The 40,955-nt window shown below is 41.4% G+C and carries 33 protein-coding genes and 1 pseudogene; 16 read left to right on the top strand and 18 right to left on the bottom strand.

The window, feature by feature from the left end:
- Positions 1–236: 236 nt before the first annotated feature.
- The 3 genes from V7K55_RS27000 to V7K55_RS26990 all read right to left on the bottom strand — a co-directional run bounded on the left by V7K55_RS27000 (position 237) and on the right by V7K55_RS26990 (position 4,074).
- Positions 237–2,339: an NAD(P)H-quinone oxidoreductase subunit 5 gene (locus V7K55_RS27000; protein WP_334836391.1), complete on the bottom strand. Its 2,103-nt coding sequence runs from the start codon at positions 2,337–2,339 to the stop codon at positions 237–239.
- 212 nt (positions 2,340–2,551) lie between these two features.
- On the bottom strand, positions 2,552–2,938 hold the full coding sequence (locus V7K55_RS26995) for a thioredoxin family protein (RefSeq protein ID WP_334836389.1): 387 nt from the start codon (positions 2,936–2,938) through the stop codon (positions 2,552–2,554).
- 413 nt (positions 2,939–3,351) lie between these two features.
- A complete protein-coding gene (locus tag V7K55_RS26990; RefSeq protein ID WP_334836387.1) occupies positions 3,352–4,074 on the bottom strand; it encodes an NnrU family protein in 723 nt (240 codons plus the stop codon).
- A gap of 212 nt (positions 4,075–4,286) precedes the next feature.
- Here V7K55_RS26990 and V7K55_RS26985 point away from each other — a divergent pair, with 212 nt between their 5' ends.
- The 6 genes from V7K55_RS26985 (at position 4,287) to V7K55_RS26960 (ending at position 12,725) form a co-directional block, all read left to right on the top strand.
- Entirely contained in the window at positions 4,287–5,300 is a 1,014-nt protein-coding gene (locus tag V7K55_RS26985) for a LysR family transcriptional regulator (protein WP_334836385.1), read from the top strand.
- A gap of 299 nt (positions 5,301–5,599) precedes the next feature.
- The gene (locus V7K55_RS26980) at positions 5,600–7,000 is read left to right on the top strand and encodes a serine/threonine-protein kinase (RefSeq protein ID WP_334836384.1); all 1,401 of its coding nucleotides are present in this window, start codon (positions 5,600–5,602) and stop codon (positions 6,998–7,000) included.
- A 146-nt stretch (positions 7,001–7,146) separates the two neighbouring features.
- Entirely contained in the window at positions 7,147–8,190 is a 1,044-nt protein-coding gene (locus V7K55_RS26975) for a PstS family phosphate ABC transporter substrate-binding protein (RefSeq protein ID WP_334836393.1), read from the top strand.
- Positions 8,191–8,242: 52 nt separating this feature from the next.
- On the top strand, positions 8,243–9,640 hold the full coding sequence (locus V7K55_RS26970; RefSeq protein ID WP_334836380.1) for an ABC transporter substrate-binding protein: 1,398 nt from the start codon (positions 8,243–8,245) through the stop codon (positions 9,638–9,640).
- Positions 9,641–9,863: 223 nt separating this feature from the next.
- The gene (locus V7K55_RS26965; RefSeq protein ID WP_334836377.1) at positions 9,864–10,481 is read left to right on the top strand and encodes a PEP-CTERM sorting domain-containing protein; all 618 of its coding nucleotides are present in this window, start codon (positions 9,864–9,866) and stop codon (positions 10,479–10,481) included.
- A gap of 180 nt (positions 10,482–10,661) precedes the next feature.
- A complete protein-coding gene (locus V7K55_RS26960) occupies positions 10,662–12,725 on the top strand; it encodes a phospholipase C (protein WP_334836375.1) in 2,064 nt (687 codons plus the stop codon).
- A gap of 95 nt (positions 12,726–12,820) precedes the next feature.
- Here V7K55_RS26960 and V7K55_RS26955 read toward each other — a convergent pair whose 3' ends face one another.
- Positions 12,821–13,105, bottom strand: coding sequence for a hypothetical protein (locus V7K55_RS26955; RefSeq protein WP_334836373.1), 285 nt, complete (start codon positions 13,103–13,105; stop codon positions 12,821–12,823).
- Between the two features lie 328 nt (positions 13,106–13,433).
- On the opposite strand from V7K55_RS26955, the gene V7K55_RS26950 reads away from it, so the two are divergent.
- Together V7K55_RS26950 and V7K55_RS26945 are read left to right on the top strand one after the other, a co-directional pair.
- Entirely contained in the window at positions 13,434–13,856 is a 423-nt protein-coding gene (locus tag V7K55_RS26950; RefSeq protein WP_334836370.1) for a hypothetical protein, read from the top strand.
- Between the two features lie 190 nt (positions 13,857–14,046).
- The gene (locus V7K55_RS26945) at positions 14,047–15,093 is read left to right on the top strand and encodes a PstS family phosphate ABC transporter substrate-binding protein (RefSeq protein WP_334836368.1); all 1,047 of its coding nucleotides are present in this window, start codon (positions 14,047–14,049) and stop codon (positions 15,091–15,093) included.
- Between the two features lie 53 nt (positions 15,094–15,146).
- Here V7K55_RS26945 and V7K55_RS26940 read toward each other — a convergent pair whose 3' ends face one another.
- Entirely contained in the window at positions 15,147–15,866 is a 720-nt protein-coding gene (locus tag V7K55_RS26940) for a Crp/Fnr family transcriptional regulator (protein ID WP_012412419.1), read from the bottom strand.
- A 519-nt stretch (positions 15,867–16,385) separates the two neighbouring features.
- Between V7K55_RS26940 and V7K55_RS26935 the strand changes: the two genes are divergently transcribed.
- Complete coding sequence (locus V7K55_RS26935; RefSeq protein WP_334836366.1) at positions 16,386–17,087, top strand: DALR anticodon-binding domain-containing protein; 702 nt, start codon at positions 16,386–16,388, stop codon at positions 17,085–17,087.
- 179 nt (positions 17,088–17,266) lie between these two features.
- On the opposite strand, the gene V7K55_RS26930 is transcribed toward V7K55_RS26935, so the two are convergent.
- Together V7K55_RS26930 and V7K55_RS26925 are read right to left on the bottom strand one after the other, a co-directional pair.
- A complete protein-coding gene (locus V7K55_RS26930) occupies positions 17,267–18,136 on the bottom strand; it encodes a Cof-type HAD-IIB family hydrolase (protein ID WP_334836364.1) in 870 nt (289 codons plus the stop codon).
- A gap of 276 nt (positions 18,137–18,412) precedes the next feature.
- Complete coding sequence (locus tag V7K55_RS26925) at positions 18,413–19,117, bottom strand: PEP-CTERM sorting domain-containing protein (protein WP_334836361.1); 705 nt, start codon at positions 19,115–19,117, stop codon at positions 18,413–18,415.
- Positions 19,118–19,670: 553 nt separating this feature from the next.
- Here V7K55_RS26925 and polA point away from each other — a divergent pair.
- Positions 19,671–22,607 carry a DNA polymerase I gene (gene polA, locus V7K55_RS26920; RefSeq protein WP_334836359.1) on the top strand — a complete coding sequence of 979 codons (2,937 nt, stop codon included), beginning with the start codon at positions 19,671–19,673 and terminating at the stop codon, positions 22,605–22,607.
- Between the two features lie 100 nt (positions 22,608–22,707).
- On the opposite strand, the gene psb27 is transcribed toward polA, so the two are convergent.
- The 4 genes from psb27 to V7K55_RS26900 form a co-directional block, all read right to left on the bottom strand.
- Complete coding sequence (gene psb27, locus V7K55_RS26915; RefSeq protein ID WP_334836357.1) at positions 22,708–23,112, bottom strand: photosystem II protein Psb27; 405 nt, start codon at positions 23,110–23,112, stop codon at positions 22,708–22,710.
- A 158-nt stretch (positions 23,113–23,270) separates the two neighbouring features.
- Positions 23,271–23,969, bottom strand: coding sequence for a phosphatase PAP2 family protein (locus V7K55_RS26910; RefSeq protein ID WP_334836354.1), 699 nt, complete (start codon positions 23,967–23,969; stop codon positions 23,271–23,273).
- A 16-nt stretch (positions 23,970–23,985) separates the two neighbouring features.
- Positions 23,986–24,729, bottom strand: a complete 744-nt coding sequence (locus V7K55_RS26905; protein ID WP_334836352.1) for a COG4705 family protein — start codon at positions 24,727–24,729, stop codon at positions 23,986–23,988.
- A gap of 155 nt (positions 24,730–24,884) precedes the next feature.
- Positions 24,885–25,643, bottom strand: a complete 759-nt coding sequence (locus tag V7K55_RS26900; RefSeq protein WP_334836350.1) for a COG4705 family protein — start codon at positions 25,641–25,643, stop codon at positions 24,885–24,887.
- Positions 25,644–25,948: 305 nt separating this feature from the next.
- On the opposite strand from V7K55_RS26900, the gene V7K55_RS26895 reads away from it, so the two are divergent.
- Positions 25,949–26,269, top strand: coding sequence for a PepSY domain-containing protein (locus V7K55_RS26895; protein WP_334836348.1), 321 nt, complete (start codon positions 25,949–25,951; stop codon positions 26,267–26,269).
- Between the two features lie 271 nt (positions 26,270–26,540).
- On the opposite strand, the gene V7K55_RS26890 is transcribed toward V7K55_RS26895, so the two are convergent.
- The 4 genes from V7K55_RS26890 to V7K55_RS26875 form a co-directional block, all read right to left on the bottom strand.
- Positions 26,541–27,791, bottom strand: coding sequence for a HAMP domain-containing sensor histidine kinase (locus tag V7K55_RS26890; protein ID WP_334836346.1), 1,251 nt, complete (start codon positions 27,789–27,791; stop codon positions 26,541–26,543).
- A gap of 29 nt (positions 27,792–27,820) precedes the next feature.
- Positions 27,821–28,495, bottom strand: a complete 675-nt coding sequence (locus tag V7K55_RS26885; protein ID WP_334836344.1) for a response regulator transcription factor — start codon at positions 28,493–28,495, stop codon at positions 27,821–27,823.
- A 172-nt stretch (positions 28,496–28,667) separates the two neighbouring features.
- The gene (gene cofH, locus V7K55_RS26880) at positions 28,668–29,810 is read right to left on the bottom strand and encodes a 7,8-didemethyl-8-hydroxy-5-deazariboflavin synthase subunit CofH (RefSeq protein WP_334836342.1); all 1,143 of its coding nucleotides are present in this window, start codon (positions 29,808–29,810) and stop codon (positions 28,668–28,670) included.
- A gap of 48 nt (positions 29,811–29,858) precedes the next feature.
- Complete coding sequence (locus tag V7K55_RS26875; RefSeq protein WP_334836340.1) at positions 29,859–31,796, bottom strand: ArnT family glycosyltransferase; 1,938 nt, start codon at positions 31,794–31,796, stop codon at positions 29,859–29,861.
- A 322-nt stretch (positions 31,797–32,118) separates the two neighbouring features.
- On the opposite strand from V7K55_RS26875, the gene V7K55_RS26870 reads away from it, so the two are divergent.
- The 4 genes from V7K55_RS26870 (at position 32,119) to V7K55_RS26855 (ending at position 36,042) form a co-directional block, all read left to right on the top strand.
- Positions 32,119–33,144, top strand: coding sequence for a multicopper oxidase domain-containing protein (locus V7K55_RS26870; protein ID WP_334836337.1), 1,026 nt, complete (start codon positions 32,119–32,121; stop codon positions 33,142–33,144).
- 166 nt (positions 33,145–33,310) lie between these two features.
- Entirely contained in the window at positions 33,311–34,342 is a 1,032-nt protein-coding gene (locus V7K55_RS26865; protein ID WP_334836335.1) for a ComEA family DNA-binding protein, read from the top strand.
- A 155-nt stretch (positions 34,343–34,497) separates the two neighbouring features.
- Positions 34,498–34,932: a ferritin-like domain-containing protein gene (locus V7K55_RS26860; protein ID WP_094339640.1), complete on the top strand. Its 435-nt coding sequence runs from the start codon at positions 34,498–34,500 to the stop codon at positions 34,930–34,932.
- 141 nt (positions 34,933–35,073) lie between these two features.
- The gene (locus tag V7K55_RS26855; protein ID WP_334836333.1) at positions 35,074–36,042 is read left to right on the top strand and encodes an FTR1 family iron permease; all 969 of its coding nucleotides are present in this window, start codon (positions 35,074–35,076) and stop codon (positions 36,040–36,042) included.
- A gap of 222 nt (positions 36,043–36,264) precedes the next feature.
- Here V7K55_RS26855 and V7K55_RS26850 read toward each other — a convergent pair whose 3' ends face one another.
- Both V7K55_RS26850 and V7K55_RS26845 read right to left on the bottom strand, forming a co-directional pair.
- Positions 36,265–36,603: a hypothetical protein gene (locus V7K55_RS26850; RefSeq protein WP_334836331.1), complete on the bottom strand. Its 339-nt coding sequence runs from the start codon at positions 36,601–36,603 to the stop codon at positions 36,265–36,267.
- Between the two features lie 355 nt (positions 36,604–36,958).
- Positions 36,959–37,894, bottom strand: coding sequence for an ABC transporter substrate-binding protein (locus tag V7K55_RS26845; protein ID WP_334836329.1), 936 nt, complete (start codon positions 37,892–37,894; stop codon positions 36,959–36,961).
- 448 nt (positions 37,895–38,342) lie between these two features.
- On the opposite strand from V7K55_RS26845, the gene V7K55_RS26840 reads away from it, so the two are divergent.
- Positions 38,343–39,842 (top strand): family 10 glycosylhydrolase, encoded by a 1,500-nt coding sequence (locus V7K55_RS26840; protein WP_334836327.1) that lies wholly within the window; start codon positions 38,343–38,345, stop codon positions 39,840–39,842.
- A gap of 223 nt (positions 39,843–40,065) precedes the next feature.
- Here V7K55_RS26840 and V7K55_RS26835 read toward each other — a convergent pair.
- Positions 40,066–40,428, bottom strand: a pseudogene (locus V7K55_RS26835) (transposase); the annotation flags it as partial.
- Positions 40,429–40,955: the final 527 nt, after the last annotated feature.

Genomic DNA, 40,955 nt, shown 5'->3' with positions numbered 1-40,955 from the left:
TCTCCCGCAGGTCTACTGAGTAGGGTTTCATCTGATTTTTTACTTTTATCTTCTCAACTACTGTACCAAACCGTTACACAAAGTGCTGTATATAGCAATTTTAGAGCAAATAAATTTATATAGCTTGTATTAAAAAATATTGTCATATTTTCAGAGCAAACTTTCAACTCCTCTCTGTGCCTCTCCATGAGATAAAAAATAATGTAGGGGCGGACATTTGCCCACCCCTATAAAAATCAGGTAACACCAAAGACAATCACTAAACCCAAAACCGCCCCAAACACAATCAAGGCATAGAATTGAGCGCGACCGTTTTCTAGGTACTTCAGACCTTCACCGCTAACAAGGGTGAAAAAGCCTGTGAGGTTAACAGCACCATCGACAACGCGGAAGTCAACTTCCATAACTTGTCTAGCTAGGCGACGCAAGCCGAGGACAAAAACCCGATGATAAATGTCATCAAAGTACCACTTGTTGAGGGATAAATCGTAAAGTGGTTTGATTTGAGCAGCGATCGCAGCCGGGTCAATTTTACGGCGCAAATACATCAGCGAAGCCAGGGTAATCGCAATTAAAGAAATTCCGACTGAAGCCCCTGCCATGATGTAGAATTCCGTCGGATTGAACTCGGCAGACTTTTCTATAACTTCGGAAAGGGTTTCGCTAGGAGGAAAGATAAACTCTTCAAAATAATTGGCGTAGGGAGTTCCCACCAAACCAATCAAAATCGAAGGCACAGCCAACAGTGCCAACGGCAGCGTCATTGTCCACGGCGATTCGTGGGGGGAGTCGCTGTGATGTCCGTGGGAGTCATGGGAGTCATGATGCTGACTAGTTGCTGCCAATTCTCCTTTCTTCATCGCCCCAGGCCCAAAATTCGGGGCTGGTTCTGCTGACTCTAATTCCAGGACAATTGTGGACGCAGCACTCTTGAGTTTTTGCTTGATTTTCTCGTCAGTACCCCGGAATTTGCCTTCAAATGTCATGAAATACATTCTAAACATATAGAAAGCAGTAATCCCGGCAGTTAGCCAGCCAATCATCCAAAGAAATGGGTTAGCCTCAAAAGCTTTCCCCAGAATTTCATCTTTTGACCAGAAACCAGCAAAAGGCGGAATACCAGAAATTGCCAAGCAACCAATCAAGAAAGTAATTGAGGTGACGGGCATATACTTCCGCAGTCCGCCCATCAGCCGCATATCTTGCGCTAATGCGGGGTCGTGACCAACGACACCTTCCATACCGTGAATTACTGAACCTGAACCCAAGAACAGCATCGCCTTGAAATAGGCGTGGGTCATCAGGTGGAATAATCCGGCACTGTAGGAACCTATGCCCATTGCCATCACCATGTAACCAAGTTGGGAAATGGTGGAGTAAGCCAAGCCCTTTTTGATGTCGTTTTGGGTAATAGCAATGCTAGCCCCCAAAAACGCCGTAAACGCCCCAGTAAAGGCAATGACGTTCATTGCAACTGGAACGTGTTCAAATACTGGGTACATCCGGGCAATTAGGAAAACACCAGCCGCCACCATTGTTGCCGCATGAATCAAGGCAGAAATGGGGGTGGGGCCTTCCATTGCATCTGGTAGCCAGACATGGAGGGGGAATTGGGCTGATTTCGCTACTGGGCCTAAGAAAACTAAAATCGCCAACAGGACAGCGAGAAAATTGCTGATCGAACCTGATTCTACGAGTTGAGCGAGGCGATCGCCCATGATATTAAAATCAAAGCTTCCTGTCGCCCAGAATAGCCCCAAAATGCCTAGTAACAAACCAAAGTCGCCCACGCGGTTAGTTACAAACGCTTTTTGAGCAGCATCGGCTGCTGACTTGCGATCGTACCAAAAGCCGACCAGCAAGTAGGAACACATTCCCACGAGTTCCCAAAATATATAAATCTGTACTAGGTTGGGGCTGATTACCAGACCTAACATTGAGGAGCCAAACAAACTGAGATAGGCGTAAAACCTCACGTAACTGGGATCGTGAGCCATGTAGCCATCGGTGTAAACCATGACTAAGCAAGCTACCGTTGTGACAATCACCAGCATTAGGGCTGTTAGGTGGTCGATAGTGTAGCCCATGCTCAGGTGAAAATTACCTGCTGCTGCCCATTCAAAGGTGCGTAGATAAGGCGCGTGTCCTTGAATTTGACTCCAGAGCAAGGCAAACGACAGCCCCATAGCTGCTGCCATCATGGAGATAATCACCACAGCGTTAAGCTGCCGGAGGCGGTTTGTCACCTGATTCAACGAGATTAACCCTAGACCGACCAGCATTGCCCCAAAAAGAGGGAACACCGGAATCAGCCAGGCATACTGATAGATTACTTCCATCACTGACGCCTACTTTTAGAATTCTTGATTTAGCGTGTCGAAACTGTTAATAATTGTGACACACACCCTTTAAGATAAAATAACCCACCCAAGACTGATTGGGTGGGGTATTAAGCATGGTTTTAGATTTGGTCACTTGTCATTGGTCATTTGTCATTGGTCATTGGTCACTTGCGCCATGCCTCATTTCCTCTGCCAATGTCCAATGTCCATCAGGCTGAACGACGTTCTAAGTCCACTGTTTTTGAACTCTTGTAGATTTTCGGGTAACTGCTGTAGCTTACTTTGATGTCTTCTAAAGCTAGACGTAAATCTTCTCTGCCACGAAACCCTTCCAAGCGATGGCGAACAGTGCCATTTTCAATCAATAGTAAAGTTGGCAGTGACTTTAGCCTATAAGTAGTAGACAATTTAAAATTTTGATCGGCGTTAACCCCAACTAATTTAATTTCGTCCCCACATTGGGCTTGAAATTGCAACAATAGTGGGTGGATAATCCGACACAAACCACACCAAGGTGCTTCAAAGTTAACTAAAACAGGAATAGGAGATTCTAAAACTTCCTGAGTAAATGTCTGCTCACTAACCGACAACACCATGACGCCTCTTGGATTATAAGGTTTTTATATCAAACTACCTATCAGTACTGAAGTGAAGGATTGGTAAGTCAGTAACTGCCGATAGATGCTTTCAGGAACCAAATCTCAGGACACAGAATAATTGGATAAAAATTGAGCGCGTTGATGTGTCTCTGACAAAAAAGCCATCGGGACTCTCACGGTGGCTTTTTTGAATGTTAGACTCCTGATTGCTGTATCCGCCTGGGAATTTGACTGAATCTGCCACTGACTCCCAAGCAAAGACAACGGGCCTTCAACTACCAATAAAAATCTCAAGCTAACTGAACGCACCCCCACTTATAGACGTTTGAACTTATCCTACATTGATTTGGGGCAATTGATAAGCTGAAATTTTAATCTATTTGGGATTTTCTGCTGACACTGGGGATCGCTTAAATCTCCCATTTTATCCTACCAGTTGCTTCCATCAGCAGAGGGTGTGACCACCAAAGCAAAGCGATAAAAATGGCAACTCCCAAATAGGAAGGGCGAAGAAATTCCTGCCATAAGATAGATTGACGGCCGTCAATAATTGCTTTAAAGGGAATAATTGAAGTCCGTTGTTTGGCAATTTCAAAGGCTTCTCCATAGCGATCGCTAAGACGGCGATCCCCGTGCCAAACCCCGAACAAATGATGTAATACTAATCCAATGGAAGTCACAAGGGTAAAGGTAGTACCCAACCAGAGAGTATGGGCAACACACCAGATTATTTGTCCCACCATCTGAGGATGACGAGTAATCCGAATAATTCCGGTTTCGTAGAGATGAACTTGGGGCTTTTGAATAGCAGCAATTTCTAGTAGATTGAAGGTAGCAGGATATAAAAACAAAAACGAGATCGCTGACAGCAGCCAAACAAATTCTCGCACTCCTGGCACTCCTTGTACCTGCCAAAGTTGCAAACCATCATAGCGGTGCCCAAAAAAGTAAATAATTAAGATCGCAGCCAACGGTAGGCTGACTAATGCAAAGAAAACGCGATAAAGCCTTGGGCCAATATTTTTTTCTGCCCAAGGACGCAAAGCAGCGCCTCCACTGTGAGCGATCGCAAAAACTATTTGTAACCCCAGTATGACAAAATGACTGGGTGTCAACCAAGAAATCAGCAGCATATAGACGGGTGAAGTAATTTAAAGAAAATTGAATTCAGTACAACCAATACCACAAAGTATTCCAAAGGAGACTTTAGTCAAGATGTTGTGCTACTGTCCTTTTCGAGTCAAGCTTTCAAGTTTAATATGCAACAAATCATGGGCGGCTGATTGCTGCCAAACTTTATTTGTTGTGTGCATCTGCTCCTTTAAATGTTTGTGGGTTGAGCCTTATGTCTGACCTTCCTTTCACTTTAGATCAGTTACGGATTTTAAAAGCGATCGCCCAAGAAGGAAGCTTCAAGCGGGCCGCCGATAGTCTTTACGTTTCCCAACCTGCCGTCAGCTTACAAGTCCAAAATCTCGAACGGCAGCTAGATGTTCCTTTATTCGATCGTGGAGGACGACGCGCTCAATTAACTGAAGCAGGGCATCTACTTCTAAATTATGGTGAAAAAATTCTTAGTCTGTGTCAGGAAACCTGCCGCGCCATTGAGGATTTACAAAATCTCCAAGGTGGTACGTTGATTGTCGGTGCTTCTCAAACTACTGGCACTTATCTGTTACCCAAAATGATCGGTATGTTCCGACAAAAATATCCAGATGTGGCTGTACAATTACACGTCCACTCTACCCGGCGAACTGCTTGGAGTGTCGCTAACGGACAAGTCGATCTGGCGATTATTGGCGGTGAAATTCCTGGCGAACTGTCAGAATCTCTGGAAGTGATTTCTTACGCTGAAGACGAATTAGCACTGATTTTACCGGTCTTTCATCCCTTTGCCAAACTTGAAACAATCCAAAAAGAAGACCTATATAAATTACAATTCATTGCCCTAGATTCCCAATCAACTATCCGCAAAGTCATTGACCAAGTGTTAGGACGTTGTGAGATTGATACTAGACGTTTGAGAGTGGAAATGGAACTAAATTCCATTGAAGCGATTAAGAATGCTGTCCAGTCTGGTTTAGGGGCTGCTTTTGTTTCAACAAGTGCGATCGCTAAAGAGTTACAAATGGGTGTTCTCCACCGTACCCCTATTGAAGGTGTCGTTGTCAAACGGACACTGTGGCTGATTTTTAATCCCAATCGCTATAGATCCAAGGCCGCAGAAGCTTTTAGTAAAGAAATTTTGCCCCAGTTTGCTAACCCTGGATGGAGTCAAGATGTGTTAACATTTACACAAAAAAGCATAGCGATCGCCACATTGGATATAGCTATGCCCGCCTCCTCTGGCGAAGACTAAAACCTCGTCATTTGTCCTTTGTTTTTTGTAAATGACTAATGACTAAATAGTTTGTAATCCTCTATGGTAAGGCTGCGCCTAGATAATTCGTCATTCTGACCTGATAGCTGTTCGCGCAGCATACCGTAGGAAAGCTAGGGGTTGTATATAAAGGAAAATCATCAATTAATCTAGTTTATTTGGGCTAAATTAATTACGAATTATGTAGCTTGCTTCTCGCCTTCTCTACGAGGTGCTATGCGAATGGTGGGTATTATCAATTACGAATTATTTTGACTGACTAATGACTAATCACGAAAATGGAAGTTTACTGTACTCGTCCACGTTGCCCACAGCCACGAAACTATTTTGCAGATTTAGATAATATTACGAACCTGAAAACAACGCAACAAAAGTACTGTACTACCTGTGGGATGCCACTGCTGCTAGATGGTCGATATGTACCTACAAAGTTGCTGGGAAGGGGCGGGTTTGGGGCTGCGTTTTTGGCACGCGATCGGCGAATCCCTGGAATGCGTCAATGCGTCGTTAAGCAGTTTCAACCATCAGGAAATCTAACCCTAGCTCAACTGCAACAAGCACAGATAATGTTTGAGAGAGAAGCAGATGTTTTAGCACAACTTGGTAACGATCACGAGCAAATCCCCGACTTGTTTGCCTTCTTTCCAGTGATAGTTAATAGTTCGCAAGCAGGCCAAGAAGACCAATTTTTTTACTTAGTACAAGAATATATTGATGGGCAAAACTTAGAGGAAGAATTAGCTCAACAGGGTAAATTTTCTGAACAGCAAGTGTTAGAAGTACTGCAAGAAATCCTCAAGGTACTAAGGTTTGTCCACGATCGAAACATTATCCACAGAGATATTAAACCTTCTAACATTATGCGCCGTCGTGATGGTAAACTTTTTTTACTAGATTTTGGCGCAGTTAAGCAAGTGACAAACGTTGCACTAGGGGCTGCTTCTTCTACAGGAATTTATTCTATGGGATTTGCACCGCCTGAGCAGATGGCTGGGGGTCAAGTATTTCCATCTACGGATTTATATGCTTTAGCTGTAACTCTTATTACTTTGTTGACAAATAAGGAAGCTATTCAACTATTTGATGCTTACAGCAACCAGTGGAAATGGCATGAGCAAGTTAGCGTCAATTCTCACCTTGCTAACATTTTAGATAAGATGCTGCTACCTGCTGCTAATCAGCGCTTCCAGTCGGCGCAGGAAGTTCTAAATGCACTTCATTCACAGCCTCTAGCTGCTACACAGCTTAATTCGCCCTCTGTAACCCTCCCACCACAGCGATCTAAAGGTTCTAATCCCGTCGTCTCCAACCGTTCACCAACTCAACCAGCGTTTTCTACAGTGGAATTATTGGGTGGGGCAGCATTTAGTGGATTTCAGGGGTCATTGATAGCGATCGCCCTCTTCAGTGTAGTAAAATTACCAATACCGACTTTTCTTGTTGGATGTGTGATTTTGGGGATACTGATATATGCCCAAACCAGGCGGTGGATTGAAAAGTTCGATTTATTAATTATTCCAACAATTAGTTTTGCGATTATTTTTTTTCTCCCCTTTTTACAAGGAGGTCTTGGCATTCAGACAGTAATTCTTTTAGCAGTTGCAGCAGGCTTAGTAGCCATTTCAGCAACAGCCTTATTTCGACTTATATATAAATTAGTTCGACTTATATATAAATAAATTATTATCTCTGTTACTTTAAAAAACTCCTGGTGCTAACACCGACTACCACCTACAGCACTTTGCAAGTTAGTGAGGTACAGAACCTAGACTTAAAAACCACAAAAGCCAGATATGAAGACTGTTTTACTCCTGACTCCTGCTGTATGTCTCAGAAAAACGAAACACTTAGCCTTTTCTTAGCCGTTGTCATCACTATTGGTTTAATCTTTAGTGGCTTATGGTTTTTTATGGAACGGTGGGCGCAACTAAATGGAACTGTAGCTAAACCTTCCGGGACTGGTAACACAGATAACTCCGTAAACCAGTTTGTCAGTAAATGTAACGTGCCCAACCTCCCAGAAGGGACATTCAATTATGGTGGTAGCACAACCTGGGCACCCATCCGTAAAGACGTAGACTCTGTACTAGAAAGCCAGTGTCCCCGGTTTATTTTACGCTACATTCAGCCGCCATCAGGTAAAGCCGGATCTGGAACTGGCCTGCGGATGTTAATAGACAATCAACTAGCTTTTTCTCAATCTTCTCGTTCAGTAAAGGCTGAAGAAAATGCCGAAGCGAAACAAAAAGGATTTAGTTTAAAAGAAATTCCCGTGGCCATTGATGGAATTGCGATCGCAGTTAACCACGCTCTCAACATCCCTGGTTTAACGGTGGCTCAACTCAAAGACATCTACACTGGCAAAATTACTAATTGGCAACAGGTAGGTGGGCCAAATTTACCAATTAAAGCTTACTCTCGGAGCAAAGAAGCTGGGGGTACAGCAGAATTCTTTGTCGAAAATGTTCTAAATAAAGAAAATTTTGGTAACAATATAAGTTATGTTGACACGACAACTGAAGCAGTACGGAAAGTTGCTGCAAATCCTGGGGGAATTTATTATGCTTCTGCCCCAGAAATTGTACCTCAATGTATTATTAAATCCCTACCACTGGGACGCACAAGCAGTCAATTAGTACCTCCTTACCAAGAACCGTTTGTACCTCCATCTCAATGTCCCAATAAACGTAATCAATTGAATAGTCAAGCATTTCGTAGTGGAGATTATGCAATTACCCGCAACTTATTTGTAATTATTAAACAGAATGGTCAAACAGATCAGCAAGCTGGCGAAGCTTATGCAAATTGGCTGCTGACACCTCAGAGTCAAGAATTAATCGAAAAGACTGGATTTGTCAAAATTAAATGAACTTAGCCAAATAATTAAATAACAAACATTTTTATTTTATTCAGATTTTTTCATGTCACAGAAGAATGAAACCAAAATTTTAGCCTTAGCTCTGTTGCTGACAGTTGGAATAGTTGGCGGTGGTGCGTGGTGGTTTACTAATGGTTTTGGAGCCAAAATTGGTAATACGATCGTTCCAGGTTCGGAAGCAGGGAACAATCTATCTCTACAAGATCGGATTAGTTTTGGGGACAAAAATTTGACTCCAGGTGCTGTTTCTGCTGAAAAAAAAGAAGGAGTACAGGCGATCGCGGCTAAAAGTTACGATAAGGCGATCGCCAATTTCACAGCTGCCCTAAAACTCAACCGTAACGATCCAGAAACGCTAATTTTTCTTAACAATGCCCGGATCAGTTCCAAGAGCTATACCATCGTGGCTTCTGTACCTTTTGGCACTGACCCCAATGCTTCTTTAGAAATCTTACGTGGTATAGCCCAAGCCCAAAATCAAGTTAATAGCTCTGGAGGAGTCAAGGGAGTGCCATTGAGAGTCGGAATAGCTAACGACGACGACAATCCAGAAATAGCCAAGCAAATCGCTTCTAGCCTAGTCAGCAATTCAGAAGTATTAGGTGTAGTTGGGCCCATTACTAGTGATTCCACCTTAGCCGCAGGTACTATTTATAATTCTGGACAACTTGTAGCAATTTCCCCTACCAGCACATCTGTCAAAATTTCTAACTTTAGCCACTACGTTTTTCGCACGGTTCCCAGTGATTTTATGGCTGCGAGAAGTTTAGCTAACTATATGGTGAGAACCTTGCAGAAAAAAAATGCTGTGGTTTTCTTTAATTCTCAAAGTAACTATAGCCAGTCTTTAAAGTCGGAGTTTGTTTCATCTGTCTCCTTAGAAGGTGGACAAGTCTCCAGCGAATTTGACTTGTCCAAAGCAGATTTTAGTGCGGCTAAAAGCGTAGAACAAGCAACTAAGCAAGGTGCAGAAGTGTTGATGTTGGCTGCTAACACTGAAACTCTCGACAAAGCGCTGCAAGTAGTTCAAATTAACCAGAAACGATTAACTCTGCTGGCGGGAGATGATGTTTACACCGCCAAAACTTTAGAAATTGGCAGAGAGCAAGCTGTGGGAATGGTATTAGCAGTTCCCTGGCATATTGACAGCGATCTTAAGTCAGATTTTTCCCAGAAATCTCGGCAGTTATGGGGTGGTGATGTGAGTTGGCGAAGCGCCCTCAGCTATGATGCCACTGTAGCTTTAATTGCTGCATTAAAACTTAATCCCACACGTTCTGGAGTCCAACAAGCATTAGTGTCTTCTGACTTTTCTGCCACCGGCGCTTCTGGTACAATTCGGTTTTTAGCATCAGGCGATCGCAATGCGCCAGTCCAACTTGTGAAAATCGTTCCTGGTTCTCGCTCTCGTACTGGTTATGACTTTGAACCAGTGCGTTGAATAAGAATTCAGCTATTCTCAATTGTGAGAAATCTGGATAGTTTTACCATGACTATTTAATAAATTTTGCCTTTTCTTAATCTGTCATTAATTTCCTGGTAACAAAATACAGAAGTTGGGATTTTTAGCAACTGGTGAAGTAGTGCAATCTTGTTGGCATTATTTTCAGTGTGCAAAAAGCGCACTTCCTTAAACTACGGGCAAAAATATTAAGACCAAACTTATGCTGAGTGCAACACCTTTAAGAAGGTTATCGCAAGCAACTGCCACCGCAGGGCTTGGTTTCGCTATGCTTGCAGCTATTGGCAATCCTGCCCAGGCTGTCAATTTGAAAACATTTAATCTTGTCGGAAATTTTGCTTCTGCGGCCGAGGATGGTTCTGTAGGACTACCTGTTAATTTAGCAAATGCTTCTTTTAACGGGACTTACACAGTAGATGTGGATCAATTACCCGCTTCTAGTTCTTTTGTAGATTTGACAAGTTGGAATATAAACTTAGTCAAAGACAATACTGTTTTGCGAACCTTATCCAATAGTTTGGCGGGCAATACAGCTTACATTCAAGAGAACATCCTTGCTTTTTCAGACGCAGGTTTGTTAACAGGTCAAAACCAGAATTTATCCAGTCTGGAACTGGACTTTCCTAGCAATTTCACAGGTACGGGTAGTACCAATGATGGGAATTTTTTGGACAACAGCGGCCTGGGAAGTGTTGAAAGTTCGGGACTTACTGCCGTTACTTTCGTGAATAGTGAGCCTGTTCCTGAACCTTCAACTTTTGCGGGAACAGTAGTTTTTGCTACTATCGGTTTCTGGCTGAAAAGAAAGCAAAAAGCTTAAATAACGGCATAATTTTGCATCTGGTCAACAGTGTAAAGTTCTTCTAAATTTCGTAACCAATAAAGCACAGCGTAACCAAAATACCTATTTTAAATCAATGAAATGCTTGCGGTATATCAACTAAAGATTCTTATTCCGCGTAGCGTATTAACTGGATAGAAATTACTAAGGAGATGTGCTTTGAGAAGATTTACGAAGCTCTATTTTGCCACAACACTCTTGCTAATTCCGTCCTGGATCGTACCGTCCATGTTTCTCGGTTGTGCGATCGCAGAGGAGTCATCCCCCCAAGAAGCACACTCAACCATCACAACTCAGCCAGATGCAACCCCAGATGTGGCGCGATACTTAAATTCTCCAGATAAGGAACCCAACCTGCCACCGAAGGTTCTCACAAGGCTGCTTCAGGAGCGGATTAAGTACGTTTTCGTAATTTTTAACGAAAATCACTCCTTCGACAACGAGTATGGCACATTGCCTGGTGTTAATGGACTCTACTCAGATGGACAAAAGCCTCGTAGTCCACAGAAAACGCCAGGTTTCACCCAAACTTACAGGGATGTCAACGGTGCAAACGTTACAGTTCAGCCATTCCGAATCGGAGCCGAACAGAACGCCACCGTCGTTGACAGCGTTGACCACTCCCACACCGGACTCGCAACCAAGCTGCACGTAGTGGATGGCAAGCCACAAATGGATCGGTTCGCCGCCGACGAGTACACGCGCTTCGCGTCCAAGGGTGGAGCAGCCAACATTGCAGAGGGCAAGCAGTTTGCCCGCCTGGTAATGTCGCACATCGACTGCGATACAATTCCCTTCTTCTGGAAGTGGGCTAGTCGCTTCACCGTCTTCGACAACATCTTTGCAACTGAAGACACACCTTCAACCCCGAATGCAGTAGCGATGCTTGCAGGGCAGTCAGGTGAAACACAGTGGGTTAAGCACGGCTCGAACGGTCAATCATACACTGTGGGCAGCCACACTGGTACAACCCAGGGAGTGCCGCTAGTCAACGATCCACAGCCATTTTATGGCTCCCAATTCGATCCAACAACGGACAACAAGCAACCTGCTGGCCCGAAAGAGAGCTACGCCGATGGCAATATCTCCTCAAACCTGACCTTCGCCAGTCTGCCCCTCACCTTCCAGGGGCACAATATTCGGTCAGTCTTGGCTGGTAACAGGAATCCTTTATTTGATTTAGCCGACATCCAGCAAGATATCCCCTATATCCAGAAACTCCAGACTGAGCCAGTCAATTGGCGCTGGTATCAAGAAGGCTACAATCTCGAACCGACTGATACCAACGGCATTGCTTCACACAATGCCTATGTTACCCATCACAATGGCGCACAGTATTTCGGTTATATTGCCAACACGCCGCAGGTGAGTAAAAATCTGCGTGGATTGAATGACTTCTTTAACGATATAGCCAACAATACCCTGCCTAAAAGTGGCGTGTTCTACATTCGTGGCGGCTACAGTAACCAGCAAGGTTTGAAGCCACCGATCACCAACCCCAACACACCAACGGACGAGATTGCCGCCATTAATGCAGCAAAATCAGGTGATGATGACCATCCAGCCTACACCGATCGCCAGCTGAGTGAGGGGATGGCGGCCAGAGCGATTAATGCGATCGCCTCCAATCCGAAAATCTGGCAACAGAGTGCCATCATCATTACCTATGACGAGTCAGATGGCTTCTACGACCATGTACCACCACGGATCTTATCTTATGGCCCTGATGGGTTGCCGCTCTCGCGTGGTGTCCGTGTGCCACTGATCCTGATATCACCCTATGCTCGGACGCACGCTGTTTCGCACGCTGAAGGGGATCACAACTCGGTAATCGAGACGATCAACACGATCTTTGGTTTGCCTGCCCTTGCCAGTCTGCCCGATGAGGCACAGGCTCTTGCTGCTGGCAACTCCCCAGAGTTTAACAAGTTTGGCCCGCCAGGATTCAAGCAGAAATACCTCGGCCCACGGGACATTAATTCGCCGATCACCGATAGCTTGCTGTCAGGCTTTGATCCAAAGCGGCTACTTGGTGTCTCGCCGCCACTACCAGCCTCCTTTGCGAAGATTCCAGACAGTGTTGTGAATACATTACCGCACTACGGGGGTGAAGGGTGCCGAGCGATCGGCATCACGCCAGAGGACAAGCGCCAGGGGATAGTCAACAAAATTCCCCAGGGCTTCAATGCCCTACCAAGCACCTATCCAGCAGCTAACCCTTAAAAAAAATCGCCTATCCCTCTCATTGGTGTGGGAGGGATAGCACTTCGGTAAGCTAAGTGACCACCCCCCGCCGATTTAGTCATTGATCGTTGGTACTAATGACTAATGACTAATAACTCGAAATCATTTTTCGACATTCCTTGAGGAGAATTCATGCGTTTTCTGTTAGTCTTCCTGACTCTATTTGGTTTCTGCTGCTCAATTTCCGATGCTGAGGCAGGTTCCGTCATCAAACGTGTAAAGGAACGCAATGTGGTTCGCTGTGGTAGCGTCGAGCGGACGGGTCTGGCAACTGAAGCCGATTCAGGTGGCTGGAGTGGTCTTAATGTCGATATCTGTCGCGCGATCGCTGCCGCCGTACTAGGATCTTCTGACCGCATCGAATATCACAAGTATGAGACGCAAAAAGACTTCGATGCAGTACGTAACCAGCAGGACGACGTATACTTCCTTACAGGTTCGGAGATTGACGAACAAAAACTAGCTGGTAAGCTAGTTCCTGGCCCTACTGTTTTTGTAGAATCTAATGGGGTAATGGTAGCATCCAATTCGGCTGCCCATCATGTCAGCGATCTAGCCGGAGAAAGCGTCTGTTTTATGATTGGTAGTTCGGTGGAGCGGAGCCTCACGGCTTATTTCGGTGCGCTCCACAAGAACTGGTTCCGGCGGCCGTTCTCTGAGGATGGGGAAATGATCGATACATACAACGTGCAAAATTGTCACGCGATCGCTGGTGAGATTACGACCCTTGCCCAGATCCGCCTCGACTCTGGGGTGAACCGATTATCGAGCCGCATCCTCCCAGAGCCACTAACGACCTTTCCCATAATTGCCGCTACCGGAACTGAAGATGCCCAGTGGTCAGCGATCGTCGGGTGGACAGTGAATACATTGATCAATGCAGAAAGACCGGAAACACGCTGGTATGCGGGCGGTGCTGGGGTGATGCCGATCTTTGCACCAGAGCTAGGTCTAGACAAGGAGTGGCAGCGCCACGTTCTTACATCTGTAGGTAACTATGGCGACATCTTCGATCGCAATCTAGGGAAAGGCTCCCTACTCAAGCTCGACCGAGGATTCAATACAAATCATTTCCGTGGAGGACTTCTTTTAAGTCCGTTTCTTGAGTAATTTGAGGTAAGTATAGAGTTTTGAGACAAGTTTTTTCGTTGTTTTCAACCAATACCTTCGCTGCTAAAAGTCAGAAGTTAGGATTTGTCATAATTCATTAACAAAACATCCGTCATCCCAATACAATCTCAAGTAGCAAGCACCTATCAAGTCAAGCACTTATATTGAATGGACGCGCGGGTAATTTATTATGTCCCAGAAAAATGAAACAACTATTCTTGTTTTATCCATCCTAATCACCGCTGGGCTAATAGCTGGCGGTTTTTGGTGGTTTAGCAGAAAGTCTGGTGTCGATCTAAATACAATTAATTCTGGTAGCACCAAAACGCCCCAAACTGCATCGGAACAACCTAGTGGCAATACTTTCACTTCAGTAAAGGATGTTCCTACAGGATTATTCAATTACGGAGGTAGTACATCTTGGGCACCGATTCGGCTGGTAGTCGATCCAGCAATTCAAGCGGCGCGACCAGAACTTAGGCTGCGTTATGTAGAACCTAGCAACGCATCTCCTGGTTCTGGTACTGGCATTCAGTCACTGATAGATGGACAACTAGCTTTTGCCCAGTCCTCCCGACCAATTCTAGATCAGGAATTAAGCCGTGCCCAGCAGCGTGGGTTCACTTTGAAACAAATTCCTGTGGCTATTGATGGTTTAGCAGTCGCAGTTAACCCCAACCTGAATATCCCAGGACTAACAATAGAACAGTTAAAGTCAATTTACACAGGTAAAATCAATAATTGGAGCCAGGTGGGTGGCCCCAATATCCCGATTAAGCCCTATTCCCGCCGCATTGCTGATGGCGGTACTGTAGAACTTTTTGTCCAAGACATCTTGGGTGGTCAAGCTTTCAGCCCCAATGTGGAATTTATCTCCACAACCACCCAAGCCTTGCAAAAATTGGCTGGTAGTTCTGGTGGTATCTACTACGCTTCTGCCCCAGAGGTGATTCCTCAATGTTCTATCAAACCCTTACCGTTGGGGCGGACGCAAGGGCAATATATTGCTCCATACCAAGAACCTTCTGTCCTCCCGTCGGAATGTCCTGGTAAACGGAACAAATTGAACATTGATGCTTTCCAATCAGGAAAATACCCGATTACCCGCAATCTGTTTGTGGTGGTCAAACAGAACAGTCAGACCGAGCAGCAAGCAGGTGTCGCTTACGCCAACTTACTGCTGACTGAGCAGGGGCAGGAACTGATTAGCCAAGCTGGGTTTGTCAAAATTCGCTGACACCTGGATTGCACTCAAGCAGAGTGGCGGAAATCGCCGCTCTGAACTCTGCTTTAACCAGCCCTATTAATCGATTCTGCTGGCAAACAAATTAAATTATCCCCTTGGGTGAGGATTAAGCCGCGTTGACGCAGCTTACCCATCAAGCGGGTGACGGTGACACGGGTCGAACCAATCGCGCTACCAATTTGGGCATGGGTGAGGGGGAAGGGCAGACAATAGCCGCGAATCACATCAGGATCGGTGTCGCTCATTGCTGGCTCTCCATATTCCTCAATTAATAATGTGAGAAATCCTAAGAGTCGGTCAATTGTACGGCGTTGTCCCAAGGCACTCAACCACAGCAGCTTACGCTGGTGCTGATACCTAAAGGCATCCATAACTTCACGACGGAAGTGAGGCCAGTTGTCTAGGTCATGCCAGTACATCCACAGCACCGCAGTTTGGTCAACATGGGCGTAAGCCTGGAGTGTAAATGGCGACTGAGCAACAATTTCAAATGGCTGTCCCGCTCCCACAAAACCCAAGAACGCTTCTTCTGGGGTTCTGTTGATTCGTCGAGACGTTAGCTGACTAGCTGTCGCACTAACTTGGGCGGTTCCTACCATGCGGATCGCACCCCTTTGCACCAAATATAGCAATCCAGGCCGGGCTGGAATACGCTCATCTTTGCTAAAGGTACGGCATCGATAGTGTTCTTGAGCCCAGTCAAGAATTCGTTGCCAAGTTAAAAAAGGCCGTGATGCCTCAGAAAAGGAGGATGGAGATTGCATAGGTAACAAAGAGCGTTCGGCTGAAGACAAAGACGTGATCAAAAGGTGCAAGGAGTGTCTTTGTGTTGGCGAGGCTTAACGCCTAACAGCGCCAGCCAATCCAAAGAATAGAAAGCAAATTACTCTCTACTCTTTTGTTATACTTCCTACTGTACAATGATGGTAGTAAAGTTTACTTACTATTCATCGATTATTCATCAAATTTTATCCTTCTCTCATTTTTCTTCATCTAAATGAAATTTATATCCCAAGATAGATGACAGAAATTAATATATATACATTACACGATAATTTAAATAATATTACGTGCATTATAGATCACCAGTTAGCAAATATACGTCAATAAAACAGCTATTGTACAGTTATATAATAAAGTTACTAAGCATTGATACTTACAAAGCAGAATTTATATGCATAAAAGATAAAAAAGATTATCTATATAAAGATAGAGATAATAATAAAATTTCATATATCTCAAGTGTGGCTTTGCAACTTTCAAAATCTCAGAATTGGAAAACTATGGAGCTTGCCAGCGCGATCGCATCTGATTTATTGAGGATTTCTGCCGACGTTTTTACCATCCAAATAGTTCCTCCTGGCTGGATACATTTTGAATTGACTCACTCTACCTTAGCGACTTGGTTACAAAGTCTCGCAGTCGGGAGTCTGGGGAGCAGGGAGCAGGGAGCAAGGAGCAGAGGGGAAAGAGCTAATTTTAGTTCTCCCCCTTGCCCCCCGCCCCCTGCCCTTCTGCCTCTTCTGCCCAATTCATTGTTTGCTGTTCAGCACGCCCATGCACGTTGCTGTTCGCTAGTGTTGCTGGCTCACCGAGACGGATTGATAAAACTTAGAGAACCAGTTCCAAATACTAGTCCAGCTTTTTGGGATGTTATCTCTCCGAACCCTCTACCTTGGCTAAACTGCGATCAAACAATGCGACTAAATCATCCAGATGAGCGTCGTCTGATTGGCGAGTTAATACAAGTAGTAGACAACATAGAGTGCCCTGATATTAGTGGTTCTGTGAAATGGGAAAAAGTTGCGCTGAATTTGAGCCAAGCTTTTGAAAATTTTTGGTGTAATTGCCGGATTTGGGGTGAAGTAAAAATTATATCACCAGAACTAGCCCAAGCCAGACTCGGATTACTTATGGCTACTCAGTCAGTATTAAGATACGTACTAGAGGAAAACTTGGGTGTTTTTGCGCCCTTGGAGTTATAAATCGGTAATGTCGCTTAGGTAAAATAAAAACTTTTATAATAGCTATTGACTCAATGCATCACCTCGGCTACATTAGCAGGTGTGTGAGGAGCGAACCAGCTAGGACACCGAGACGAAACACGGCCAGTCGTCGGTGTTCTTTCTGATTTTTATGCTTCAGGCTCGAAAGAGTATCCTCATTACAGCAAAAACTTTTCAATTGCTACTGCTGCTCCGTCTTCCTCTACACTAGGAGCTACCCATCGCGCGATCGCTTGCACTCCGGCTGGTGCGTTGCCCATAGCTACACCAAGTCCAACAGACTCTAGCATTTCCACATCATTAAAGTTATCGCCAATCGCCATAACGTTGGTTAATTTTAATCCCAGCAATTCTTCGGCTAGGTAACGTACAGCAGTTCCTTTATTCACAGAGGCGTTAGTTGCTTCAAAGAAGGTAGCAACAGATGTTGTGAGATAAAGTTCAGCAGGTGTGTATTGACGACGCAAATTCCCCAATAACCGATCGATTAAATCTGCGTCATCAGACAAAGCGAGAATTTTTGTTGGTTCATTTGTTAAGGTTTGGCGCAAATCACCAACGGGAATTGGGGTAATAGCAGAACGTTCTGCATAAATTTGGGTTTCTCTAGTCAACTCACGGACGTATAGTTGATCGTTGATGTAAAAGTGGACGGATAGGAGCGATCGCAACTCAGGTTGTTCAAAATAGTCGAGTAGCTGGTAGGCCATTTCCCTGGAAACAGCCCAATGACGATGAATTTTTTGAGCTATCGGGTCTTGAATCCAGGCTCCCTGATAAGCCATTAATGGTAATGTAGAGGCAATTTCTTGGTGAAAGCGCAAGGCTGAACGATACATTCTACCTGTAGCGATCGCTACTGGAATTCCTCGTGCTTGGGCTGCCACAATAGCTTGCTTTACACCTGCGCTGATGGTATTGGAATGTCCTGCGATCGTGCCATCTATATCCAAAACTAGTAGTTTAATGTCTTTTGCAGCAGCCTGATGATTAGTAGATACCAGATGTGTAGCAGATGCTTTCTGCATAATTTCCTAGATTTTAAGTTCCAGTAAGAGGTTAACAGGCTCTAGCGACTAGTGGGGAGTAGTAGACAAAATTGGGTTCTCTAGTCAACCCAATATGCCTACCGTGAGGATGTTGAATCACACGATTTTAGCTATGGTATCTTTTGAATATTGTTCAAAATTATGGCTAATAATCGCCACAAAAAACCCCGATTCTCGAAAAAATCGGGGTTTTCATTTAAATTAGACAGCTTGACTGATAGATAGGATGGGAAAAATCCACCTATTCAAAAAAGTCTATGAATTGGAAACCTTCAGCCAGCTTTTTTTGCGTTGTGACAACAGACAAAGCCCAGCAATTAAACCAACCCCAAGTGTGGCAGAGGGTTCAGGTACTGGTTTAACATCATAGTTGTAAGTTACTTTGATACCTGCTTTGGCATAAGTATCAATATAGGATCTCATGTTGCCCGATCCTGTAACTGCTGAGGTGGCTAAAGCGGAGAATAGGAAGTCTACGTTGCCATTGCCAATAAAAGACTGCAAAAATTGGGTATTAGTGAAAGACTGAGTAGCAGATTGTGTGGCAGTTAAGTTAGAAAGAGTCTTTCCAGAAGTGCCACTATAATCAGTAGTGCCGTCATATTTAGCAAGTTGGTAACTGTAAGAATATTCAGGATTGAGCGCCAATAGAGACTGATTATTTAGTTGTAAGTTCAATTGACTGCTAAGATCTACTGTGGCTTGACGTGCGGTTGTATTTTTATTTTCCAAACCTGCATTTCCAAGTATGTCGCCAGTAAAATCTATCGTTACACCCTTGAGTGTGCCTAGAGATGAGTTAAATTGCTGGACGCTTAAAGGTGCATCAATTATATCTGTAAAATCGTAATTAGTGGAACTGGTATACGAGAGAGAAGCTGCGTTAGCTACTCCAGATGTTGCGACAATTCCTGCCAAAGTTGTAGCAGCCGCGAGAGTGTTCAATAGTTTTGTTGTCATGATGGAAGATGCTTTTCTAGAACGAATCATTACAGGATTACTAAGTTATTTCTAACTCTGAAACTTTGCTTGTCGGATTGATAATTCCACGTAACTTTATGTGAAGTTTTTATGTTCAAGTCTCTTCGGAAAATATCCTTTTTGATTGATATATATAAAGTTTTGTTAATGCGAAGAGGTTTTGATAGTGGTAGTATGATGTCGAAATATTAAGCTAGTGTTTGTTAGTTCTTGAGAAGTAAGCTAGGTCAATCTAATTAAACATAAAACGCTCAGTAGATAGATCCCCAAGTTTTGGTGAGAAATCGGCGATCTGGTTACTACATGGTTACTATGTTGATACCCACGTACTTAATTAAGGCGGTATTGCTGCCAAAAGTTTGGTTCTACTGGGCTTCCGTACTAAAGCTGCAAATGCGTAGACATCACTTCGTCTAAAATTATATGCAGGAGCAATTGGCACGCAAAAACTGCGCTATTGTGACCAAAGCCAAGTTGAACTAGCATCTAAAATTGCTAACTATGTGACAAAGCTTCTGGCTAAAATAGGGCTATGTCTGAAACTTTCACATCTGTAACTGCAACACGCCCCACGTTCATCCTCGTAGATGGACACTCCCTGGCTTATCGTTCATACTTTGCTTTCGCCAAAGGGCGAGATGGGGGACTGCGTACTAAAGCAGGGATTCCGACGAGTATATGTTTTGGTTTTGTGAAATGTCTGCTTGAGGTAATGGCAACACAACAGCCCCAAGCAATGGCGATCGCTTTTGATTTGGGTGAGGCTACTTTTCGCCACGAAGCTGACGAGACTTATAAAGCCGATCGCCCGGAAACGCCAGAAGACTTCATTCCCGACTTAGAAAATCTCCATGAGTTGCTGAGTGGCTTCAATCTACCCTTTTTCACTGCCCCTGGTTTCGAGGCTGATGATGTTTTGGGAACCTTAGCACAGCGAGTAACTGCGGCTGGTTATAAGGTGAAGATTCTCACAGGCGATCGCGATTTATTTCAACTAATCGACTCTGACAAAGAAATCACTGTTTTAAATTTTAGTCCAGATGCCATAAAACGCTCTACAAATAGCATTACGGAATTTGAAGCAGAACAAGTAAAAGAAAAAATGGGCGTTTTGCCTTCACAAATTATCGATTTTAAAGCTCTTTGTGGTGATAAATCAGATAATATTCCTGGAGTCAAGGGAATTGGGGAAAAGACAGCAGTGCAACTGCTAAATACCTATGGTTCCCTTGACAATATTTATGCAGCGTTAGATGAAATTAAAGGCGCAACTCAGAAAAAACTAGCAAATGGTAAAGAAGATGCCGATAAGTCTCGCTATTTGGCAACCATTGTTTTAGATGTTCCTATAGAAATTAATTTAGAAGATTGCAAATTAAAAGGATTTGATATAAGCGTCTTATCTCCCATTTTAGAAAAATTAGAATTCAAGTCTTTTTTAGGTAGAATCAACGACCTACAGCAACGCTTTGGTGGTCAAGTTAAAGAAAAGCCAGAAGCTAAAACAGACGCAATTAATTCTAACTCCGAATTGAAGGATGATGAAGATAATGATTTGTGGTTTTTCAGTGCTAGTGATACAGCAGCAGTTGCACAAAAATCTATTTCTCCCATTACACCACGCATCATCAACACTGAAGCAAAACTAACTGAGTTAGTGAAACTTTTGCAAACATTCACTAACCTAGAGACTCCCATTGCTTGGGATACTGAAACTACTGCTTTAGAACCAAGAGACGCTGAATTAGTAGGAATTGGTTGCTGTTGGGGAATGCAACCGGATGAAGTAGCCTATATTCCTGTGGGGCATAAAAATGGGGAAAATTTGCATAAAGATTTGGTGCTAGAAGCATTACGCCCAATTCTTGAAAGTGCTGATTATCCGAAAGCTTTACAGAATGCCAAATTTGACCGCTTAGTTCTCAAGTGTCAAGGGATTAATTTGGCGGGAGTAATGTTTGATACCATGCTGGCAAGTTACATTCTAAATCCAGACTCAAGTCATAATTTGATGGATTTAGGGCAACGATATTTGGGATTGATAGCAAAAAGTTATTTAGATTTAGTTCCTAAAGGCAAAACCATCGCTGATATAGATATTCCCGCCGTTGCAGATTACTGCGGTATGGATGCTTATTCTACCTTTGGCTTAGTGGCGAAATTGCGGGAGGAACTGGATCAAATTCCAACTTTGTCTAAGCTATTAATTGAAGTGGAACAGCCACTAGAAGAAGTTTTAGCTCAAATGGAATATACGGGTGTCCGTATTAATTCAGCTTATTTAAAAGAACTTTCGCAGCATTTGGAAATAGAGTTAGTCAGGTTAAAAGAGGAAGCAACTGAAATAGCTGGAGAAAATTTTAACTTAGGTTCTCCTAAGCAATTGAGCCAAATCTTGTTTGAAAAATTGGGATTAAGTACCAAACATTCTCGGAAAATTCAAACAGGCTTTTCTACGGACGCAGCAACACTAGAAAGACTCCAAGAAGATGATAAAAGTGGTTTTGTTGAGGCGATTATTGAATATCGCACCTTATCTAAATTAAAATCTACTTATGTTGATGCCTTACCTGCATTGGTGCGTCCAGATACGCAGCGAGTTCATACTGATTTTAATCAAGCAGCAACATCAACTGGTAGGTTATCTTCTTCTAATCCAAATTTGCAAAATATCCCCATTCGTACAGCTTTTAGTCGCCAAATTCGGAAGGCGTTTTTGCCTGAAGCTGGTTGGTTCATGGTGGCTGCTGATTACTCACAAATTGAATTGCGGATTTTGGCTCATTTGAGTCAAGAGCCGATATTAGTGCAAGCATATCAGCAAAATGAAGATGTTCACACTGTTACCGCGCGGTTAGTATTTGAAAAAGAAAATATCACCTCCGAAGAACGAGGGATGGCAAAAACTATCAATTTTGGGGTGATTTATGGCATGGGTTCTCTCAGGTTTTCGCGCTCAACTGGGATAGATAAGAATATTGCCAACGAGTTCATTAAGCGGTTTAATGAAAGATATCCGAAAGTTTTTGCATATTTAGAGCAAGTAAAAAAAGAAGCGATCGCTCTTGGTTATGTAGAAACTATTCTCGGTCGTCGTCGTTATTTTGATTTTACTAATAACAGTTTACGCAAATTAAAAGGCAGTAACCCAGAAGATATTGATTTGAGTAAATTGAAGAATTTGGGCCCTTATGATGCGGGTTTATTACGCTCGGCTGCTAATGCACCAATTCAAGGTTCCAACGCCGATATTATCAAAATTGCAATGGTGAGATTGCATGAGATTTTGAAGAACTATCAGGCACGTTTGTTGTTGCAAGTTCACGATGAATTAGTGTTTGAAATTCCCCCTGATGAGTGGGAAGAATTACAACTGCAAATTAAATCGGTGATGGAAAATGCTGTGCAGTTGAGTGTGCCATTGCTGGTAGAGGCGCGTGTTGGTGAAAATTGGATGGATACAAAGTAAGCGATTAGAAATCACGGCTACGCGGACTCCAGAAATTTGAAACCCACGGAGGTGGGTTTTGTCTGTATAGCCGCGAATTCCATTCGCCTAGTCTTAAGAGTTAACCGCCACGCTTCAATGCTGATTCAACTTGCTGTAATTCCTTCTCTAAACGATTTTTGAGTTTTTCGGGTACAGGACGATTTGGGTAAGAACTGTAGTGTCCAGCCAGGGAATTAAGGGCTGTCCGCATGGTTGTAAAGGAGCTAAGTCCAGAAACAGAGTTAACTCGCTGATAGCGAGCCGAAAAATCATTAATTTTCTGACGCGCTTCTGTTTGAACTGCTGTTTTGTCTGATGAATCTTGTGATAGATTGAGAGCTTGTCTCATAACATTGACCACAGCTAAGGTATCTTGGCGATAATCCCCAGTCAAACTATCTGGACTGCCAGAACAGCCCATTAAGCCAATAGATACAACCAAAACCAGCGCAAGCAAACGCGACCAATAGCGCTTCATATGCATTAATTAAAAGAATACGTAAATCAACGTCTATCGTATCTTGGATTGGTAACTTGGGGATCAATTCAGGGTGAAATTTTAAACGCAGAGGCACGCAGAGAATTCGCTACGAATTAATGAAATGTTGTACTTAGAGTTATGGGATTGGAGATTGAGAGGATTTAATCAACTAACTTTCCATGCCTCAATTTTTGCAATTTGAGCATTGTAATACATATCATCAGCCACAAAAAGCCGACTCCATAACCTGCAATTATGTCTGTAGGCCAATGAACTCCTAAATATAAGCGGCTAATGCCAATAGCAGCAATTAAAATAATTGTCAAACTGTAAATAAACTTGGCAAAACGAGGATAGTGAGTTGCCAATTCGTAAGAAATAAAACCATAAAGTACCATAGAACCTAGTGCATGACCACTAGGAAAACTAAAAGATTTTTCAGAAATCAAGCGATGCCATAGTTCAGGGCGAGGTTTAGAGAAAAACAACTTTAGCCCTGTATTTAAAATGAATCCTCCGAAGCAAGCAAGGACAAAAAAAATCGCTTCTTCTCGATAACGTCGCCACCAAAGTAATAATAAATTAACGCCGACAACAATGACTACTGTACTAGGATTAGCAAGATTTGTAATGAACAACATTAAATTATCTAAAATTGGATTAGCAAACTGATGTAGCCATAACAAAAAAGTAGTATCAAATGCAAAAGCTTCTCGCTCTAAAACCTCTCCAGCTATTTTTGCTAAAACAAAAAGTATCAGCAAACAACTAGTAAGTCCAACAATACCAATTGTGGCAATTAAGGCAGCCAAACGAGGATGTATATGACGCAACCAGAAATTAGAAATTTGTCGGAGCATACTTTAATTTTATTCATTATTCAATTGGATAACGCACTTTTTTCTCCTTTCGCACGGAAAAGAATAGGACAACCGCCAGCAGGATAAAGGCGATCGCAGAAGCATAGCCCCTTGGGAGTGATAGACCGCCATTTTCGATTGGTTTGGTCAGAAAATCTCCGAAGGTGGCTCCAAAGGGACGTGTAAAGATGAATGCAAGCCAGAACAGGAAAATATCGCTCAATTTTGTTACGTAGTGAAGGGCGATGACAACACCAATGACGGTAGCTGTCACAAATGCACCCTGGATATAGCTTAGTCCCAAGTTGCTTGTCAGAAAGTCACCAAAGGCTGTTCCTAAACTGTTGGAGAACACCACAGCCAGCCAGTAGGTAGTCTCTGCGTCTTTCTTGACAATAGGATAAACGCTCAGATTGCGATCGCGATAATACCAAATGGTAAGAACGCTCAATAGACAGGCTACCAGGATAAGCGATCCCAGTGCATAGCCAAGCCCAAGAGATCGATCCATCAGATCTGAAACTTCGGTTCCAGCTGTGGTTGTGGCGATGATGGCCACCCAGTAAAGGACGGGAATATATCTGTCAGCTTGAATTTGAAAAAACAGGAGAATAGCCAGAATAGCGAACGTTATGGCAAATGCTACGTAATACCCCAGTCCAAGAGACATTGAGATGAAGTCACCTGCGGTTTCGCCGAGTGTCGTAGCGATGATCTTCATGATCCAGAAGAAAATTGTGACTTTTGCAACTTTGTTCATTTCTTTTTCACAATAAAAAATAATAGGTCATCGTAGAGAATGCTGATAGTTACTGCGATTCCTGCGGCGATCGCAAATTGCCACTAAATTGTCAGATCACAACAGAAAAATGTCTAAGATTGATAAGGCGATCAATCACTAATTAGTCTTGTTTGTTAATCGTCGGTAAGAAAAGCTGGTTTTTTCTGCTTAAAGCTTAAGTAAATAATTAAGATGAGGATTATAGAAAGAAAAGTTATACTCGTTCCAGTTGTACCAAAGCCAAGTCCACCTTCTTTAACTGGTTGTGATAGTAAATCACCAATAGATGCTCCAAGGGGACGAGTTAAAATGTAAGCTATCCAAAATGCCAAGACTTCATTCACTCTGAAGTAATAATAACCAATGGTTATCATCGCAATTAAAGCGCCAAATACTAGCCCTGACTGTGCATAACCCAGCCCCGAAGCCTCTGCTAACAAATCTCCTGTTGAAGTACCCAAGGCAAACGTAAATAAAATAGCCGCCCAATAAAACAACTCTCTTTTAGCTGTATGAATGGAGTGCATAGCTAATGTTTTTTCGTTTAAATACCAAATCACAAAAACTACCGATAAGGCAACACTAAAAACTATGGTAGTTGTCACTAAGCTAACTCCGAAATCGTCTACCAATTTATCAGTAATTAGTGTACCAACGATACTTGTTAAAACAACCACAAACCAGTAACTAGCTGGAACATACCGTTTAAGCCTAAACTGATTTAAAAGCGCAATTAGCAACAAGCTACTCATAATATAAGATGTAACACTTAAACCCAGGTTCAGCGTTACTGATAAAAAATCTGCTGCTGTTTCACCTACAGTGGTTGCAAGAACCTTAATAATCCAGAAATCAATTGTAACCTTTGGAACCCTGTTTAATATTTTGTTCATAATCTTTCTCCTTCTTTATTTTTCCGTAGAAGTGAGATTACATCACATCTCAAAGTTAGTTTTTGTTGTCCTAAAATCCTTAGTTATTTTACTTATACACAACAAAAGTCAAGAAATAGTCAAGATTTGACTGAAAACAGAATTTTCTCCCGATAGAGGCACTAAAAATAACTAAAATATCTACTTAAAATTAATTTTCGCAATTTGATATTGAATTTTATAAATTGAATATTATCTTGACTATTTCTGGACTTTTATTACCTACTATGAAAATACAAACCCAGAATTACAGGAATTTTAGAAAGATGAAAACTTCAATAAAAATCATTTTGTCAGCAGTTTTTGTTGGTACTTTGGGACTTGCTGGATTGTCAAGTCCGGCACACGCTTATACTGGCGAAAGGTTGGCAAAGAATGCAAGGGTAAGTTTATCTGATGCCCGCAAAATAGCTCTCAAGGCGCATCCCGGAAAGATCACGGATCAAGAACTGGAAAAGGAAAGTGGCGGCAGCGGCTTGCGCTATTCGTTCGATATTAAGGACGGAGCTAGAACCTATGAAGTTGGTGTCGATGCGAAGACTGGAAAGGTTCTTGAAAATAGCGCTGACGGCAAAAACCCAGATTGATTATCAGCCTTTTAAATAACCTGAGTTCGGGATAAGCTGAAATCTTTATTCTGTCGTTAGTTTTGACGGCGTGGAAGCCTTATTCTTTTGTCCAAGTAATTAAATGTAAATATCGCCAGCAATTCTCATTGTGAGAATTGCTGGCGATATGTTAATGGCGAAACTAACCAATGAAACCTTAAAATCACATTGTTAAGAATAGACTTACGCAAGAACTCTCTGAAACTCTTATTCCTCCGTGTTCTCTGCGTCCTCTGTGGTTCGATTTCCGTTACCTGTGCGTAAGTCCTGAAGAAGTTGCTAAACGCACAGTAAAACAACTACCAACTCCTAATTGACTTGTAACACTAATTAATCCACCGTGATTTTGAGCAATAGCTTGAGCAATCGCTAGCCCTAAACCAGAACCACCAGACCAATAAGAACGAGACTGATCGGCTCGCCAAAAACGCTCAAAAACTTTGTCGATATACTCTGGTGCAATTCCCACGCCTGTATCTTGCACGTTGACATAAAGCTGGGAACCAACACGACTGGTTTTAATTTCAACTACGCCTCCTGATGGTGTGTAATTGAGTGCGTTTTCAACTAAATTAGTAAACAGTCGCGTTAATTGAACTGAATCACCTATTAACTGAAGATTAGTAATTAATTGAATTTTCAAGTTAATTTGTTTAGCTTCAGCTTGAAGTTTATACAGTTGGATTAGGTTCTCTAATATTGACGTTAAATTGAGAGTATCCCTATTCTGATTGGAAACTCTATCAGTGCGTGCTAGCATCAATAAGTCTTCTGTAAGGCGAGTCATCTGGTTAGTAGCATTGGCGATCGCCTGAAACTTTTCTGCATCTTTTGGCCCGATTTCTTCTGGATATTCTAGCGGTAACTCAGCATTAATTTTGATCGCCATTAATGGACTACGTAGTTCATGGGAAGCATCAGCAGTAAATTGTTTAAGCTTTGCAAAACTATCTTCAATAGGTTGCATTGCTTGACGAGTTAGTAAAATTCCGCCAATACTACTCAGAACCAAAGTTATAATAATCCCACCGCCTAATCCCCAGTCCAGTTTTTCAAGGGTTTCATTAAATTCTTCCAAAGATTGGCTTACCCTTACATACCCAACTAGCTCACCATTATCGCTAGCAAGAATTGGTACAGTCACTACTTGAATAGGAACTTTACCCGTCTGAATTTGGACTATTTTGTTTGGTAAAAAAGGTAAGGTTAAAACAGTTTTTCCTTGTTGGGTAATCAAATTTCCTTGAGGATCAAACCACTGTAATGCTTGATGAGAAGCAATTAAGTCTTGGGGACGAAAGTCACTTTCAATCGTTAAGCGACCTTTTTCAAATTCTACATTTGTAGCCGCAGCTTTCCCTATGGCTGTGAGTTTATCTGTGATTTGTTCAGTTAGGCTGTGAGTGAAAGCAAATCGGACTGCGATCGCAAATATTCCCAGCAGCGATGCGAACACTACTAAGTAAGATAACAATAAACGATATCTGATTCTTTGAAACACATTGTTTTTGTTATTTATCTGAAATTATTTTATTTTTTTCCGAGACGATAACCAATACCATAGATATTTTCAATCAGGTCTTCTGAACTTCCAAATGCTCGAAGTTTATTCCGCAAATTTGTAATATGAGTTTTAATACTCCCTTCTCCCGAAGATTTATCAAAGTCCCACAATTTATCAAGAATTGCAGAACGAGTGATAACTTGATCTGGGTTTCTTAAAAAATATTCTAATATCATATATTCTTTAGGAGTTAATAATATGATATTTCCTGCATAAGTAACCTGCTGAATTGCTGGATCTAGTTGTAAATCACCGTGGATTAAAATCTGAGGACGAATTTCTGGAGTTCTTCGAGCTAAAGCTCTGATGCGTGCTGCTAACTCTTTTAATTCAAATGGTTTAACTAAGTAATCATCAGCGCCAGCATCGAGTCCGATAATTTTATCACCTGTTGTATCTCGTGCTGTCAACATTAAAATTAGAACATTAGATGAAGTTGCGCGTAAACGCTTACATAGAGTAATTCCATCTAATTTAGGAAGCATTAAATCTAATAAAATTAGCTCATATAATGCTGATTGCGACCATTCCCAAGCTGCCAAGCCGTCGGTTGTTATATCGACAATATGGTGTTGTCGTCTTAAAAATTCGGCTAATGGCTTCGCAATGCGATCGTCATCTTCAACTATCAAAATTCTCATTATGCTCCACTTCTAAGTTAAGCGTTGAAGACTAACTCTTTTTTGCTCTCTGCTCTCTCTGTGTCACTGCGATTTAAGATTAATTTTTGAACCACAGAGGCGCAGAGAACACAGAGGGAAGAGATGGAAGAGATGGAAGAGGAATTTTTTATCGACCTTGAAAGGGCTACTATTAAATCCTAACTTTTTGATAAAGAGTATCACGTTGTTGGTAAAGTCGTCCTGAAGAAGCGATCGCAGTTTGCAAAGTTTCTACTTCCATACATGTACCACCCAAAGCACCTGCCATTGTGGTAATATGCTCTTCCATCAAGGTGCCGCCGATATCGTTGCAACCCCAAAGTAAGGCTTCGGTTGCACCAGCAAGCCCCAGTTTTACCCAACTCTGCTGATGGTTGGGAATCCAATTACCCAAGTAAATCCGTGCCACAGCGCCTAGCAGCAGTGCATCGCTTAAAACTGGTTGATCGCGTCCAACACGGCGACGTAAGGGTTTGGGCGCTTCTTGCCCAACGAAAGGTAATAAAATAAACTCTGTGATCTTTGCAGGATATCCCCGATCGATGGCAGTTTTTTGGAGCGATCGCAATTTTTCTAAATGTCCAATTTGCTGCTCGTGGGTTTCAATATGCCCAGATAACATGGTGCTGGTGGTGTGTAAGCCTAATTTATGAGCGGTGCTGACAATTTCTAGCCAAGTCGCTGTATTAATCTTCTCTGGACACAATATCCGCCTTACTTCATCGTCTAACACTTCTGCTGCTGTTCCCGGCATTGAGCCAACACCAGCATCACGCAAAGCAATAATCACATCAGCATACTCAAGTCCATCAAGTCTGGCGATAAATTCCACTTCTTGGGGAGAAAAAGCATGGAGATGAATCTGCGGAAATTCCTGTTTGATGGTTTCCACTACGTTGAGATAGTAGGGTAAAGATTTACCATTTATCTGCGCTTGTGGATTTAATCCCCCCTGCATACAGATTTCCGTCGCACCACGTCGCACTGCATCTGTCGCTTTTTCTAAAATTTGCGCCGAATCTAACCAGTATGCACCGACATCACTATCATCTCGACGGAAGGCACAAAAACTACAGTGCTGCTCACAAATATTGGTAAAGTTAATATTGCGATTAATGATGTATGTAACCGTATCGCCTGCTTGCGTGTGACGGAGTGTGTCGGATGTAGTACGGATTGCTGCGATCGCCTCTGGCTCAATTTGTTGTAACAAAACCACTCCCTCTTCGGGAGATAAGTCGTACCCCATCAAGGCCCGCTCAAGAATTTTTTCAACAGAAATTTTCGTTAGCATTTTTTTCTCAGTAAATCTTAATTTTACAATCTTGTAAAAAATAAAATTCTACTTAATAAATATACCAAGGTCTGGAGAATCCCATGCTCGAAGATAAGTTTTACCTTTAAAATTAATTTCTTGATATTTACTGTGCTTACTTTTTTTTGTTTCCATCGAAATAATTCCACACGGTTCAAAATCTTTATAATAATCCTTTTTTTCTAAGACTGCCGAAATATTAGTTACATTAATATGTTGAATTTTAACAATTTCTTGATTATTTTGCCGCCAAAGTACCCAAAAAGGATATTCCCAAGGGTCATTTCCCATTGATAACCCAATATTCGAGCATTTCTTTGAATTTAAAAACTCAACTGCTCCTGTATAAGTAGTTTTCAAGTATGGTCTATTAGTGAAATACTGCTCAACTCTACTCATTTGGAATATATTATTGCTATCAAGAATAGGTCTAAACCTGTTAACAAATACCCAAGGTAATGAGGATATCAGCAAAAATATTACTATAATAATTGCTATTTTTGGCTTTTTCAGCTTGGATAAAACAATCCCTAAAAATGGAGATAATAGTACAAAAAAAGGGAAATGTAGACGACTATTCCAAGCTTGCCATTTTACAAAGTAGCAAAATATAATAAATGTAGATAGTACCGTAATCAAATAATCAAAAATGTACCTTTGTTTCCGAATCTCTTTTCGAGTCATAAAAATTATCACACATATTATTATCAATACTAGATGTACTAAATTACCAGCACTATTTTCATTACCAGATATTCCGATTGTTGACCAGCCTCCTGGGACAAAAAATGTTTTTGAGAAAGTTGTCCGAGGATCGTTTACATCGACACCAATAAATATATGGATAATTTGAATTAATCTATTTGCTATTCCATTCCATAAACCAACTGGTGTACCTATATGTAAAGCAATATTTCTGAGAACATTAGAAAAAAGTATATTAATACCATATACTTCATTGCTATAATTACCTGGTTCCCCAAGCGGTGAAGCGAATAAATTATAATTGCGTAAATAGTGACCAAGATTAAGCAATAAAGATATACTTCCTACTATCAAAGCTGGTTTCCATACTTTCCAACGTAAACGTTTAATCTGGAATAAACCAAACCAAATCAAAAAGGGGAAAATGTAAAAATAAGCAGTTCCCTTGCTCAAAATGGCTAGTCCTATACTGCTACCAATTTTGAATGAGTTCATTAAAATATCACTAGTTTCTGCTTGGATAGCTGATAGCAAGTAGTAAGCAAGACAAACTACCCAAAATGAAAGTACGTAATCATTTTGAGTACTTGAAGCTTGCAAGATTCCCATAGGAATTGTTGCAGTTACAACAGCAGAGAAAACCTGACCTCGGATATCTGCTCCAAGTTTTTTAGCAATTAATGAGACTGCAATAATAGAGCCAATCATACTGAACCATTGAACTAAATTAGAGAAGTAGTCACCACCACTCAAGATTTGAAAATGCAAAATCACGAACTCCGACCAAGGGTTTTGATATAGCTGTGGAGTATAATTTGTTGGATAATAAGCAACGCTATGATTTTGTATCCAATGAGCAACACGGCTCATGTGATAGTCCATAGAATCCCAGTTATTTGGGGGTGCGATGATAGCAATTAATCCAACTGTTGCGACAACGAAACCTATACCAAATAATAAATTTATCAGGGATGGAATTTGAATATTTACTTTAGAAGATTTATTTTGCTCTAATATCTTAGGGTTTTGGTAATTTAACCGAAAGCACATATAAATTAATATGATACATATCGATGCCCAAGTTGTTAATCCACTGCCAAAGTTAATTAATTGAAAAATATTCAAAAATTCGGTGATTGCAACAATGAGAATCCCCCAGTAAGTAGATGTCAATATTAGAGATTCACGCCACTGTTTACGATTTTTATTAATTAACAAAAAAATAGAAATTAAAGAAATTAGAGGCAAAAATATAGACATAATACATACCAACTGTTGTTTTGAATATTTAACAACTAGAATGATTTACTGGTCGAATTTAATCAATGTTTGACAGCTATAGCAATGCGGTTTGATTTTTGAATACTATTTATACATATATCAGACAATAAATACACTTAAAATTTCTAAATTTCCCTAGAGTTTTATGGAACTGATTCTCGCTTGAACTAAATTTAACAATTTACCTAGTAGTTTGGAAGCACTAAAAAATTATTGACAATAATTATTAATTCCTCTAATATCTAAAAGCAATTGCAAATCTTTTGCAACTCATTTTTGGTGCTAACCGTAACTAAATGTCATGCCCCACAACTTTGCTCTAGGTAACGGAAAGCCTTGGAGCCGCCGTCAATTATTGAAACTGGGCCTAGCAGGTGCTGGAATGACTGGTGCTGCCGGACTTTGGCAGATGCTAAATCTACAAAGTAAGTCGATCGTCAAAGTGCCACCACTCGATAGGTCAGCACCAGACGATGCTACTAACCCGATGAAGATGTTAAGGGATTTTGATTATGGGACGGTAAAGCAGGAAAATGGGCGGACTATCCGGGAATTTCAGGTAACTGCGGGTACTTCCATAATAAAACTTAATAGTGCTGTCTCTTACAACATCTGGGATTTAAACGGTCGCATACCAGGGCCAACGCTACGGGCAAAACAGGGCGATCGCATTCGGGTACTATTTCTGAATAATGCGGGACATTCTCATTCTTTGCATTTTCATGGCGTTCATCCAGCAGAAATGGATGGTGTTCGCCCAATCAGGAATGGTAGTGCCACTATTTATGAATTTGATGCTGAACCTTATGGTGTACACCTGTACCACTGTCATATTGAACCAGTCACCCGTCACATTGCTAAGGGACTGTATGGGATGTTTATCATCGATCCACCGACTCCCCGTCCCCCAGCTGATGAGATTGTACTAGTGATGGGTGGATATGACGTAAATGATGATAGTCATAATGATTATTATGCCTTTAATGGTCTGCCCCACTATTACATGCATAATCCCATTCGTATTTACAAAGATCAGTTGATTCGGCTATATGTTCTCAACATCATTGAATACGATCCGGCAGTGACGTTTCATCTCCACGCCAACTTCTTTGATGTCTATCGTTATGGTATGAGTATGACTCCTAGCGAGAAAACAGATGTGATTACGATGGGTGTAGCAGAAAGGCACATCTTAGAATTCGCTTTTCGCTACCCAGGTAAGTATATGTTCCATCCCCATCAGGATGCGATCGCAGAAAACGGTTGCATGGGCCAATTTGAAGTAATTGCTGACAGTACCTCTCAAAAACCTGTTGAAAAATCTTAATTTAGATAACTTGTAATTGATTTCTTAAAGTTTTAGAGCAATTAGTTGATAAGAGTTGTCATTATATGTCAAAGTAAAGTCTATGACAAGATGTCAAACAAACTAGCTTTTAGTGATAGTTTGAAATGTTTCAATTAATACTTTTTTAGTTGTGTGAGGAGCAAAGATGATAAGACTTCGTTATATCTGTTTGACTTTTGCGACTGCGGCAATAATTACCTTGAGTTCCTGTAGCAGTACACCAACAGCAGAAAATCCATCAGCACCAGTTGCTAGTACTCCAACCACAGAAGCAGTAAGTAGTAACAGTCATAGCGGTCACGCTAGCAAAGAAAAAATTAATATTAACACTGCTATATTGTCAGAGTTAGATAAACTTGAAGCCAAACTAGGTGTTCCAGCTTTATCTAATAAAATCCAGGCAAATCGTCCTTATGGCAATCCAGAAGATTTAGTTACTAAAAAAGTAATTACTCAAGAGCAGTTCGACCAAATTAAAGAGCAGGTTGGTGTTCAAGAAGTCGTACTCACAGGTGAAGCAAAAGATGTTGACTACATGAGTAAGTTGGGCTTAATGAAAGGGCATCTTTTAGTAGCAAAAGAACTGCTAGAGCAAAATCAGCCGAAACAGGCAGAGCCTCATATTGGACATCCAGTTGAAGAAATTTATGTTGATGTAGAAGATCAACTTAATGAGCGCAAAGTCAAAGAATTTAAGACAACATTGGTGAGTTTGCAAGATTTAGTGAAATCTAGTCCTAAGGATAGCAAAGTTAAAACTAATTTTACTTCTTCAGTGCAAGCAGTTGACGGAGCGATCGCAGCTTTGCCAGAAGCTCAACGCTCAAAACCAGGATTTGTACTACAGGTAATTAACGAACTACTAGATTCAGCTAACTCTGAATATGGCGCTGCGATCGCAAATGGTAAAATAACCGCCCCAATTGAGTATCAAGACTCCCGTGGTTTTGTGTTTTACGCCAATGATTTATACAAAGGAATTTCTAGTCAAGTCGCTCAAGCAGATCCCGAAGCGCATAAAGCGATCGATGCTAGTTTCGCTGAACTCATAAAAGTTTGGCCTACCGCCATCCCACCTGCTAAATCAGTCAAAACACCTAGTGATGTTACCAAGCTGGTGAAAACCATTGAGGAAAACTCTCAAAAAGTGGTTGACAAATCCAATACCAAAGCATAACGATAACACTTTCTTTTAATGGAAAGCAGATGGTAATAAGTTTAAAATGATGAAATCGTTAGGAGTTACGAATTAAAAATTACGTTAGCGTAGCCCATTATGAATTACGAACTCCTAACTAGTTGCGCTCCATTCGTTACTTGAACTAACAACTGATGCAAGAACTAGACCAGAAAAAGACCATTGACTTGCTGAACGCCATCATGGAATTTGAACTAGCAGGGGTAGTGCGCTATACCCATTATTCTTTGATGGTGACTGGTCCTAACCGTATTCCAATTGTGGCTTTTTTCAAAGCACAGGCAAGCGAATCTTTACTTCATGCCGAACAAGTAGGAGAAATTCTTACCGGTTTAGATGGGCATCCCTCATTGAAAATTGCCCCAATGGAAGAAACTTACCAGCATAAAGTCAAGGATATCTTAGAAGAAAGCTTATCCCACGAAAAAAAGGCATTGGATCTGTATAAAAATCTGCTCGAAACTGTCACCAATGCTAGTATTTATCTTGAAGAATTCGCTCGCGGCATGATTGGTCAAGAAGAGATGCATAATCTCGAACTGAAAAAGATGCTACGCGATTTTGGTTAATAGTCATTAGTCATTGTTCATTAGTCATTGGTCATTAGTCATTGGTCGTTAGTCAAAAACAAATTTAAAAGACGAAAGACAACTGACTAATGACAAAGGACAACTGACTAATGACAAAAGACAAAGGACAAAGGACAAAAGATGAATTTTACTACTGCTCTACCTACTTTTGTAATCACACTCCGAGAAGGAGTGGAAGCGGCCCTTGTTGTTGGTATTGTGCTAGCTTTGCTGAAAAAAGCTAAACAATCTCGACTTAACTCTTGGGTATATGCTGGTATCGGCGTTGGCATTGTCGTTAGTGCCTTAATAGGTGTGCTATTCAGTTGGGTAATTCAAATACTGGGAGCCGCGAATCCTCAATACACCTCCGTCGTTGAGCCAGCCTTGGAAGGTGTGTTTAGCGTATTAGCGATCGCAATGCTCAGTTGGATGCTAATCTGGATGACCAAACAAGCCAGATTCATGAAAGCTACAGTTGAAGGGGCAGTAACAGAAGCGCTGACACAAAACTCAAATGCTGGTTGGGGTGTTTTTACTTTAATTTTAGTTGCTGTTGTCCGCGAAGGCTTTGAAACTGTTCTGTTCGTTGCTGCTAATTTTCAACAGGGATTAATGCCAGCATTGGGTGCTATTGGTGGTTTAGTAGGGGCAACTGCCATTGGGGTGCTGCTATTTAAATGGGGTGTCAAAATTAACATCCGCCAGTTTTTCCAAGTAATGGGCGTTTTATTAGTGTTGATTGTGGCTGGGTTGGTAGTTTCAGGCTTGAAACATTTTGACGAAGCTGTGGCTAACCTTTCTCTTAGCAGTCGTGCCACAGAAAGCCTTTGTTTCTATTACGAACGCTTTACTAAAGTCCATTCCTGTATTTTGGGGCCAATGGTTGCAAATACTTCCACAATCTTGCCTGACGAACAGTTTCCTGGCATTATTCTCAAATCTTTATTTGGTTATAGAGACAATCTCTATCTTGTGCAAGCAGTGGGATATATGACCTTTTTACTCACAATTGGAGGACTGTATTTCCGCAGCCTTGGAGGTGCTTCTCCTGAAGGTAAAAGAAATACCTCCTTTGGCCAAAAACCGATTAGTTCTGCAAAAGATTAAAAGCACAATTAGTTGTCTCGGACAAAAAAATCTTGATTCATCCCCTAGTGTTTGAGTTACATATTGCGACTCAAACACTAATTTATTGAACTTGCAAATAATGCTTGAAAAATGAATTGCTTAATTATTTTTTAGCAAAAAAACTACAAAAATGCTTTGCAGTAGTTCTTTTGATTTTAATGTTGAAGTAATCACATTAATTGTAGAATTCAGATTGTCTTACTATCGAGTACATACATCTACAAGACGCTTTTGGAAAATAGGTTCTCTAGTGTTAACTTGACACTCTTTTTCTCCAATTTCCTTGCGGGTTATTATAAATCCTATAAAAATTTTATCTTGTTGTAATTCAAATCTGCAAATAGCATCATCAGAAGTAATAAAACTTGGTTCCAAATTCTCATAAACACTAAAAATCTTACCATTTGGACATTCTACTCGCTCAACAAGGTTAATATGATTACCTAGAGCTAATTGTAGGAGAAATACAAAAAAAATGAAACAGCCAAAAAATCCTGCTACTAGAATACTAAAAAACTTTAGTAAGTCTTCTTTGAACAAAAAGCTATTGATAAATAGCAATAAAGGTACGATATAAAAATATAGTGTGGTAATTTTGTTGAATAGGTCAAACTCGAAAACAATTTTGCTTGACCAACTTAAATCCCAGTTCAAAATGAGTGGTATTAGACTAACTACAATAGCACCTAAGTTGTCTGAGGGTCTATTAAGTCTACTTATAAAGAACCAACGAAACCATCGCCAAAAGTTTTTGATAAGTTTAGCTATCTGCATTTATAAATACAGGTATTTATAACTAAATAATACTCCTTAATGATAGGGCGAAGCCATCGCTATTGTCATCACCTCCGCGAAATGTATCCTTGATTTAATGCGACGTTCTCCCATTATTGAGCTAAGTACCCTGTGGTGCAAACAACACTTGCTTAAGCTGCTGACAAGCTTTTTCAATTGCATCTATACTACCTGGATTCACCAAACCAAAATAATCAAATATATAGACTCGGTTATTTTTAGTTGCTTGTAGTTGCTGCCAAAAAGATTCTTTTTTCAGCGAATCTAAAAGTGCTGCCTCTGAATTTCCTTGCGGGGGATTAACCAAAATTATCACCTCTGGATTTGCTTCTAAAACTTTCTCAGCCGAAAGCGTTACATAGCCACCAATTGGACTTTTTCCTTGTAAATCTGCGGCGATATTTTTCACCTGGAATTTCGCCAACAAATCCCCTGCCCAACTATTTTTATTCGGTGCTAAAATTGGTTGGCGACTAACCAGCGCTAGAGTAGAAAAACCCGGAGTTGGTTTTTCTGGCAAGAAAGTTTTGTAACGATTTAACAAAGGCTGAGGATCGGTATCAATTTTTTTAGCAAGAATTTTAGTAAGTTCTTCTAGAGATTCCCAGTTATTCACCTTAGTGAGCAAAGTCGGAATTCCTAGCTGCTGAAGTTTTTGAATTGGGATGCTAGAAAAACCTTCTGCACCAATAACTAAATCGGGTTTGAGTGCTACCACTTTTTCTAAGTTTGGTGGGTTTTGTCCTTCGCTAACACGGGGAATATCTTTGAATCTTGAGTCATTATTAAATAATTTACTACCAGTGATGCCGACAATTTTTGTTGAATTAAGTCGAGAGATAATGTCAGCAGAAAGAGAAGAAAGAGCAACAACTCTTTTTACAGATTTTTTTGGTAGTTGTTGAGAGTTTGTGTTTGTTGTCTCAGTAGAGTTTGTGACTTTTATTTGTGGTTGCTGAGTGGTTGCAGTCGTGCAAGCAGCTAAAACTATACTCATCAAAAGTGCTAAAGCAGATAAGAGCCAGCGACGATACATATTAAAATTCCTTCTGGGGTAAGAATTGCATAAGAAGTATACTCAGAACCACATTCAAAAATCGCAAATGTAGCTTTTAGTAATATAGCTATAAAGTACCAAGCGGGAGCAAGAAGCCTGAGAATGAAAAGATATGGCTAATGACAAGAGCTAAAAATCAGGTTATTCTTGTTTCAAAAAAAGTATTGCTTTGGCAGATTTTCACTAACCAAGGTAGTGGCGAAATCTACTCAATAGTAAAGCAAACTTGCTTTAGATACAGATGTTTTTTACTTCTCTGTATGGGTTTATGTCTTTATATAAAGAATGCAGCAACACAAACAGGGCTTTGGCAGTCTATAAAAAATAGGTTTTAAAACTCTTACTGCTTAACTATATAATTCGATACACGTTGCCCACAATTATCGGAATTGGGGTCGATGATTATTGTGTCCATCTACTGGTAGGTATGTCTAACCATCCTTTGAACGTTGCAAGATCGACATTATTTTGGCGGCATCTATTCGCTGTTGTTTTCACTACTAGTTCGTTGCTCCCCAACTTTGGAAACGAACCAGCAAGGGCGCAAGCAACCCAATATTGTCAGTTATCATCATCGGCGGCGAAAGAAAAAGAAAACTTACGTTTATCAGCGCTCAAAGGCAATCAAGATGCCCAAACCCGCTACCAAAACTTACTAAAAAAACAGGCACAGGATTTACAGGAGTGCCGCACTCGGACTTGGCCACAAATCCAAGCTGTCTGGTTACGCTTGTACCCCTGTGATATTCGGCCAGGAATAATCGATCAGATTATGGATCGGATTGTCAACCGTGGCTATAACGAAGTTTATTTGGAAGTATTTTATGATGGGCAGGTATTATTACCAGCAAAAGCTAACCCGACGGTTTGGCCTTCTGTAATTCGCACTCCAGGGACAGAAAATACCGATATACTCGCTACAGCAATTAAAAAAGGTCGGCAACGCGGTTTGAAGGTCTATGCCTGGATGTTTACTAACAATTTCGGCTATACTTACGCCCAGCGCCGAGATAGAGAAAGTGCGATCGCTCGCAATGGTAAAGGTCAAACCAGCCTATATGTCGTAGATAATGGCTCTCAAGTATTTATCGACCCCTACAACTCGCAAGCAAAAAGCGACTATTACCAATTAGTAAAAGAAATTTTGCGCCGTCGTCCAGATGGTTTGCTATTAGACTACGTGCGCTATCCCCGCCAAGCCGGAAGTAATTCCATCGCCACAAAAGTTTCAGATTTATGGCTATATAGTCCCGCAACCCAAGAAGCTTTATTTAAACGGGCGCTTAATTACAAAGGGCTGGACTTAATTCGCCGCTATTTGAGCAAGGGATATGTCACCGCCGGAGATGTAGCGGATGTTGATAAACTTTATCCTCAAGAAGGCGAACCCCTCTGGCAAGGACGTATTCTCCCACCAGGTCAAAAAGCAATCCTACCTGCAACTGACAGACAACCGCTTTTACAATGGGAGTTATGGCAGCTAGCAGTTGCCCACGCCATGCAAGGAATTCTAGATTTTGTCAACATAGCCAGTTACCCAGCCAAGCAGCAAGGTGTTTCCACGGGAGTAGTGTTTTTCCCTGATGGCAACCAAACTGTAGGACAAGGATATGATTCTCGCTTGCAACCTTGGGATCGGTTTCCCACTACATTGCAGTGGCATCCTATGGCTTATGGGAATTGCGGTAATGTTAGTTGTATTGTGACGCAAGTGCAACGAGTTTTGAGTATGGCAAAACCGGGTACGCAGATAATCCCTGCTTTAGCCGGCAAATGGGGAGAATCTGTTAGTAATCGTCCATCCCTAGAAGCGCAAATGCAAGCACTCCGACAATACGCCCCGCAACTGAAGGGAGTTAGCCATTTTGCCTATTCTTGGCAATACCCTGAGAATGATAACGATCGCAAATTTTGTCGTATTCGGTAAATAGCAGAGGTTCAATTTCGCCAATCACCCAATTGTGTCGTCAGAAAATAGCGGACATGATCTACAAATCATGGGCCCCAATTGTGGGTTCCATGTCCCATACCAGGAACAACATAACAGTCACCATCCAGAAAGCGCCTAGCGCAAGCACGAGCATCTTTAATGTTCACAATGCGATCGCTAGAGCGCCGGTCGAGTAGAGAGTATTGACAAATTAAAAAGACTATGAAGCAGGAATGAGCGACGAATTTTCTGGTGTCATGTGGGACATACGAGCAAGAACATGAAGATTGTGAACAACAGCCATTCTGCGGAGATCAAAAAGGTTTTTCCGCAGACCAAGATAGCGAGCCTGGTCTCCTTGCCAGTGACCAATATGAGCTAAACTATGCTCAACACTGACACGTTCACGGAGTTGAGCGCGTCCTGCAAAAGAAGTTTGACGCTCTCGGAGTTCAAAGAGTAAAGATTCATCAGGATGAATGGAAATGGTTCGACCATGTTTGCTGGTAGTGCATTGAGTATGTAGGGGACAAGGAAGACATTGATGTTTTGGAAAGTGGACAACACCGCCTTCATGAAAGGGCAAACTGATATTGTATCTTTTGTCAACTACTTTTACTCGACCGGCGCTCTAGCGCCCACTAAAAAGCTCAGGCTTTTGGTTTTGAGCTTATTTCTCAACCCGCAGTAAATCTGGTTTCTTAGAAGAAGGATAAAATACTTTGGAATAACGTAAATAAGTAAAGTCCCAATATATATAAATCCAAACTAAAAACTCAAAACTTATATTTCAGATCAAATTGTTCTGATGTTCGTTTCTGTGAATTAATAGCTATCAATTTATTCCCGAAGTTAGGATATAATGAGGCATCATTACTAATTGTAATTACACCTTGAAAAATATCGAAAATTTTTATATAACATCTCAAAGAATTATTAAATTTTAATAAACTGCCAACATGAATATTGTTTTTATAATGATCATCATATAAATAGGGAAACCAAGATTTTTCTCTATAGAACCCATTTGGTATCTAATTTATCGCTAGGCGTTTGAGCATCAGTCGGATGAAACAAAGATTGACCTTAGCGGTTGCGTTGTCGAGCGTT

It is taken from the genome of Nostoc sp. (assembly GCF_036919895.1).
Lineage (GTDB): Bacteria > Cyanobacteriota > Cyanobacteriia > Cyanobacteriales > Nostocaceae > Nostoc.
Note: the sequence above shows the minus strand (reverse complement) of the source record. Positions and strands in the feature narration are given on the sequence as shown.

Excerpts from the sequence above, each read along its gene's own strand:
- V7K55_RS26930 (WP_334836364.1), bottom strand. The coding sequence starts at position 18,136 with ATGCAGAAAGCATCTGCTACACATCTGGTATCTACTAATCATCAGGCT.
- V7K55_RS26925 (WP_334836361.1), bottom strand. The coding sequence starts at position 19,117 with ATGACAACAAAACTATTGAACACTCTCGCGGCTGCTACAACTTTGGCA.
- V7K55_RS26905 (WP_334836352.1), bottom strand. The coding sequence starts at position 24,729 with ATGAACAAAGTTGCAAAAGTCACAATTTTCTTCTGGATCATGAAGATC.
- V7K55_RS26860 (WP_094339640.1), top strand. The coding sequence starts at position 34,498 with ATGCAAGAACTAGACCAGAAAAAGACCATTGACTTGCTGAACGCCATC.
- V7K55_RS26955 (WP_334836373.1), bottom strand. The coding sequence starts at position 13,105 with ATGCGGTCAGAAGATCCTAGTACGGCGGCAGCGATCGCGCGACAGATA.
- V7K55_RS26870 (WP_334836337.1), top strand. The coding sequence starts at position 32,119 with ATGCCCCACAACTTTGCTCTAGGTAACGGAAAGCCTTGGAGCCGCCGT.
- V7K55_RS26990 (WP_334836387.1), bottom strand. The coding sequence starts at position 4,074 with ATGCTGCTGATTTCTTGGTTGACACCCAGTCATTTTGTCATACTGGGG.
- V7K55_RS26980 (WP_334836384.1), top strand. The coding sequence starts at position 5,600 with ATGGAAGTTTACTGTACTCGTCCACGTTGCCCACAGCCACGAAACTAT.
- V7K55_RS26885 (WP_334836344.1), bottom strand. The coding sequence starts at position 28,495 with ATGAGAATTTTGATAGTTGAAGATGACGATCGCATTGCGAAGCCATTA.
- V7K55_RS26855 (WP_334836333.1), top strand. The coding sequence starts at position 35,074 with ATGAATTTTACTACTGCTCTACCTACTTTTGTAATCACACTCCGAGAA.
- V7K55_RS26965 (WP_334836377.1), top strand. The coding sequence starts at position 9,864 with ATGCTGAGTGCAACACCTTTAAGAAGGTTATCGCAAGCAACTGCCACC.
- V7K55_RS26865 (WP_334836335.1), top strand. The coding sequence starts at position 33,311 with ATGATAAGACTTCGTTATATCTGTTTGACTTTTGCGACTGCGGCAATA.
- V7K55_RS26910 (WP_334836354.1), bottom strand. The coding sequence starts at position 23,969 with ATGCTCCGACAAATTTCTAATTTCTGGTTGCGTCATATACATCCTCGT.
- V7K55_RS26845 (WP_334836329.1), bottom strand. The coding sequence starts at position 37,894 with ATGTATCGTCGCTGGCTCTTATCTGCTTTAGCACTTTTGATGAGTATA.
- V7K55_RS26875 (WP_334836340.1), bottom strand. The coding sequence starts at position 31,796 with ATGTCTATATTTTTGCCTCTAATTTCTTTAATTTCTATTTTTTTGTTA.
- V7K55_RS26985 (WP_334836385.1), top strand. The coding sequence starts at position 4,287 with ATGTCTGACCTTCCTTTCACTTTAGATCAGTTACGGATTTTAAAAGCG.
- V7K55_RS26995 (WP_334836389.1), bottom strand. The coding sequence starts at position 2,938 with ATGGTGTTGTCGGTTAGTGAGCAGACATTTACTCAGGAAGTTTTAGAA.
- V7K55_RS26895 (WP_334836348.1), top strand. The coding sequence starts at position 25,949 with ATGAAAACTTCAATAAAAATCATTTTGTCAGCAGTTTTTGTTGGTACT.
- V7K55_RS26840 (WP_334836327.1), top strand. The coding sequence starts at position 38,343 with ATGTCTAACCATCCTTTGAACGTTGCAAGATCGACATTATTTTGGCGG.
- V7K55_RS26940 (WP_012412419.1), bottom strand. The coding sequence starts at position 15,866 with ATGCAATCTCCATCCTCCTTTTCTGAGGCATCACGGCCTTTTTTAACT.
- V7K55_RS26970 (WP_334836380.1), top strand. The coding sequence starts at position 8,243 with ATGTCACAGAAGAATGAAACCAAAATTTTAGCCTTAGCTCTGTTGCTG.
- V7K55_RS27000 (WP_334836391.1), bottom strand. The coding sequence starts at position 2,339 with ATGGAAGTAATCTATCAGTATGCCTGGCTGATTCCGGTGTTCCCTCTT.
- V7K55_RS26935 (WP_334836366.1), top strand. The coding sequence starts at position 16,386 with ATGGAGCTTGCCAGCGCGATCGCATCTGATTTATTGAGGATTTCTGCC.
- V7K55_RS26945 (WP_334836368.1), top strand. The coding sequence starts at position 14,047 with ATGTCCCAGAAAAATGAAACAACTATTCTTGTTTTATCCATCCTAATC.
- V7K55_RS26900 (WP_334836350.1), bottom strand. The coding sequence starts at position 25,643 with ATGAACAAAATATTAAACAGGGTTCCAAAGGTTACAATTGATTTCTGG.
- cofH (WP_334836342.1), bottom strand. The coding sequence starts at position 29,810 with ATGCTAACGAAAATTTCTGTTGAAAAAATTCTTGAGCGGGCCTTGATG.
- polA (WP_334836359.1), top strand. The coding sequence starts at position 19,671 with ATGTCTGAAACTTTCACATCTGTAACTGCAACACGCCCCACGTTCATC.
- psb27 (WP_334836357.1), bottom strand. The coding sequence starts at position 23,112 with ATGCATATGAAGCGCTATTGGTCGCGTTTGCTTGCGCTGGTTTTGGTT.
- V7K55_RS26975 (WP_334836393.1), top strand. The coding sequence starts at position 7,147 with ATGTCTCAGAAAAACGAAACACTTAGCCTTTTCTTAGCCGTTGTCATC.